Source organism: Streptomyces sp. NPDC021224, from assembly GCF_044332905.1.
Taxonomy (GTDB): Bacteria; Actinomycetota; Actinomycetes; order Streptomycetales; family Streptomycetaceae; genus Actinacidiphila.
Genome location: NZ_JBIRPW010000002.1, coordinates 752,559 through 794,651 on the forward strand (window position 1 = coordinate 752,559; position 42,093 = coordinate 794,651).

The window sequence follows — 42,093 nt, forward strand, 5'->3', positions numbered from 1 at the left end:
GCGGTCTACTTCGACCTCGACGAGGTCATCAAGCAGCAGGTCGAGGAGTGGCGCCCGGCGTACAGCAACGAGAAGCGCGCCATCGTCCGCTCCGGCACCCCGTCGCTGCGGGCGGTCGGCACGCCCGGCGCGGTGGCGCAGGTGCTCGCCACGCTCATCGAGAACTCGCTCATGCACGGTGCCGGCACGGTCGCCCTGCGCACCCGGGTGACCGGCAACCAGGCCGTCGTCGAGGTCACCGACGAGGGCCGCGGGGTGCCCCCGGACCTGGGCGCGCGGGTCTTCGAGCGCACCGTCAGCGGCCGCAACTCCACCGGTCTCGGCCTCGCCCTGGCCCGCGACCTCGCCGAGGCGGACGGCGGGCGGCTCGAACTGCTCCAGCAGCGCCCGCCGGTCTTCGCGCTCTTCCTGGCCCGCGAGATGCAGCCCCCGCCGCCGCGCGAGGACATCGTGAGCTGAGGCCCGGGGCCGCGGCGGTCAGCGCGCCGAGCGCGCCCCGCCCTCGGTGCCCTCGGCCAGCAGCGACTCGGCCTCCTCCACCGTCTCGGCCATCGCCCGCTTCGCGGGCGCCACCCGGAAGACCCAGGTGCGGTAGGACCAGAAGCGGAAGAGGGTGGCCAGGCCCACGCCGAGGAACTTGAAGATGTTGCTCTGCAGCGTGCTGTCCCAGTGGAAGCCGTACGTCGCCACGTACAGGATGCCGTTCTCGATCACCAGGCCGACGCAGCTGAAGGCGAGGAAGAGCGCCATCTCGCGGGCCCGGCCCTCGCGGTCCCGGTCACGGTAGGTGAAGTAGCGGAACCCGACGTAGTTGAAGACGATCGACACCAGGGTCGCGAGGACACTCGCGCGGACGGTCTGCAGGCCGGTGAGATGGCGCAGCAGGTTGTACACGCCGAAGTTCACCAGCAGGCCGGCCCCGCCCACCGCGCCGAACTTCACGATCTCGCGGTACATCAGCGCCAGCTGGGCGCGCAGCGCGTTGATTCCGCTCATGGTGATCGCTCGGCCCTGTCTGTAGGGGTCGTTGTGACGGTTGTGTGTCCTCATGCTAACGGGCCACGCCGGGCCACCGCGGAGCCGTCCGGCGTTCGGGCGCCCGTCGCACGGCGGATACCCTGGTAGGGCCCACCCCGGGGGATCCGCCCCCGCGCACCACCGGCAGGACGCATCGTGACATTCCCCGTAGTCGGCATGGTCGGCGGCGGCCAGCTCGCCCGTATGACGCACGAGGCAGGCATCCCGCTCGGCATCAGGTTCCGGATCCTCAGCGACACCCCGCAGGACTCCGCGGCGCAGGTGGTCTCCGACGTCACCGTCGGCGACTACCGCGACCTCGACACACTGCGGGCCTTCGCCCGCGGCTGCGACGTGATCACCTTCGACCACGAGCACGTCCCCGGCGAGCACCTGCGGGTGCTGGAGTCCGAGGGCGTCGTCGTACGGCCCGGGTCCGCCGCGCTGCTGCACGCGCACGACAAGGGCGTGATGCGCGCCCGGCTCGCCGAGATCGGCATCCCCTGCCCGCGCAACCGCATCGTCGCCGACCCCGCGGACGTCACCCGCTTCGCGGCCGAGGGCAGCGGCTACCCGGTGGTCCTCAAGACCGTGGTCGGCGGCTACGACGGCAAGGGCGTGTGGTTCGTGCGCTCCGAGGCCGACGCGGCGGACGCCTTCAAGGCGGGCGTCGACGTGCTCGCCGAGGAGCGCGTCGACTTCGTGCGCGAGCTGGCCGCGAACGTCGTGCGCTCCCCGCACGGGCAGGCCGTGGCCTATCCCGTGGTGGAGTCGGTGCAGGTCGACGGCGTGTGCGACACGGTGGTCGCGCCCGCGCCGGACCTGCCGGAGGAGCTGTCGGCGCAGGCCCAGCAGCTCGCCCTGACGGTGGCGCGCGAGCTGGACGTCGTCGGGCACCTCGCCGTCGAGCTGTTCGAGACCCGCGGCCGGGACGGCACACCGGGGATCCTCGTCAACGAACTGGCGATGCGCCCGCACAACAGCGGCCACTGGACCATCGACGGCGCCGCCACCTCGCAGTTCGCCAACCACCTGCGCGCGGTGCTGGACCTGCCGCTCGGCGACCCGCGCCCGCGCGCCCGCTGGACGGTCATGGCCAATGTGCTGGGCGGCGACTACCCCGACATGTACGCGGGCTACCTGCACTGCATGGCCCGCGACCCCGGTCTGAAGATCCACATGTACGGCAAGGACGTGAAGCCCGGCCGCAAGGTGGGCCACGTCACCGCTTACGGCGCCGACCTGCCCGCGGTGCGCGAGCGCGCCCGGCACGCGGCCGACTACCTGCGAGGGACGATCGATGAGTGAAGCGCCCGCCACGTCCGGTCCGAGCACCGCGGGGCCCGCGGTCGGCATCGTCATGGGCTCGGACTCCGACTGGCCGGTGATGGAGGCCGCTGCCGAGGCGCTCGGCGAGTTCGGCGTCCCCTTCGAGGTCGACGTCGTCTCGGCGCACCGCATGCCGCGCGAGATGATCGCGTACGGCGAGCAGGCCGCCGGGCGCGGGCTCAAGGCGATCATCGCGGGCGCGGGCGGCGCCGCCCATCTGCCGGGCATGCTCGCCTCCGTCACCCCGCTGCCGGTCATCGGCGTGCCGGTGCCGCTGAAGTACCTGGACGGCATGGACTCGCTGCTGTCCATCGTGCAGATGCCGGCCGGTGTGCCGGTCGCGACCGTCTCGGTGGCCGGCGCCCGCAACGCCGGACTGCTCGCCGTCCGCATCCTGGCCGCGCACGACACCGCCCTCCAGGACCGGATGCGGGACTTCCAGCAGTCGCTGAACGACCAGGCCACCGAGAAGGGCCGCCGGCTGCGCGGCAAGGTCGAGGGCACGGGCGGTTTCGGCTTCGGGCAGTAGCCGGCCGGGCGGGGCGGCCCGCATAGGGTGCGGTCATGGACTATCTCGCCCGCGCCCGTGACCTGCTCGCCGCCCATCCCGTCGTGGACGGCCACAACGACCTGCCGTGGGCGCTGCGCGAGCACGTCGCGTACGACCTGGACCGCCTCGACGTCTCCGCCGACCAGAGCGGCCTGCTGCACACCGACCTGCCCCGGCTGCGGGCGGGCGGCGTCGGCGGGCAGTTCTGGTCGGTGTACGTCTCCGTCGAGCTGTCCGGCGCGGACGCCGTCACCGCGACGCTGGAGCAGATCGACGTCGTCCGCAGGCTCGCCGAGCGCTTCCCCGACGACCTGGCGCTCGCGCTGACCGCCGACGACATGGAGCAGGCCCGGGCACAGGGCCGTATCGCGTCGCTGATGGGCGCGGAGGGCGGGCACAGCATCGACAACTCGCTGGGCGTCCTGCGGTCCCTGTACGCCCTCGGGGTGCGCTACATGACGCTCACCCACAACACCAACACCGCGTGGGCGGACTCGGCGACCGACGAGCCCGCCGCGGGGGGCCTGACCGCCTTCGGCGAGGAGGTCGTCCGGGAGATGAACCGGCTGGGCATGCTGGTGGACCTCAGCCATGTCTCGGCCGACACCATGCGCGCCGCGCTGCGCGTCACCGAGGCGCCGGTGCTCTTCTCGCACTCCTCGGCCCGCGCGGTGTGCGACCACGTCCGCAACATCCCCGACGACGTCCTCGCGGCCCTGCCCGGCAACGGCGGCGTGGCCATGGCCACGTTCGTGCCGAAATTCGTGGCTCCCGCGGCCATCGAGTGGACGCTCGCGGCCGACGCCAACATGCGCGAGCACGGCCTGCACCACCTGGACACCACCCCCGCGGGGATGGCCGTGCAGCGGGCCTTCGAGGCCGCGCACCCGCGCCCGGTGGCCACCGCGGCGACCGTCGCCGACCACCTGGACCACATGCGCGCTGTCGCGGGCGTCGACCACATCGGCCTCGGCGGCGACTACGACGGCACCGCCTTCACCCCGCAGGACATGGCCGACGTCACCGGCTACCCGCAGCTCGTCGCCGAGCTGCTGCGGCGCGGCTGGTCCGACACCGACCTGGCCAAGCTGACCTGGGGCAACGCGGTGCGGGTGCTGCGCGACGCGGAATCCGCCGCGACCGCGATCCGGCGCCGCCGCGGCCCCTCGGCGGCGACCCCGGCCCGGCTCGACGGCTGACCGCCCGCGGCGGAGGGGATACGGGACACCGCCCCGGGCCCCCTCCCGCGCCGCTCGGCCCGCGTGTCCGGCCCGCGCGTTCAGCCCGCGCACAGGCAGAACGGATGCCCCGCGGGGTCGGCGTAGACGCGCCAGTTGCGCGAGCCGCCCAGGTCGTCCTCCAGCAGGGTCGCGCCGAGCGCGAGGACCTTCCGCTCCGCCTCGTCCATCTCGGCCCGCGGCACCCGCACGTCCAGGTGGAACTGCTGCGGGCGCTCGGGGTCGGGCCAGGCCGGCGGGCGGTGCCCGGTGGCGAGCTGGAAGGACAGGTCGGCGCCGTCCCCGCGCTTGAGGTCGATCCAGGTCTCGTCCTCCGCCTCCACCTCGCCGCCGAGCAGCTCGGCGTAGAAGGCGGCGAGCGCGGCGGGGTCGGGACAGTCGAGGACGACGGAGATCAGCCGGCCGATCATGGCGGGTCCTTTCAGCAGGTGTCGCCGCCCGGTCCGGGCGGCGCCGACCTGCACCATCATGACGGGACCCACCGACAACCCGGCGGCCGGGCCGGGCTCGGCCTCAGGCGTTGGGGCGGCCCATCGCCCGGTAGGTCCAGCCCGCCTTGCGCCACAGCGCGGCGTCCAGGGCGTTGCGGCCGTCCAGCACCACGCGGCCGCGGGCGACCTCGGCGAGCACGGACGGGTCCAGCTCGCGGAATTCCCGCCACTCCGTCAGGTGCAGCACCACGTCGGCGCCGCGGACCGCGTCCAGCGCGGTGGGGGCGTAGCCGAGGGTGGGGAAGTGCAGCCGGGCGTTCTCCATGCCCTTGGGGTCGTAGACGGTGACCTGGCCGCCCTGGAGCTGGATCTGTCCGGCGACGTTGAGTGCGGGGGAGTCCCGTACGTCGTCGGAGTCGGGCTTGAAGGTGGCGCCGAGCACCGCGATCCGGCGGCCCAGGAAACCGGACCCCGGGCCCTGGGCGGAGGCGGCGAGCGCCTCACGGGCCATCTCCACCATCTGGGTGCGGCGCCGCATGTTGGTCGAGTCGACCTCGCGCAGGAAGGTCAGCGCCTGGTCGGCGCCCAGCTCACCGGCGCGGGCCATGAAGGCGCGGATGTCCTTGGGCAGGCAGCCGCCGCCGAAGCCGATGCCGGCCCGCAGGAACTTGGCGCCGATCCGGTCGTCGTAGCCGATCGCCTCGGCGAGCACCGCGACGTCGCCGCCGGCCGCCTCGCTGACCTCGGCCATCGCGTTGATGAAGGAGATCTTGGTGGCGAGGAAGGCGTTGGCCGCGGTCTTGACCAGTTCCGCGGTGGGGTAGTCCGCGACGACGAACGGCGTGCCTTCTGCGACGGGCGTGGCGTAAACCTCCCGCAGCAGGTTCTCCGCGTGCTCGCTGCGCACCCCGACCACGATCCGGTCCGGGTGCAGGGTGTCCTGCACGGCGAAGCCCTCGCGGAGGAATTCCGGGTTCCAGGCGAGTTCGGCGTCCGCGCCGGCCGGCGCCAGGGCGCTCAGCGTCTCGGCGAGCCGCGCCGCGCTGCCCACCGGGACCGTGGACTTGCCCACCACCAGCGCGGGCCGCCGCAGCAGCGGTGCCAGCCGCTCGAAGGCGCTCTCCACGTAGCTCATGTCGCACGCGTACTCGCCCTGCTTCTGCGGGGTGTTGACGCACACGAAGTGCACGTCGCCGAAGTCGGCGACCTCCTCCCACGACATGGTGAAGCGCAGCCGTCCGGTGGAGCCCTCGATGCCGGCCACGTGCCGGGCGAGGATGTCCTCCAGACCGGGCTCGTACATCGGCACCCGGCCCTGCGCGAGCAGCTCGATCTTGCGCGGGTCGATGTCGAGCGCGAGCACGTCGAAACCCAGCTCGGCCATGGCCGCGGCGTGCGTGGCACCGAGGTATCCGGTGCCGATCACGGTCAGCTTGAGAGGCATGGGCCGAGCATAGTCGGCACGTCCCCGGCCGAAGGAGGGGTGTGACCCGCCTTCCTGGCCGCCGCCGCGCCCCAGGTCACCACTGTGCTCACTCCCGGCGCTCACTCCCGGCTCACCCCCGTGCCCGCCCCGCACTCACCCCCGTGCTCCGAGTGGCGCGGGCCGGGAACGGGTAGGGGGCGCGGTGGTGGCCTTGTGCTGTCGTGAAGGTCACGTACGCCGGGCTGCGGAGGCGGCCCTAGGATCGTAGGATCAATCAGGTTACTTAACGGTAATTAGCACTCGGGGAGTGAGACTCTGTGGCCGGATCCTCCGACTTCGACCTTTTCCGGACCTCCGAAGAGCACGACATGCTGCGGGACGCCGTGCGCTCCCTCGCCGAGGCGAAGATCGCGCCCTTCGCCGCCGAGGTGGACGAGCAGGGCCGCTTCCCACAGGAGGCCAGGGACGCGCTGGAGGCCAACGACCTGCACGCGATCCACGTGCCCGAGGCGTACGACGGGGCGGGCGCCGACGCGCTGTCGACCGTCATCGTGATCGAGGAGGTGGCGCGGGTCTGCGCGTCCTCCTCGCTCATCCCGGCGGTCAACAAGCTCGGCTCGCTGCCCGTGCAGCTGTCCGGCTCCGAGGAGCTGAAGGCGCGCTACCTCGGCGCGCTCGCCCGCAAGGAGGGCATGTTCTCGTACGCCCTGTCGGAGCCCGAGGCGGGCTCGGACGCGGCGGGCATGAAGACCCGCGCGGTACGCGACGGCGACACCTATGTGCTCAACGGCGTCAAGCGCTGGATCACCAACGCCGGGGTCTCCGACTTCTACACGGTCATGGCCGTGACCGACCCCGACAAGCGCTCCAAGGGCATCTCCGCCTTCGTGGTGGAGAAGGGCGACGAGGGCGTCTCCTTCGGCGCCCCGGAGAAGAAGCTCGGTATCAAGGGCTCCCCGACCCGCGAGGTCTACCTCGACAACGTCCGCATCCCCGCCGACCGCATGATCGGCGCGGAGGGCACCGGCTTCGCGACCGCGATGCGCACCCTCGACCACACCCGCATCACCATCGCCGCGCAGGCCCTCGGCATCGCCCAGGGCGCCCTCGACTACGCCAAGGGCTACGTGGCCGAGCGCAAGCAGTTCGGCAAGGCCATCGCCGAGTTCCAGGGCATCCAGTTCATGCTCGCCGACATGGCCATGAAGCTGGAGGCCGCCCGCCAGCTCACCTACTCCGCCGCCGCCCGCTCCGAGCGCGCCTCGGCCGGCAGCAAGGACGAGGACCTCACCTTCTTCGGCGCCGCGGCCAAGTGCTACGCCTCCGACGTGGCCATGTCCATCACCACCGACGCCGTCCAGCTCCTCGGCGGCTACGGGTACACGCGCGACTACCCGGTCGAGCGGATGATGCGCGACGCCAAGATCACGCAGATCTACGAGGGCACCAACCAGGTCCAGCGGATCGTCATGGCGCGGAACCTGCCCGCGTAGCAACTCTGTAACAGCCGAGGCGTGAGATGCGCGAAGAGCACCCTGCCCGGGTGCTCTTTGTGTGTCTGGGGTCGAGTTGTGGTCGGTTTGCGATCAATTGACAAGCCCGCGCGAGGACTTGTAGAGCTGTGGAAGCCATCAGCCGGACGGGGGCCGTCGTAGGAGCTGACCGGCGTCCACCACGCTTGTGATCCGATCCCGTGAAGGGAAGACGTGTCCATTAACCGCCGCACCGCCATAGCGGTGCGTTCCATAGGCGTCGCCTCCGCCGCTGCCGCTCTGGCGCTGGGCGTTGCAGGCAGCGCGTTCGCATGCTCCATCACCGAGTTCACGGCGTCCGCCGGGTGCGACAACGCCAACCACGGCTTCATCACCGTGGTCGACAAGGACAGCAGCACGGCCGTGGACATCACGGTCTCGCAGGGAACGACCCCGGTCGGCACCCAGACCGGCGTCAAGGGCACCCGCAAGGGCACCGAGTTCACCTTCCCGGTGGAGTGGACGCCCAACACCGAGTACAGCGTCCACGTCGTGCGCTCCGCGGGCGGCAAGAACGCCGAGGTCGGCACCACCAAGGTGACGACCCCGGACAAGGCCTGCGCCACCGTCACCCCGCCCGAGCAGGGCGGCAACGGCGGCGACACCGGTGGCGACACGGGCGGCAGCCCGTCGCCGTCGACCAGCGCCACCGCCACGCCGACCGAGAGCGCCTCGGCCACGCCGTCCGCGAGCACCAGCGCCCCGGCCGCCCCGGTCGACGACACCAACGCGCCGAAGCCCGCCGCGGGCGGTCAGTCCAACCTGGCCGAGACCGGTGGCGGCAGCAACACCGGCATGATCGCCGGTATCGCCGCCGCGCTCGTCGTGGCCGGCGGTGGCACCGTCTTCTTCATGCGCCGCCGCAAGCCCGCCGCGCACAACTGACGCCACCCGGCCGCACACGCCGACAGCCCCGGCATCCCGTCGCAGGACGGGGGCCGGGGCTGTCGGCGTACCGGGTGCCGGGCCGCTCGCGGGGCCCGGCGCGACACCGGCGGCACTACTTGGTGGCGGTCACCTTGTCGTCGTTCTGCAGTTCGCCGAAGAGCGTCTTGGCCTTCGTCATGTCCCACTTGACGGCGTCGCCGTCGCTCGCCGTCTGGTAGTTGGCGTTGGATATCGGCACGGTCAGGGACTGGCCGTCGCCGCCGCTGACGCCCTTCATCGCGAAGAACATCGACGCGAGGTTGCGCAGGCTCATGTCCTTGTCGACGACCAGGGTGTCCAGGCCCGAGCCGATGACCGGGTAGAGCTTGAACGGGTTGAGGATCGTCCAGGGCGAGGCCGCCTGGTGGGCGATGGCCGACAGGAACTGCTGCTGGTGCCGCATCCGGCCGAGGTCCTGGTCGGCCTCCTGGTGCCGCTCGCGGACGAAGGTCAGCGCCTGCTTGCCGTTCATCCTGACGTCGCCGGCCTTCGGGAAGTCCGCGCCGGACGCCTTGTCGACCAGCGGCTTGTCCAGGTGGATCGTCACACCGCCGAGCGCGTTCACCAGGTTGACGAAGCCCGCGAAGCCGATCTCCGCGTAGTGGTCGATGTGGATGCCGGTGTTGTACTCGACCGTCCGCGTCAGCAGCTCCGGGCCGCCGTCGGCGTAGGCCTTGTTGAGCTTGTGCTGCGAGGCGGGGTAGCGCTTGTGGGTGCGCTCGCCGGTGAAGGCGGGGATGGTCACGTAGGAGTCGCGCGGCAGGCTCAGCATCGTCGTGCCGTTGCTGCCGGTGTGCAGGATCATCATCGAGTCGGTGCGCTGGCCCTCGGCGGCGCCGGTGTGCAGGTCCTTCTCGTCCGCCTTGGTCAGCCCCTCCCGGCTGTCCGAGCCGACGATCAGATAGTTGGTGCCCTTGCCCGCGGCCGGGCGGTCCTCGACCTTGCTCAGGTCGACCTCGCGCCGCACCTTGCCGTCGGCCCAGAAGTAGGTGGACACCGACACCACGATCAGCACCACGACCAGGCCGAGCGCGGTGTACGCGACCCTGCGCCGGGTGATCCAGCTCAGCCGGCCGCCGGGCCCGCCGGGCCCGCCGGCACCGGTGGACGGGGGGCCGTAGCCGCCGCCGTCCGGCGGTCCGGACGGCCGCGGGATCGCCCCCGGCGGCAGCCGGTCGCCGCGCTGCGGGGTGCGGGTCGGCTGCGGCGGGACCCCGCCTGCGGCGGCGGCCCGGCGCGGCGACAGTTCGGGCGGCAGCGGCGGCTCGTTGCGCCGGCGCTGCTCGGTGTCATCGCTCCAACCGTTCATCCCACTCATGTCGGCCAGTGTGCCCGGGTGCGGCGTGGGACCTTGAATCCAGGGCGGTTCTGTAGCAGACCCGATGCATTCGGCCACGAGCCGCAGCTGTTTCGTAACGGACATACAGTGGTGGTCATGATCCACGCATCCGAGGGCTCCGGAACCCCTGAGCCGCCCGCCCCGCCGCAGGTCACGCGGGGTGCCGGGAAGGCCGACGGCATACCCGCGGTCCCGGTCCTGCCCGGCAAGCCGACGTCCGCCGCCCGTATCACGCTGTCGCACATCATGAGCGCGCACGACACCAACCTGCTGGGCACCGTGCACGGCGGCGTCGTGATGAAGCTCGTCGACGACGCGGCGGGAGCGGTCGCCGGGCGGCATTCCGAGGGGCCCGCGGTCACCGGTGCGATGGACGAGATGGCCTTCCTCGAACCTGTCAGGGTCGGCGACCTGCTCCAGGTGAAGGCCCAGGTCAACTGGACGGGCAAGACCTCCATGGAGGTCGGTGTCCGGGTCGTCGCCGAACGCTGGAACGAGGCGGGACGGCCCGCCAAGCAGGTCGCGAGCGCGTATCTGGTCTTCGTGGCCGTCGATGCCGAGGGCCACCCGCGCCCGGTGCCGCCCGTCGTCCCGGAGACGGCGGACGACCGGCGCCGCTGCCAGGAGGCGCAGATCCGGCGCACCCACCGGCTGGCCCGCCGCGAGGCCATCCTGGAGCTGCGCCGAGAGCGCGCCGCGGCCGACGCGCTGGACGACTGACCCGGCGGGCCGCGCCGGACGACCGCCCCGGCGGGCTCAGCCCGTCACGCGCACCCCACCCGGTCGCCGGTGAGCACACCGTCCTGCGGGCGCGTGCCCGGGTCCGGCGGCGGGGCGAGCACCGGCCGCACCCGGGCCAGCGCGAAGTCCGGCCCCAGCGTCACCCGCAGCACCGGGCCCAGCTCGGGCGTCGGCGCCAGCTGCGCGCCGGGCAGCGCCACCGCGAGCGCCTTCGCCGCGTCGCCGCGCTGCGGGTCGAAGCGGATGACCGTGTGGGGCACGTGGGCGTGCGCCGTCGCCGGGGCGCCGGTGGTGGCGAAGCCGGTGGCGTGCAGCGCCCGCTGGGTGTCCCCGGCGAGCCCCGGCACACCGGTGCCGTTCTCCACCGCGACCCGGACCGTCGCCGGATCGACCGCGACGGGGGTCGCGGCGGGCGTCCCGGCGGGTGCGGCGGGGTCAGCAGGGGCGGGGGCGGCCAGCGGCCGGTCGGCGCGGACGTCCGCCCACAGCTTCCCGGCCTTCGCCGGATCCCAGCGCACCGTCGAGCCCAGGCCCGGCACCTCGACGCTGCTGCTGCTCAGCGGGACGGTGGTGTATTCCGACGAGCGCGGCGAGAAGCCCTTCATGGCGCGGGCCAGGCCCAGCATGTCCCCGGTGTCCAGGCCCTGGTCGGCGCGTACCGAGCCGAGCACCGTGGAGACGACCTTGCTCAGCTTCAGCGGGTCGGCGAGCATGCCCTCGCTGGTGATCTTGCCCACGACCTGGGCGACGAAACGCTGCTGGCGCTGCATCCGCCCGAGGTCGGCCGCCGGGTCGGTGTGCCGCGAGCGCACGTACTGGAGGGCCTGCCCGCCGTTCAGGACGGTGGTGCCGGCCGGCAGGTTCAGGCCCGACCAGGGGTCCTTGAGCGGCTTGGTGGTGCACACCGGGACGCCGCCGAGCACGTCCACGGTCTTCATGAAGCTCGTGAAGTCCACTTCCAGGTAGTGGTCGACGTGCACACCGGTGAGCTGCTCCACGGTCTGCACGGTGAGCTTGGGGCCGCCCTGCGCATAGGCCTGGTTGAGCTTGGCCGGGTGCGTCGCGGCGGGGGCCGCGGGCGGCCGGGGGTCGTGCCCGGCGGCGGCCCGGGCGGCCCTGGCCGGGTCGCGTGGCGGGCGGGTGCCGGGCTCGGTGGCGGGGGAGGGAAGCAGGACGTAGGTGTCGCGGGGGATGCTCACCACGCTGGCCCGCGAGCGGTCCTGCGACAGGTGCACGAGCATGATCGTGTCCGTGCAGTGGCAGGGCGCCCCGCCCAGGTGGTACGCCTGCTTCTGCGCGGGTGCGAGGTCGTCGCGCCCGTCGGTGCCGACCAGCAGGAAGTTGGTGCCCTTGCTGCCGTTCGGCCGCCCCTGCATGCCGCCGAACGCGTCCACCCGGCCGATCGCGCCGCTCACCGAGGTGACGACCGTATGGCCCACCCCGCTCACCGTGATGACCAGCACCGCGAGCCCGCCCACGATCCGGGTGCTGAGCCGGATGGGCGGCCGCCGCCCCGGGCGCCCGCCCCGCGGCGCGGGCTTCGCGGGCACCGCCTGCCGCACCCGCCCCCGCGGTGCGTGCGGCCGTACGGCGGTGGCGCGGTGTCGGCTGGTCGGCGGCACGGGAATCCCTCCCCAGCGGTACGGGCGGCTGGACCCGTTCAGGCTAGGGACAAATAGGACAGTAAGCCTTGCCCCCACGCGCTGGAGTCCCCCGTTGGCGGTAACGTTTGCCGCCATGAACGCCGTGAACACGCCCCCCGACCCCGCGCTCCCGGCCGTCTCCGTGATCATGCCGGTCCTCAACGAGGAGCGTCATCTGCGGAACTCCGTCCGGCACATCCTGGAGCAGGACTACCCGGGGGAGATGGAGGTCGTGATCGCGCTGGGCCCGTCGACCGACCGGACCGACGCCATCGCGGCGGAGCTGGTCGCCGAGGACCTGCGGGTCCACACCGTGCCCAACCCCACCGGGCGTACCCCCGCCGCGCTGAACGCCGCGATCAAGGCCTCCCGGCACCCCGTCGTGGTGCGCGTGGACGGGCACGGCATGCTCTCCCCCGACTACATCGCCACCGCCGTCCGGCTGCTCGACGAGACCGGCGCGGCCAACGTCGGCGGCATCATGCACGCCGAGGGCGAGAACGCCTGGGAGGAGGCCGTCGCCGCGGCGATGACCGCGAAGATAGGGGTCGGCAACGCCGCCTTCCACACCGGCGGCGCCGCGGCCCCCGCCGACACCGTCTACCTCGGCGTCTTCCGCCGCGAGGTGCTGGAGCAGCAGGACGGCTACAACGTGGAGTTCATCCGCGCCCAGGACTGGGAGCTGAACTACCGCATCCGCGAGGCCGGCCACCTCATCTGGTTCTCGCCCGAGCTGCGCGTCTCCTACCGCCCGCGGCCCAGCGTGCGCACCCTGGCCAGGCAGTACAAGGAGTACGGGCGGTGGCGCCGGGTCGTCACCCGCTACCACCGCGGCTCGGTCAACCTGCGCTACCTGGCCGCGCCCGCCGCGCTGCTGGCCAATGCCGCCGGGATCGTCGTCGGCGCCGCGCTCACGCCGTGGGCGTTCGTGGTGCCCGTCGGCTACCTCGCCGCGATCACCGTCGGCTCGCTGCCGGCCGGGAAGGGCCTGTCCGCCGCCGCCCGGCTGCGTATCCCGCTCGCGCTGGCGACCATGCACATGTGCTGGGGCTGGGGCTTCCTGACCAGCCCGCGCTCGCTGGCCCGCCGGGTCATCGCGAGCCGCCGCCCCGCGGTCCTGGCCGCCGCGCAGGAGACCGCGCCCGCGGACGCCTGACCTCGCGCTTCACACAGGAGGGGCCCGCCGGACGCTTCCGGCGGGCCCCTCCTGCTGGTGCGCGTACCGGGCTCAGCCCGCCCAGCGGTAGATCGGCTGGATCGGCATGCACTTGCTGTCGTCGGCGCCGTTGACCGCGTCGGCGTTGTCGGGCACCCCGCCCGCCTTCGGCAGTGCCGCGGCGTAGTCCGTGCCCTTGGTCCAGTCCGCGCCCACCGTGACGGTCACCGTCTGCGCGGTGGTGGAGGGCTTGACGTTGCTGACCGGGATCTTCAGTGCCTTGGCGACCGACGTGGCGTCCGCCTTGCCCTGGTCGCCGTCGCCCGCCGGGTAGACGACCGAGGTGCCGGGGCTGGGGGTGGTCTTCTGGCTCGGCTGGGCCTGGGTGAAGCCCGCGGTCTTCAGCGCGGTGGCGATGTCGGTCGCGCGGTGGTCGACCGCCTGCTTGCCCTCGGTGCCGGCCGTGCCGTTGACGACCGAGACCGGGATCGCGGCGGGAGCCGCCGCGGGCGGCCCGGACGCGGTGCTCGGCTTCGGGCTCGCGCTCGCGGTGCCGGGCGCCTTGGCCTTGCCGTTGGCGTCCATGGCGACGTCGTTGCGCAGCAGCGACCACACCGTGCCCGCGTTGTCGGCCGGCAGGTAGTGCGCGTCAGGGGCCTGCGGGTCGGCGATGTGCGGCATGGTCAGCATCGTCATCCGGTTCGGCGAGATGCTCTTGAGCTCCATGCCCAGGTCGTAGAGCTTCTTCGGGGTGCCGATCTCGTCGGAGACCTGGAAGGCGTCCAGCGCCGTGGTGGCGATCTTGTTGAGCCGGCCCGGACTGGAGAAGATGTTCTGGCTGCGCAGGGTGCGGATCAGCGAGCTCATGTACATGTGCTGGGCCTCGGCGCGGCCGGCGTCGGAACCGAAGGCGTCCCGCGTGCGCAGCCACTGGAGGGCCTGCTTGCCCTTGATGACGTGCTTGCCGGCGGTGAGCTTCAGTCCCGAGCCGCCGTGCTTGATGTACTTGGTGGGACGGTCCCAGACGCTGTGCTGCACGCACACCTGGACGCCGCCGACCACGTCCGCCATCTTCACCACGCCGCCGAAGTCGATCGTCAGCCAGTGGTCGATGTAGACGTTCGTCAGGTTCTGCACGGTCGCGAGCGTGCAGCCCGGACCGCCACGGCCCAGCGACGCGTTGATGATCGTGTTGACCGGCGGGTAGACCCTGTGCGTCTTGGAGTCCTCGCACTCGGGAATGTTGACCCGGGTGTCGCGCGGGATGCTGACGACCGACATGTTGCTGCGGTCCGCCGACAGGTGGGCGATCATGATCACGTCCGCACGGGCGCCCGAGCTGTCGGCCGCGCCGCCCAGCTTCTGGTCCTCCGCGCTCAGCCGGCTGTCGGAGCCGAGGATGAGGATGTTCATCGCCGAGGTGCCGTTGGCGTTGGCCTTCGGTTTGGCGACCGTGGTCTTGCCGCTGATCCGCTCGCCCTTGCGGATCTTGCCGGCCAGGTACTCGTAGTAGCCGAACGCCGCGCCCGCGGTGCCGAGCACCACGACCGCGAGGCCGATCGCCGTCCAGCGCAGCACCTTGCGCTTGCGGCTGCGCTGCTTGCGCCGCGGGCCGCCCCTGCGGTGGCCCCCGGCGCGGTGGCCGGGTCCCGCGGGGGATTCCTCCGGGGTGCCGGCGGGGCTGCCGCCGTCGTCCCCGCCGTGGCGGCCGTAGCCGTCGTCGTTCCCGTCGAGGCCGCGGTAGCCGTCGTCGTGCCCGCCGTAGCCGTCGTCGTAGCCGTCACGGCCGCCGGGTATGCCTCCGGGTATCCGGCCGGGGCCGGGGCCCTGGCCCGGGATGCGGCCGGGTGCCTGGTCGGGGGCGTGACCCGGACCGGGGCCGTACGGGCCGCGGGGGCCCGGCACCTGCCCGTGCTGCCGGCCGGGAGCGGGCTGCTGCGGCGGGTACGGCTGCCGGCCGTCCCCGTACAGGCTCTCGTCCCAACCGAGGTCACCGGGGTTCGGTACGGCCCCCTGGCCGCCACCACCCATTCCCCCGTCGCGCATGAGTGAACCCTCCCCCTATCCCTGTCGGTCGGAACTCGGTCGTCCTCCTTTCAGACGGCGACCGGGCGTCCGGAGTTGCATCTCCGGGCCCTGAGTTAACACGACCGGTATCACGGAAGGGTTTCGCGGGGTGCCGTGGGGAAAGTCACGGTCTGCCGCGGGCGCCGTCCCCGGGGCTACTTCACACAGGTGGCGTCGTCCGCCTGCGTCCTGTCCATGCCCGCCTCGTCGTCCGCGTCGACGGAGTCCGGATCGGGTACGGGCACCCCCGCCCTGGTGAAGTCCGCGCCCAGGGTGAGCGACATGTCCGTCCCCCCGGCCGTCCCCGGCGAGGGTTGCAGCGCCGAGCCGGGCAGCCCCAGCATCGCCGCGAGCGTACGGGCCTGGTCGGCCTGCTCGGGGGAGTAGACCAGCGTGGTGCGGGCGGCGGGGACGGGGGCGTTGCCGCCGTTCGCCGGGCCGCCGACGCCCTGGGTGCCGCGCAGCCAGTCCACCGTGCCGCGGGCGGCGCCGAGGATGCCGCTGCCGTTGTAGACCCGCACCCGCACGTCGGACGCCGGGGCCTTCGGGCCCACGAGCTTCGGGTCGGTCCGGTGCCTCCGCTTCTTGCGCCCGCTCAGCGACACATCGTCCTTGACCAGGGTGAAGAGCCGTTCCGCGCGCGGCCGGTCGACGACCACGGTGGCGTGCACCCGCTCGTTGGGGTTGTCGACGACGGGCAGGGTGACGAACGTGATGTGCTTGGTGTCCAGTCCGGACAGCCCCCGGGCCAGGCTCGTCAGCCGGGAGACGCTGCCGATCCCGGTGTCCACCGTGAGCGCCTTGGTCGCGGTGTCCGCGAGCGTGAAGAGCTTGCGCGGGTCGGTCAGGCTGCCGCTCGACTTGATCTTGCGGAACATGGCGGCGAGGAAGCGCTGCTGGAGCTTGATCCGGTCCAGGTCGCTCTGGTTGCGCAGCGCGTGCCGCGTCCGGACGAACTGGAGCGCCTGCTCGCCCTCGATACGGTGCCGGCCCGCCGCCAGGTCCAGATGCGACTTGGGGTCCACCAGCGGCCGGGCCAGGCACACGTCCACCCCGCCGACCGCCGTCGACAGCGTCTTGACCGCCTCGAAGTTGACCATCATGAAATGGTCGACGGGGATCCCGGTGAGCTGCCGTACCGCCCGCATCGTGCAGCCCGGGTCCCGGCCCGCGACCCCCAGGCTCTCGTTGAACTTCGGCGTGGTCAGCCCCGCGGGGGTGCCGGGGATCGTCCGGACCGTGCCGTCCGGCTGCCGCGTCGGGCAGTCCGGGATGGACGTGACGATGTCGCGCGGGATGCTCATGGCCGTCGCGTTGCTGCGGTCGGCCGAGACGTGGAAAAGGATCGTGGTGTCCGCGTGCCCGGTGTCGTCCGGGTCGCCGTACCTGCCGCCCAGCCCCTGGCGGCTGTCGGTGCCGATCACCAGCAGGTTGAGCGGGCCGTCGCCGAGCACGTCCTTGCTGCCCGCGTCGCCGACGTCGACGGTGGTCAGGTTGGCGTTGAAGTGCTGGTAGACCAGGTAGCCGCCGACACCGACGATCACCAGCACCAGCCCCATCGAGGCGGCCACCCACAGCAGCGCCTTCCTGCGCCGCGACAGCCGCCCGGACCGGCCCCGGGCCGCGCCCCTGCCCCTCCCCGGTGCGCCGCTCCGGCCCTGCCCGCCGCGCCGGGACGGTCCCACGGCGGGTGCCCGGTCGCGCGGACCCGGCACCCGGTCCGGGGACGCCGCGGGCCGCGCGGGGGCACCCACGGGCCGCCCGGTCTGCCGGGGCAGGCCGCGGGCCCGCCGCCGCCCCGGTGCGGGGGCGGCGGGGCGCCGCCGGTAGGGGCCGGCGGACGGGTCGCTCCGCCACCGGTCCGCCGGATCGATCTCGCCTCGGTCTTGCGTGTCCACGGTCGCTCGGGCCCTCCATCCGGTAACCGCCGAGTCGCTTACAGTAGCCGCCCGAGGTGACGCGAAAGGGGTGTACGGAAAGATCCGTTGTCCGAAAAAACGGGCAAACTCCCGCAATACCGCAGCAATTGGCGGGGTTTTTCATGAGCTTTTCATCAGACTTTGCCCGGATGTCCGAACTGGCGCCCGAGGCCTGCCCCTTGCGGGACGGTGGGAGGTCCGCCCGCCCGCCCGCGACCCGGTGCGGGCGGAGCTCAGCAGTGGGCGGAGGTCCCCGGGGCCGTCGTCACGCCCTTGGGCGCCGAGGTCGGCGGACCGACCGGGACACCCGGCGCCGTGTAGTCCGCGCCGAGCGTCAGCGTCATGTTCGCGCGCGGCGCCGCGTCCTTCGTCCCCTCCACCAGCGCCGAGGCGGGCAGGCCCATCATCGCTGCGAGCGAGCGTGCCTGGTCCGCCTGGTTCGGGGCGTACTGCAGCGTCGTCTTCGCGGCCTTGGCGTGCGCGTCGCCGCCGTTGGTGGAGCGGTCCACGCCCTGCGTGGTCTGCAGCCAGGCCAGCACGTCCTGGGACGCGCCGAAGACACCCGTGCCGTTGTAGATCATCACCCGGGTCTCGTGCGGCACCGCCTTCGGCCCCACCAGCTTCGGGTCCGGCGCCGCGGGCTTCGCCGCCGCCGTCAGCGAGACGTCGTTGGCCAGCAGCGCGTAGACCTGCGGCGCCTTGTCCGGATCCGGCGCGCCGCTCACGACCGGCAGCGTGAGGAAGGTGGTGTTCTTCGGATCGATCGCGCCGAGCGCCGCCGCCACGTTGCTGAGCGTCTCCGGGGTGCCGATCACGCTGTCCGCCGTGAGGGCGCCGGGCTTGCCGTTCGCCAGCGCGGTCAGCGTGCGCGGCACCGTGACCGTACGGTCCACGCACGTGTCGCCCGCCGCCACGCCCTTGACGCCCTTGGCCGCCGCGTAGTCGACCATCACGACATGGTCGACCGCGAGCCTGGTGAGCTGCCGTACGGTCAGCAGCGCGCAGCCCGCGTCCCGGCCGCCGCCGAGCGCCGCCGAGAACGGCTGGCCCTTGGCCCCGCCGACGGTGCCCTTGCCGCCCGCCGCGGGGCAGTCCGGGATGTCCGTGCGCAGGGTGGACGGGATCGCCAGCGCCGTCGCGCTCCCGCGGTCCGCCGCGAGGTGCACGAGCACGGCCGAGTCCGCGGCGCCCGCCGCGGGGTGCGCGCTCAGCAGCAGGACGTTCATCGCACCGGTGTGGGTGGGGGTCTTGCTCCCGGCCCCGCCGACATCGACGGTGTTCATGCTGCCGCCGCCCCCGCCGCCGCCGAGCGTGGCGATCCCCACGATGCCGCCGACCACCAGCACGGCGGCCGCCGCTGCACCCCACACCTTGGGCCCGCCCTTGAGGGGCAGCCCGGGGGACTTGCGCTTCTGCGCCTGCCGCGCCGCGCGCCTGCCTCCGGGGGCGGCCGCGGGGACGGGGGGCGCGGGGGGCGCCGCGGGCTGCGCTTCGGGGGCATCGGCGGTGTCCGGGTCGGCGGAGGCCTCGTAACCGCCGTACTCCGGCGGGGCGTCGGGCGTGTCGCCGGTCCCGTAGCCGCTGTACGCCGCGGGCGCGTCGGGAACCTCGTACGGCTGGTAGCCGGACGCCTCGTAGCCGGAGGCCGCGTAGTCGGGCGCATGGTAGGGGGACTGCGCGGGGGGCTCGGCCGTGCCGCCGTAGCCGTAGCCGTCGTAGCCGCCGAACTCCTGCTGCTGCTGGGGCTGGTACGACTGCTGCGGCACGTCGAGCCGCAGCTGGTACGTGCCCGTCTCCGGGTCCAGCACCCACTGGTCAGCCGGGTCGACGTACCCGGACTCCTCGGTGCTCACGGTCGTCGGGTCCTCCCTCCACGGCCGGCTGAGCGCTCACCTTAGTTCATCGCCTCAGTTCGTGGTTTTGCCGCAGATGTCGGCGGCCGCGGTCGTCCCGCGGTACGTGGGCGAGGAGGTGGCGGTGCCGGTGGGTGTGGTGGTCGGTGTTCCCGAGGCCGCCTTGGAGCTGTGCGGGGACGTGGTCCCGGACCCGGAGTCCTGGTGGCCGTCCGCGGACACCGCCAGCGGGAGGTCGTCGCGCAGCGTCGCGAACAGCTCGTTCGCCGCGGGCTGCTTGAGCTGGTCGCGGTTGCGGTCGAGGACGTACTGCTCCCTCGGCAGCGTCAGGAAGTTCAGCTTGTCGGCAGGTATGCCCTGCACCTCGCGCGCCAGGTCGTACAGCTCCGGGAGCGAGTCCAGCCCCGGGTCGGCGGTCAGCGAGGACGTCGCGGCGCTCAGCACCGGGTACACCTTCGTGGGGTTCAGCAGCACGCCGTTGCTCGTCACCTTCGAGAACAGCGAGCCCAGGAAGCCCTGCTGGCGGTCCATGCGCTCGGTGTCGCTGCCGTCGCCCAGACCGTGCCGGGCGCGCACGTAGCCGAGTGCCTGCTCGCCGTTGAGCGTCTGCCGCCCGGCGGGAAGGTCCAGATGCGCCTGCTTGTCGTGCACCGGCTCGGGCAGGCACACGTCCACGCCGTGGATCGCGTTCACGATCTTCTTGAAGCCCGAGAAGTCCACGATCAGGTGATGGTCGATGCGGATTCCCGTCATGTCCTCGACGGTACGGATCGTGCAGGCGGCGCCGCCGAACTGGTAGGACCAGTTGAACTGCTCGAACTTCGGCGTCGTCTCCCCGCCCTGGGGCTTGGTGCACGCCGGGACCTGCGCCATCAGGTCGCGCGGGATGCTCATCGCTGTGGCGCTGTGCCGGTCCGCCGCGATGTGCAGCAGGATGACCGTGTCGGAGCGCTGCGTGCCGCTGTCGCGGCCGTACTTGCTGTTGCCGTCGCCGCGGTTGTCCGAACCGATGAGCAGGATGTTCTCGGCGGACGTCGGCCCCGCGGAGGGCCGCTCCGACGCGTGCGCCTGGAGCTCGTTCTCCGTGACGTGGTCGGTGGTGATGTTGCCGTTGAGCTTCTGGTACAGATACCAGAGGCCTCCGGCGGCGAGCAGGACGGAGACGGCGGTGACCGCGCCGACAACCTTGAGCCAGGTGTAACGTCCGCGCGGCTTCGCCGCGGGTTCGGTGGGTTTGGCGGTCTCCGCGGGGGTCTCCGCCGGGGTTTCCGCGGGGCTCGGCTCTTCGGCTTGCGCCGGGGCGGTTGCCTCTGGCTGGGCGGGGGCTTCCGGCTGCGCCGGGGGTGCGTCGGTTTCGGCTTGCGCCGGGGCTTCCGCGTCTGCGGGGGAATCCTCCGCGTTCTCCTCCGGAGGCTCTGCTGACGATGCCACGTCCCCGCCATTCTTCGCATAACCGGCATGCCGGGCCCGCGTGTGTGCGCGCTACTCGTTCAGACGGTCGAATCCGGGAATTGGTTGCGCTCGCAACCGCTCTGGGGTGCGGTGTGCGGTGTCCCGCGCGACCTTCTGCCGATGGGGGCTTGTCGCGCAGTTCTCCCCCGGAGCTTCGCCTGGGAGGTGCCCCCACGCGCCCCTTTGCGCGGCGCCGCCGTTGGGCGGTCGGGTGCCGCCACGGGGCACCTCCTCGGAATGCGCGTTCGGCCTCTTACCTGGTCGGTGAGCTACTCCCAGCGCATTCCTGCGGGGGCACCCCGCACCGTCCCCCTCCGGGCCGGTTCAGCGGCTGCCTGCCGGTGGGGGTGATCAGTGTGGGGCGAGGGCACGCGTTTTCAGGGGCGCGGGAACTGCGCGACAAGCCACGACGGCGGGAAGGTCGCGACGACCACCGCAACAGGTATCCCGGGGCGAAACAGGGGCGCGTGGGGGCACCTCCCAGGCGGAGCTCTGGGGGAGAACGGCGCGCTCAGCCCACCACCGGCGGACGGTCGCGGCGCCTACCGCAACAGGCACCCCGGGGCTTCCCCCCTCAGAGCGTGAGCGTCGTACGTTCGCTGGTCTCGCGGGCGGCGAGTCGGTCCGGGGGGAGAGCGGCAGCGTGCCGGCAGAGGACGGCGGAGCCGGCGGACGCGAGGGGGGCGAGGAGGCCCGCGGCGAGGCCTTCCCAGGTGGTGAAGGGGAGGCGGGACAAAACGCGGGCCCCGGGCGCCAGCCCGTACGCGTGGGCGCGTTCCACCACCTCACCGGCGGTGAGCGTGCCCTCGCCGGGGAGTTCGAGGGCCACCGCGTCCGAACGCACCGGTGCGTACGGGGTGAAGCGGTCGCCCTGCCCCGGCACCTCCGCCGCGTAGTCGAGGAAGCCGGCGGGGGGTTGGGGGAAGCGCCCGCCGAGGGGGCGCAGTGCGAGGGCGACCCGTTCGCCGTTGCATGCGCGGGCCTGGTCGAGGGTGTCGGGTCCGGTGACGACGAGGTCCGCGCCCGCGGGGTCCGCGCCGGGCGCGACGACGACCCCGGTGGAGAAGCCCGCGAGGATCCAGGCCGCGGTCTGCCAGTGCGCGGGCAGCAGCAGGGCGAGCCGGTCGCCGGGCTGCGCGCCCAGGTCGTCCTGGAGGAGGTTCGCGGTCTTGTTCACCCAGTTCGCGAAGGTCGCGACGGACAGTTCGACGCGTTCGCCGGTCGCGTCGTCGTAGAAGGTGAGGAAGGGGCGCGCGGGGTCCGTGCGGAGGGCGGCGGTGAGCAGGCCTGCGGGGGTGTCCGGGGTGGGTGACGTCACGCCGGTCAGGCTACCGGCCGGGTGCCGCGCCCCGGCCGGTTACCCTCGGCGGGTGCCTTCGCCCTCCTTCCGCCCGCGTCCGGGCGGCGCCGTGCCCGCGCCCCGGGTGGGCGTGGGGCTGCGCCGTACGTGGGCGCCGCAGGGGCCGCTCGACGTCCGCCGCACGCTGATGCCGCTGCGCCGCGGCCCGGCCGACCCGGCGTTCCGTATCGACCGGGACGGCACGGTGTGGCGGGCCAGCCGTACGCCGGAGGGGGCGGGCACGCTGCGGTTGCGGGGCAGCGCCGCCCTGCTGGAGGCGGAGGCGTGGGGGCCCGGGGCGGCGTGGCTGCTGGAGGCGATTCCGGCGCTGCTCGGCGGGCTCGACGACCCCTCGGCGTTCACCCCGCGGCACCGTGTCGTGCACGCCGCCCACCGCCGCAACCCCGGCCTGCGGCTGACCAGGACCGGCCTCGTCCTGGAGTCGCTGATCCCGTCGGTGCTGGAGCAGAAGGTCACGACGGACGAGGCGTACCGGGCGTGGCGGCTGCTGCTCCGCCGGCACGGCGAGCCCGCGCCGGGGCCTGCGGGCGAGCTGATGCGGGTCATGCCGGACGCGCGCGGCTGGGCGCGGGTGCCGTCCTGGGACTGGCACTGCGCCGGGGTGGACGACAAGCGCGCCTCCACCGTCATGCGCGCGGTGCGCCTCGGGGCCCGTCTCGACGCGCTCGCGGCGCTGCCCGCGCAGGAGGCGGGCACCCGCCTGCAGACGGTGCCGGGGATCGGCCCCTGGACGGCGGCGGAGACCTTGCAGCGCAGCCACGGCGCCCCGGACGCGATCACCGTCGGCGACCTGCACCTGCCGCACCACATCGGCTACGCGCTGACCGGCGAGCGGCGGTCCGACGACGCGACGATGCTGTCCCTCCTGGAGCCGTACGCGGGCCAGCGCCACCGCGCCGCCCGCCTCATCCTCCTGGCCTCCCCCGCCCCGCCCCGCCACGCCCCCCGCCTGTCCCCCAACCCGCCCACGCCGCGTTTCTGACGCTGCGGTTGACCTGCCGGGCAACCGTCAGGGGCGCCTGGGAGGTGCCTCACGCGCCCCTGGAAACGCTCACCCCGCGCAGCAGGGAAACCCTCACCCCCGAGCCGAGCGGCAAGCTCACCGCACCGCGATGAACGCCTCCGCCCCCCGCGCGGCCCGCGGCGGCGGGGAGGCGGCCGGGCGGCCGATCGCCACCGCGCCCATCGGGTCCCACTCGGGCGGCAGCCCGAGCACCTCGCGGACCACGTCGCGGCAGAACATCGTGGACGACACCCATGCGGAGCCGAGTTGCTCGCCGGCGAGGGCGACCAGGAAGTTCTGCACGCCCGCGCCGGTGGCGACCACGAACATCTCGCGTTCCGCGGCGGCCCGCCGGGTGTCGGGGTAGGGGTGGGCGCCGTCGGCGACGAGGCAGGGGACGGCGAGGTAGGGCGCCCGGCGCAGGACGTCGCCGCGGCGCAGCCGCTTGGTGATGCCGGTCTCGGAGAAGCCGTCGCGGCGCAGGTCCGCCTCCCAGGCGTCGCGCATGGCGTCGAGCAGGCGGGTGCGTACCTGCGGGGTCTCCAGGAGGACGAAGCGCCAGGGCGTGGTGTGGTGCGGGGCGGGCGCGGTGACGGCGAGGGCGACGGCGCGGCGGACGGCCGCGGGGTCGACGGGCTCGTCGGTGAAGTCGCGCACGGTGCGCCGCAGGGACACCGCCTCGCGGACGGCCTCGGAGGTGCCGAGCCGGAACATGTCGCTCGCGGCGTCCCGGACCAGTGCCTGCGCCCCGGGGCCGGCCGCGTCGGCGGGGAGGACGGCGTGGCCGAGGCCGCGGACGACGGCGACGGGGCGGCCCGTGGCCTTGCCCTTCACCAGGTCACCTGCGGCGGCCAGTTCGTCGGCGGTCGCGGTGACGGTCACGGCGAGGGGGTTGCCGTGGGTGTCCTGGGCGCCGCGCAGGTCGTCGAGGACGGCGACGCCCGCGGCGCCGATCGCGACGTCGGTGAGGCCCTGCCGCCAGGGCCGCCCGAAGGTGTCGGTCACGACGACGCCGACGTTCGCGCCCAGTGCGGCGCGCAGCCCGGCGCGGATGCGGCGGGCGGAGGCGTCGGGGTCCTCCGGCAGCAGCAGCACGGTGCCGGGCGCGGTGTTGGAGGCGTCGACGCCGGCGGCGGCCATGACGAAGCCGTGCCGGCTCTCCACGATGCGGGTGCCGCCGCGGCGGGCGACGAGCCGCACCATCTCCGCGTCGATGGCCGCCTCGCGGTCCTCCGCGGCGATCAACCGCCCCTCGGCCTTGCTGACGATCTTGGACGTGACGATCACGATGTCGCCGTCCGCGAGCCGCACGCCGGTGGCGGCGACGAGTTCGGCGATGTCCGCGCCCGCCTTGACCTCGTCGATGCCGTCGAGCGCGAAGACCTCGATGCGCGGCGCGCTCATGCCCGTACCTCCGCGGCGAGTGCGAGGGCCTCGCGGGCCATCTGCGTGGTCGCCTCCAGGCCGCTCATCATGAGCGGTACGGCGCGGCAGCGGATGCCGGCCGCCTCCACCTCGGCGACGGCGGCGGCGTCGACGGTGTCGACGAGCCAGCCGTCGAGCAGGCCGGAGCCGTAGTGCGCGGCCACCGCTGCGGCGGTGGACTCCACGCCCACGGCGGCCAGCACCTTGTCGGCCATGCCGCGTACGGGCGCGTCCCCGACGATCGGGGACAGGCCGACGACGGGCACGCCGGCCTCGGCGACGGCCTCCCGGATGCCGGGTACGGCCAGGATCGTGCCGATGCTCACCACCGGGTTGGACGGCGGGAAGACGATGACGTCGGCCGCGGCGATGGCCTCCAGCACGCCGGGCGCGGGCTTGGCGGCGTCCGCGCCGACCGGCACGACGGCGTACGCGGGGACGGCGGCGCGCATCCGTACCCAGTACTCCTGGAAGTGGACGGCCCGGCGCTCGCCGTCGGTCTCGACCAGGACATGGGTCTCGACCCGGTCGTCGGACATCGGGATGAGCCGCACGCCGGGCTTCCAGCGGGCGCACAGCGCCTCGGTCACGGCGCTGAGGGGGTAGCCGGCCGCGAGCATCTGGGTGCGCACGATGTGGGTGGCGAAGTCCCGGTCGCCCAGGCCGAACCACTCCGGGCCGACCCCGTAGGCGGCCAGTTCCTCCTTGACGGTGAAGGTCTCGTCGGCCCGTCCCCAGCCCTGTTCCTCGTGGATGCCGCCGCCGAGCGTGTACATCACGGTGTCGAGGTCGGGACAGACCTTCAGGCCGAACAGATGGATGTCGTCTCCGGTGTTGCCGACGACGGTGATCTCCGCCTCCGGCGCCGCTGCCAGCAGGCCGCGCAGAAAGCGCGCCCCGCCGATTCCTCCGGCCAGAACCACGATTCGCATGGGCCCCAGTCTTGCAGCCCGCGCCCGGCGGCCGTACGGGCACCGGTGCGCCCACCGCCGCGGGTGACGGCCCGTCCGGGTGCGCGGCTCAGCGCGCGGGCTGCGGTACGGCGGTGTGCGCGGGGGAGTCGCAGTTGTGCGGGGTCATCGCGGTCAGGCCGGGGAAGTAGACGTGCAGGCTGACCGCGGGCTCCAGGCTGTCGTTGACGACCTCGTGCACATAGCCGGGCGCGAAGGCGCGCTGCGCGCCGGGCGCGAGCACACGGACGGTCTCGCCGGCCGCGCCGCGCGCGCGTTCACGCAGGCTGCCGGTGAGCACGGTCAGCACGCCGGAGGACGCGCCGTGGTCGTGCAGGCCGCTGCCCTGGCCGGGGAGCCAGCTGAGCAGCCACAGCTCGTAACCGGGGCCGGTGCGCAGCCGGGCGTACCAGCGGCTGGTGGCGTCGTAGCGGACGAGCGGCTCCCACTGGTCCCGGTCGGCGGCGACGGCGCGGGCGAGCCCGGCGAACTCGGCCACCGTGGCGGGGTGCTGCGGCACGGGGGGCAGCAGGTGCGGCAGGGCGAGCGGGTCGCCGGCGATGGCGACGTCGGAGACCGCCGGGCCGTAGGCGCCGTAGGTGTCGGCGGCGGTGGAGGGCGCGGGGAGCGCGGGGCGAGCGGGGTGCTCGGACATGTGAAGGGTGTCCCTGGAGGTGTGCGCGAGTGGCGTGGGCGGGGCGCCTGGACCGCGGGTGCGGGCGGCGCGTCCCCTTGCGGGGGCTCAGCGACAGCGGCAGGGACAACAGCAGTTCTGCGCGAGCGCGACACGGCAGGACGCGCGGCGGCGGGTCCGGGTCGTCACGTGGGGCTCGGCAGGCATGCGTCAAGGAGACCGGTCCGGGAGACCCGCTGTCAAATGGATGTCCGGTTTGTCGCCTTCTTTCACCTGATCCGGCACCCTGCGTTGCCGAAAGGTTTGTGCGCGGGGGTGCGGGGATAGGTGCAGCGAGAACCGTGGCCCCGTGCCTCCGAGGCATTCCGATTGTCGGACGCGCCGGTCCCGGGGGAATTCGCCCGCCCGTCGTGACGCCGTCGCGCGCGAGGTCGAACGGTCTCCTCGGACGGGTGTTCCTGTGATCGAAATGTGATCCGCACCCCTTCGTCCGTACGGGCGGAACGCGGCGTACAGCCGCAGCGTCTGACGGGGTGTGGGGGTTGGACGACCGGACGACGGTTGACGGTTCCGGTCTTTTGATCTGATTACAGCACTTACCGTCACGCCTTGGTTCAGCGGAGTGAATAACGGGCTCAATAGCAGATCTCGGCTTGACTCGCCCGGATCGGCGCACTTGTAATTTCACTCGTGTCGTTCAGCCGCACGCGCGGACGGCCCACACCACGGGGAAGCACGACAGACGAGGGGCGCGCATGACCGAGCAGTTCCAGTTGCTGCTGGCCGAAGAGGCCGACGAGGAACTCGGCTGGCAGGAGCGCGCCCTGTGTGCGCAGACCGACCCGGAGTCGTTCTTCCCCGAAAAGGGCGGTTCCACACGTGAGGCGAAGAAGGTCTGTCTCGCGTGCGAAGTCCGTTCCGACTGCCTGGAGTACGCCCTCGCCAACGACGAGCGCTTCGGTATCTGGGGCGGCCTGTCCGAGCGTGAGCGCCGCCGTCTGAAGAAGGGCGTCGTCTGACCGCCGACGCACCCGCCCGCACCCCCGTTCCGGCCCCCTGACCAGCGGCCGGACGCCCGCGGGCACTCCCCGGCGGACCGCCGGGACCACCCGTCCGGCAGCCCGTCCGGCCTGCGTTCGCGCACGCCGGACGGGCTGCTGTTGTTCTCACACCGGACTCCCGTCAGGCGGTGGCACCCGTGTGAGCCGTTAGTGTGGGGGGCCGTCCGAGACGCCACCCCCGCCGTACGCGGGCACCGGCGTCCACCGCAGTCCAGCGAACCGGGGCCGAAACCTCGATGTCCGTGAACAGCCCAGCACCGGCCGTCCATCCGGCCGGCACTCCTGAGTTCCCGCGCCATGTCGTCACCGCCGTGCTGGTCGCACACGACGGAGCTCGCTGGCTGCCCAAGGCCCTCGCAGGTCTGCTCGCCCAGGACCGCCCCGTCCAGGACGTCGTCGCCGCCGACACCGGCAGCGCCGACGACTCCGCCCGGCTGCTCGCCGAATCCCTCGGCGACCAGCGGGTCCTGCACCTCGCCCGGCGCACCTCCTTCGGCGCGGCCGTCGACGAGTGCGTCCGTGCCGCCGTCCCGCTCACCGCCGACGACCTGCCCTACCTCGCCCCGCGCGGCAGCGGCTGGGACCCCGTCGGCCGGCAGTGGAACGACGACCCCTACGCCGACGACCCGTTCGGCGACGGCGGCGCGTCCGAGCAGCCCCGGAACGGCGAGCCCGTGCAGTGGCTGTGGCTGCTGCACGACGACTGCGAGCCCGACCCCGGAGCGCTCTCCGGCCTGCTGCGGATCGCCGACAGCACCCCGTCCGCCGCCGTCGTCGGCCCCAAGCTGCGCAGCTGGTACGACCGCAGGCAGCTGCTCGAGGTCGGCGTCAGCATCGCCCGCAGCGGCCGCCGCTGGACCGCCCTGGAGCGCCGCGAGCAGGACCAGGGCCAGCACGACCAGGTCCGCCAGGTGCTCTCGGTGTCCTCCGCGGGCATGCTGGTGCGCCGCGACGTGTGGGAGGCGCTGGGCGGCTTCGACCGCCGGCTGCCCCTGATGCGCGACGACGTCGACTTCTGCTGGCGCGCCCAGGCCGCCGGGCACACCGTCTACATCGCCCCCGACGCCGTGCTCTGGCACGCCGAGGCCGCCTCCCGCGAACGCCGCCCGGTCGACTGCGCCGGGCGCTCCGCCGCCAACCCGCACCGCGTGGACAAGGCCGGCGCCGTCTACACCCTGCTGGCCAACACCCGCGGGCCGCTGCTGCCCTACGTGGCGCTGCGCATCGTCGTCGGCACCGTGCTGCGCACCCTGGCCTACCTCGTCGGCAAGGTGCCCGGCCAGGCCGTCGACGAGATCGTCGGCCTGCTCGGCGTCCTGCTGCGTCCCGAGCGGCTGCTCGCCGCCCGCCGCCGGCGCGGCCGCGGCGCCGTCGAACCCGCGGAACTGCGCCCGCTCTTCCCGCCGCCCGGCGCGACCGTGCGCGCCACCGTCGACCAGGTCGTCAGCAACATCTCCGGGCGCGCCGACGCCTCCGCCGCCGCGGCCGGACGGCACGGCGGCGCCATCGAGTCCGGACCCGGCGACGACGACGGCGACTTCCTGGAGGTCGAGCAGTTCGCCCGCCTCAAGCGCATCGCCCGCAAACCCGGGCCGATGCTCTTCGTGGTGCTGCTCGTCGTCTCCCTCGCCGCCTGCCGCTCGCTGCTCGGCGGCGGCACCCTCTACGGCGGCGCCCTGCTGCCCGCCGGGTCCGGCGCCTCCGACCTGTGGCGCGCCTACGCCGGTTCGTGGCACGCGCTCGGCACCGGCGGCACCGAGTCCGCGCCGCCGTACCTCGCCGTCCTCGGGATCTTCTCGACCGTGCTGTTCGGCTCCACGAGCCTGACGCTCACGCTGCTGCTGGTCGCCTCCGTGCCGCTCGCCGGGGTGGCCGCGTACTTCGCCTCCCGCCCGCTGGCCGAGTCCCGGCTGGTCCGCGCCTGGGCGTCGGTCGCGTACGCCTTCCTGCCCGCCGCCACCGGCGCGCTCGCCACCGGCCGCCTCGGCACCGCGGTGCTCGCCATCCTGCTGCCGCTGATGGCGCGCGCCGCCGTGGCCTCCGCCGGGCTCCAGCTCGGCGACGCCGCCTTGGACCGCGGCGCCCGGCCGAGCTGGCGGGCGACCTGGGCGCTCGCCCTGATGCTCACCTTCACCACCGCCTTCACCCCGGTCACCTGGCCCATCGCGCTCGTCCTCGCCGCCGCCGTCATCGCCTGGCGGCTGGTGGCCGGCCGTGGCGCGCTGCTCGTCCCGCACGTGCTGCGCTCGGCCGCGGTGCTGGTCACCCCGATCGTGCTGCTCGCGCCCTGGTCGCTGACGCTGCTCGCGCACCCCGGGCGGATGCTCGACGAGGCCGGGCTGCCGTACGGCGGCACGAGCGTGTCCGGCCTCGACCTGGCGCTGCTCAGCCCCGGCGGGCCCAAGGCGTCCGGTGGGCTGCTGCTGGTCGGCGTCGTGCTGGCCGCCCTCGCCGCGCTGCTGCGCGACAGCCGCCGCACCGCGGTGCTCGCCGCGTGGGCCGCCGCCGCGACCGGCCTGCTCTTCGCCGTGATCGAGAACGGCCACGCCTGGGCCGGCCCCGCCACGCTGGTCTACGGCATCGCGCTGCTGTCGGCCGCCGTGGTCGGCGCGGAGGGCGCCAACGAGCGCATCGCCGCGAGCGGCTTCGGCTGGCGGCAGCCCGTCGCGGGCCTCGTGGTGCTGGCCGCGGTCGCCGCGCCGCTGCTCGCCGCGGGCACCTGGGTCGCGCACGGCGCCGACGGCCCGCTGGCCCGCCGCGACCCGCAGCAGGTGCCCGCGTTCGTCGCGGAGGAGTCCACCACCAGCGACCACGCCCGCACCCTGGTGCTCACCGGGACGACCGGGCACATCTCGTACGCGCTGGTGCGCGGCGCGGGCGTGCACATCGGCGACGCCGAGATCGCCGCCCAGGCCCCGCGCGACAGCGACCTCGACTCGCTCGTCGCCAACCTCGTCGCCGGCTCCGGCGCCGACCAGGGCAGCCGGCTCGCCAAGTACGCCGTGCGGTACGTCCTGGCGCAGCGCGGCACCCCGCACGAGGTCGGCCGCGTCCTCGACGGCACACCGGGCCTGTCCCGCGTCAGCCAGGCCGACGGCAGCCAGCTGTGGCGCGTCGACACCGCGGTGTCGCGGGTGACGATCACCGCCAAGGGCACCGCCCCGGTCTCCGTCCCCTCCGGCCTGGTCGAGGCGCACACCAAGGTGCCCGCGGGCCCGGCCGGGCGCGTGCTGCGGCTGGCCGACTCCGCGTCCTCCGGCTGGCAGGCCACCCTCGACGGCTCCCGCCTCACGCCGACCACCGTCGACGGATGGGCGCAGGGCTTCGAACTCCCCGCCTCCGGCGGCCGCCTCGACGTCACCTTCAAGGAGCCCGTCACCCACATCGGCTGGCTCGGCGTCCAGGCCCTCCTGCTGCTCGTCGTGCTCGTGCTCGCGCTGCCCGGAAGGCGCCGCGAGGTCGACGACGACCTGCCGGAGGCCGAGGCCGCCGCTGCCGCAGCCGCCGCGGACATCCCCGCGCAGGGCGGCGAGGGCGGCCGCCGCGCCCGCCGGCTCCAGGCCGCCGCAGAAGCGGAGGCCGCCGCGGAGGCCGCCGCCCGGGAAGACGCCGACCCGGACCCCGGCGACCAGGGGGCACAGCAGCCGTACGACCCCGCGCAGGGCCCCTACGAGCCCGCCCAGGGCTACCAGGGCACCGAGGGCGGCTACGAGGGCGCGGAGGGCGGCTACGAGCCCTCCGAGGCCGGTTACGACCCGTACGCCGTCCCCGCCCCCGGCGCCGCGCCGGACGCCGACCCGTACTACACCGGCTACCCCGGTGAACCGCAGTGGGAGCAGCAGCCCTACCCCGCGGGCCAGAACGCCGGCTACGACCAGCAGGGCGGCTACGGCGCCGACCCGTACGGCTACCCCCAGCAGGGCGTCCAGCAGCCCGGCTACGACGCCTACGGGCAGCCGGACGGCGGCTACGGCGAGCAGCCGCCCTACGGCGCCCAGCAGCCCGGCTACGGCACCGACCCCGCGGGCTACGGCGACGGCGGGGCGTACTACGCAGAAGGCGACCACCGCCGCGACGGGAGCGACCAGCAGTGAACCGCAGCACCCTCTCCCTGGGCGGCGCCGTCGTCGTGCTCGCCGTCCTCGTCGGCGCCGCCTCGCTGAACGGCAGCGACGACTCGGTGGCCGCCCCCAAGGGCTCCTCGACCCGGCTCCCGGTGCAGCGCACCACCACGGTGTGCCCGTCCCCCTCGCCGTCGGAGTTCGCCGACACCACCTACGCGTCCTTCACCCCCTCGGCGTCACCGCTGCCCGGCCAGGCCGCGGGCAGCTCCGCCGGGGCAGCGGGCAGCGCCCAGCTGCTCACCACGGCGGCCAAGCCCGCCCCGCTCTCCCCGCCGCTGAAGCAGGCGGGAAGGACGGTCACCTACACCACCGACAAGGCCGACGCGCCCGCCCTGGTCGGCACCGCCGACGGGCCCCTCGCGCCCGGCTGGAGCGTCGGCGAGACCACCGTCGTCGACGCGGGACCCGGCCGCGCACTGCTCGGCACCTCCTGCGTCACCCCCGACAGCGAGTTCTGGTTCGCCGGCGCCAGCACCTCCGACGGCCGCCAGGACTACCTGCACCTGGTCGACCCCGACGACGCCCCCGCCGTCGTGGACATCGAGCTGTACGGCCCCGACGGGCTGGTCAAGACGTCCGGGGGCGACGGCGTCACGGTGCCCGGCAAGGGCGCGGAGCCGGTGCTGCTGTCCACGCTGACCGCCCAGAAGGTCCAGGACCTCACCGTCCACGTCGTCGTCCGCAGCGGCCGGGTCGGCGCCGCCGTCCAGGCGACGTCCGCGGGCAAGGGCGCCGACTGGCTCCAGCCCGCCGCCGAGCCCGCCACCACGCTGGTCATGCCCGGCATCCCCGCCGACGCCGTCTCGGTCCGCCTCGTCGCCTACGCGACCGGCTCCGACGACGCCGACCTCACCCTGAAACTGGCCACCGCCACCGGCGTGATCACCCCGGCCGACCACGAGACGCTGCACGTCAAGGCAGGCATGACCGCCACCGCCGACCTCGGCGACGTGACCAAGGGCGACACCGGCTCGCTGCTGATCACCTCCAGCAAGGTGCACGCCCCCGTCCCCGTCGTCGCCGGGCTGCTCGTCACCCGCGGCAAGGGCGACAAGCAGGAGCTGGCCTTCCTGCCCGCGACGTCCCCCGTCGGCACCCGCGCCACCGCCGCCGACAACCGCGACAAGGCCGCCACGGTCGCACTGACCGCCCTCGACAAGGACACCCAGGTCAAAATCACCTCGTCGCCCGGCACCGCGGGCGGCACGCCGGTGACCCGCACCGTCGTCGTCAAGGCCGGCACCACCATGGCCGTGCAGCCCGTCGCCCCGGTCGCGGGCAAGGGCTCGTTCTCCGTGACCGTCGAGAAGCTTTCGGGCGGCACTCTGTACGCCTCGCGCGAGCTGGCGCTGCCGCTGGACGGCGTGCCCATGTTCACCATCCAGCCGATGCCGGACGACCGCTCCACCGTTCAGGTGCCGCAGGCCGCGCCCGACCTGAAGATCCTCGGCAAGTAGCGGCCCGGCCACCGCGCGCCCCGGCACACAGGCGCGCGGACCGGTACAGTGCCACGCGACCGGTACATTGCCACGCCGTGGCCTACTGCCACGGGCTGCGGCCGCTCAGTCCTCGCCGTACTTCGGGTCGACGTTCTCCGGGGACAGCCCCAGCAGCTCCGCGACCTGCTCCACGACCACCTCGTGCACCAGCAGCGCCCGCTCGTCGCGGCTCTTGGCGCGGATCTCCACGGGGCGCCGGTAGACCACGATCCGGTTCGGCCGGCCGTTGTCCGCGCCGACCAGCCGCCCCAGCGGCACCGCCTCGCCGTCGGTCCCCGGCCCGTCCTGCGGCCAGGGCACCTCCTGCACCGCGAACTCCACGTCCGCCAGCTGCGGCCAGCGCCGCTCCAGCCGGTCGGCGGCATCCCTGACCAGGTCGTCGAACGCGTCGGCGCGCGACACCGCGAGGGGCACCTGCGGCGGTGCGATGGGCCCGCGCATGCCGCGGCCGTGCCGGTCGCGATGCCGCGGACGCGGGTCGGAGGGAGGCGGAACCGTACTGTCCATCAGCGTGAGCCTAGCTCCCGGTCCGCACCGGTGTCGCGGCCCGCGGGCAGCGCGGTCCGCGCCGACCCCTTTATCGTCATCCAGCGCCGGGGATCAGACCGCATCAGGCCATGAATGCGACGGAATCACGCCAGCCGGAGGCCCACGCCGGCACGTGCCGCCGTCACGTCCGCCCGCACCGCGTCCCCGTCCGCCGCCCGCCGCCCGCCATATCGCCGCAGGCCAGTGCTGCGGCCGCACCCGTGCCCCGGGAAGGGCCCCGGCGACGACACGACCGGGTGAGCCTGCGGAGAGTCGTCGCGGCCCGCTCAAGAGTGCGGTACCGTCCAACGTCGTGAGCCCTGTACGTCGCTGTTCGCGCACCGCTTGCGGCCGCCCCGCCGTCGCGACGCTGACGTACGTCTACGCGGACTCCACCGCCGTCCTCGGCCCCCTCGCCACCTATGCCGAGCCGCACTGCTACGACCTGTGCTCCGAGCACTCCGAGCGGCTCACCGCACCGCGCGGCTGGGAGGTCGTCCGGCTCGCTGTCGACACCGGCCCGGTGCGGCCCAGCGGCGACGACCTGGAGGCCCTCGCCAACGCCGTGCGCGAGGCCGCCCGCCCCCAGGAGCGCACCCGGCCCGGCGCCCGCGACATCGACCCGCTGGAGGTCGCCCGGCGCGGCCACCTGCGGGTGCTGCGCTCGCCGGAGTAGCCCCGCACCCGCCCCGCCGCAGGTCCGCCGGGTAGGTTGTGGGGCCACCGCGGCACCGCGCCGCGGCCCCGTCCGGGCCCCCGCGCCGGGCGCCGCCCGACGTGCGTGACCCGCACCGTCCGTGACCCGTACAGCAGAGGTGTGCAGTGGCCGATTTGTCGCAGCTGGTCAAGGCCTACGACGTCCGCGGAGTCGTACCCGACCAGTGGGACACCCCGCTCGCGGAGATCTTCGGCGCCGCCTTCGCCACGGTCACCGGCGCGGACGCGATCGTCGTCGGCCACGACATGCGGCCCTCGTCCCCCGCGCTGTCCGACGCCTTCGCGCGCGGCGCCGCCTCCCGCGGCGCCGACGTCACCCGCATCGGACTGTGCTCCACCGACGAGCTGTACTTCGCCAGCGGCCGCCTCGGCCTGCCCGGCGCCATGTTCACCGCGAGCCACAACCCGGCGCAGTACAACGGCATCAAGATGTGCCGCGCGGGCGCTGCCCCCGTCGGCCAGGACACCGGGCTCGCCGACATCCGCGCGCTCGCCGAGCAGTGGCTGGAGACCGGCGTCCCGGCCGGCGCCGCCACCCCCGGCACCGTCACCGACCGCGACGTGCTCGGCGACTACGCCGACTGCCTGCGCTCCCTCGTCGACCTGTCCGGCATGCGCCCGCTCAAGGTCGTCGTCGACGCGGGCAACGGCATGGGCGGGCACACCGTGCCGACCGTGCTCGCCGGGCTGCCCGTCGACCTCGTGCCCATGTACTTCGAGCTCGACGGCACCTTCCCCAACCACGAGGCCAACCCGCTCGACCCGAAGAACCTCGTCGACCTCCAGCAGCGCGTCCGCGAGACCGGCGCCGACATCGGCCTCGCCTTCGACGGCGACGCCGACCGCTGCTTCGCCGTCGACGAGCGCGGCGAGGGCGTCTCCCCGTCCGCCGTCACCGCCCTGGTCGCCGCGCGCGAACTGGCCCGGCACCCCGGCGCCACGGTCATCCACAACCTGATCACCTCCCGGACCGTCCCCGAGGTCGTCGTCGAGCAGGGCGGCGTCCCCGTGCGCACCCGCGTCGGCCACTCCTTCATCAAGCAGGAGATGGCCGCCACCGGTGCCGTCTTCGGCGGCGAGCACTCCGCGCACTACTACTTCCGCGACTTCTGGAACGCCGACACCGGCATGCTCGCCGCCCTCCACCTGCTCGCGGCCCTCGGCCGCCAGGACGGCCCGCTGTCCGCCCTCGTCGGCGCGTACGACCGCTACGCGTCCTCCGGCGAGATCAACAGCACCGTCGCCGACCAGGCGGGCCGCACCGCCGCCGTCCGGGCCGCCTTCACCGGCCGGGACGGCGTCACCTTCGACGATCTCGACGGCCTCACCGTCAGCGCCGCCGACTGGTGGTTCAACCTGCGCGCCTCCAACACCGAGCCGCTGCTCCGCCTCAACGTCGAGGCAGCCGACCCCGCCACCGTCGCCCGCATCCGCGACCAGGTCCTCGCGCTCGTCCGGGGCTGACGGCGGGGCGGACGATCCGGCTCGCGGCGGGCCGGGACGCGGTGGCCGGGGTACGTGGCAGAACGTGCGCTTCGGGCCGCGGCCGATCCCGCCTCCGCCGCTGACGGCCGGGGCCGTCAGCCCGCCACGCCGGGCCCCGGGGGACCCGTCCTGTGTCTCCGCCCGGGGCGCGGCGATAGGCTGACGGGCACAGGCCGGGCCACGTACCCGGCGGCGGGGGCGCGCCCGATCCGCGCACCCGCGACCGCACACCGGCCCGGCCACCACCGGCCGCCCACCGCCCGGAGGACACCGCACATGCCGCTCGTGGAAGCCAGCCTTCTGGACATCCTCGTCTGCCCGGCCTGCCACGCCCCGCTCCGCGAGGACGAGGACGCGGCGGAGCTGGTGTGCACCTCCGCCGACTGCGGCCTGGCCTACCCGGTCAGGGACGACATCCCGGTGCTGCTGGTCGACGAGGCCCGCCGCCCCGGCTGACCCGCCCGCGACCGCCGCCCGGCCCGCCCCCGGTGCACGGCGCCCGGTGTACGGGGCCGCCTCGCACCCGCCCGACGGGCCCCCGCAACAGGCCGCAGCCCGGCCCGCATCCGACCGACGGAGGTCGCCTTGTTCGACGAGTCGCTGCTGGAGGACCCCGACGGTCTCGCCCGCGCCGACACCCACGGGCTGCTCCGCGGGGTCGCCGCGTCCGGTGCCCGGGTCCGCACCGCACTGCGGCTCGCCGACGAGGCCGGGCTGGACGCGCTGCGGCCCGACGGCCGGCCCCGCACCGTCCTGGTGGCCGGCAGCGGGCCCGACGCCGACGCCGTCGCCGACCTCCTCACCGCGCTCGCCTCCGGCAGCTGCCCGGTGCAGGCACTCGCCCCCACCGGGCCCAGCCCCGAACGCTCCCGGTGGACGCTGCCCGGCTGGGCGGGCTCCCTCGACCTGCTCGTGCTGCTCTCCGCCCGGGGCACCGAACAGGGCCTCACCGACCTGGTCGAGCAGGCCTACCGGCGCGGCTGCACGGCGGTGGCCGTCACCCCGGCCAAGGCACCGCTCGCCGACGCCGTCGCCCAGGTCCGCGGCCTCGCCCTGCCCTTCGCGGCCACCGCGCCCGGCGACACCGTCCCGGACCCCGCCACCGACCCGGTCGCGGACACGGGCGCCTTCTGGGCGCTGCTCGCCCCGCTGCTCGCCCTCGTTGACCGGCTGGGCCTGACCAGCGCGCCCGCCGCCGAACTCCACGCCCTCGCCGACACCCTCGACGCGACCGCCGCCCGCTGCGGCCCGGCCATCGCCACCTACACCAACCCCGCCAAGACGCTGGCCGCCGAACTCGCCGACGCCCTCCCGCTGCTGTGGAGCCAGGACCGGATCGCCGCGGCCTGCGCGCGCCGCTTCGCCGCCGTCCTCGGCACCCGCGCCGGGCGGCCCGCGCTCAGCGCCGAACTGCCCGCCGCGCTCACCCTGCACGGCCCGCTCCAGGCCGGCGCCCACGCCCTGACCGCCGACCCGGACGACTTCTTCCGCGACCGCGTCGAGGACGCCGACGGGCTGCGGCTGCGCATCGTCCTGCTCCAGGAGGCGCCCGACCGGCCCGGCTCCGCCGCCCCCGCGGCCCGCGAGCAGGCCTACGCGCACGACACCCCGCTCAGCGAGATCGCCGCCACCGGCGGCAGCGACCTGCAAACGGCCGCGGAGATCCTCGCCCTGACCGATTTCACCTCCGTATACCTGGCCGTCGCCTCGACCGAGAGACCATGACCGGCATGAACCGCCTCCTCAACACCGTCCGCCCCTACGCCTGGGGCTCCACCACCGCCATCCCCGAACTGCTCGGCACCGAGCCGACCGGGGAACCGCAGGCCGAGCTGTGGATGGGCGCCCACCCCGGCGCCCCCTCCCGGCTCGACCGCGGCGCCGGACCCGAGCCCCTCGACGCCGTCATTGACGCCGACCCCGCCGCCGAGCTGGGCGAGGCCACCGTCAAGCGGTTCGGCCCGCGACTGCCCTTCCTCCTCAAGGTGCTCGCCGCGGGTGCGCCGCTGTCCGTGCAGGTCCACCCCGACCTCGCGCAGGCCAGGGCCGGATTCGCCGACGAGGAGGCCCGCGGCGTCCCGCTGGACGCCCCGCACCGCAACTACAAGGACGCCAACCACAAGCCCGAGATGCTCGTGGCCCTGTCGCCCTTCGACGGCCTGTGCGGCTTCCGCCGCCCCACCGAGGCCGCCGCCCTCATCGACGCGCTCGGCGTCGGCGCCCTGGTGCCCTACGCCGACATCCTGCGCGCCCACCCCGAGGACCGGGCGCTGCGCGAGGTCCTCGCCGCCGTCCTGGGCGCCGACCCCGCCGAGATGGCCGACACCGTGCACGCCGCCGCCGAGGCCGCCGCCCGGCTCGCCGCCACCCCCGGCACCCCGTACGCCGCCGACTACGCCGCCTACGCCGAGGCCGCCCGGCACTTCCCCGGCGACCGCGGCCTCATCGCCGCCATGCTGCTCAACCACGTCCGCCTCCAGCCCGGCGAAGCCCTCTACCTCGGCGCCGGCGTCCCGCACGCCTACCTCGACGGCCTCGGCGTCGAGATCATGGCCAACTCCGACAACGTGCTGCGCTGCGGCCTCACCCCCAAGCACATCGACGTACCCGAACTCCTGCGCATCGTCCGCTTCGAGGCCGACGACCCCGCCGTGCTGCGCCCCGAGGCCGGGGCCGACGGCGAGGAGCTGTACGCCGCGCCCATCGACGAATTCCGGCTCTCCCGGTACGTCCTGGCCCCCGGCTCCGGCCCGCGCAGCCTCGACCGCGACGCCCCGCAGATCCTGCTGTGCACCGCCGGCGAGATCCGCCTGCGCACCCCCGGCGCCACCCCGGCCGACGACGGCGGCGCCGGTACGGAACTGGCCCTCGGCCCCGGCGAGTCGTGCTGGATCCGTGCCGGCGAGCACACCGAACTCAGCGGCGAGGGCACGGTCTTCCGCGCCACCGTGGCCGCCTGACGCAACCACGGCGGGACGGACTGCAAGAATGTCCGACCGCACCCGCCCGGCACGGCGAGCCAGCCGCCCCGGGCCGACGGAAGGGACACCCAGCACACATGAGCGCCTCAGGCGGAACCAGGGCGATCGTCGCGGCACTGAGCGCCAACCTCGCCATCGCCGCGTCCAAGTTCGTGGCCTTCGCGTTCAGCGGCTCGTCGTCGATGCTCGCCGAGGGCGTGCACTCCCTCGCCGACTCCGGCAACCAGGCACTGCTGCTCATCGGCGGCAAGAAGGCCAAGCGCGCCGCCAACGAGGAGCACCCCTTCGGCTACGGCCGGGAACGCTATGTGTACGCCTTCCTCGTCTCGATCGTCCTGTTCTCCGTCGGCGGCATGTTCGCCCTCTACGAGGGATATGAGAAGGTCCGCCACCCGCACACCCTCGACCACTGGTACTGGCCGGTCGGCGTGCTGATCTTCGCCATGGCCGCCGAGGGCTCCTCCTTCCGCACCGCCGTCAAGGAGTCCAACCACACCCGCGGCTCGATGTCCTGGGTCGAGTACATCCGCCGGGCCAAGGCACCCGAACTGCCCGTCGTCCTGCTGGAGGACTTCGGCGCCCTCATCGGCCTGGTGCTCGCCCTGCTGGGCGTCGGCCTCTCCCTGGCCACCGACAGCGGGGTGTGGGACGGCGTCGGAACCCTGTGCATCGGCACCCTGCTGATCTGCATCGCCCTCGTGCTCGCGGCCGAGACCAAGTCCCTGCTCATCGGCGAGGGCGCCAACCCCGAATCGCTCGCCCGCATCCGCGCCGCCGTCGTGGACGGCGACACCGTCACCGCCGTCATCCACATGCGCACCCTGCACCTCGGCCCGGAGGAACTGCTGGTCGCGGCCAAGATCGCCGTGCAGCACGACGACACCGCCGCCGAGGTCGCTCGCGCGATCGACGCCGCCGAGGAGCGCATCCGAGCCGCCGAACCCTTCGCCCGCGTGATCTACCTCGAACCCGACATCTACAGCGAGGCCGCCGCCGCGGCGGGACCCGACCCCGACCAGACCCCGGGCGGGCGCTGACCACGCGCACCTGCGGGCGCAGCGGTCACCGGTGTAGATTCGTGAGGAGCCAGACGTCGCTGCTGATGGCGGTCGGGCGGTCGCCCCACGGTGACCGGCCGAGGGAGAGAGGGCCTCCGACGGATTGCGCTGCCGCAGGGGGACACGTGTGCCCGCATCCGGGCGACACGCCGCCCCGCGGCCGCGCCGCGTCCCTGTCCACCTCGATCGCACCGAGGAGCAGCCCGAATGACCACCACCGCCACCGACTTCAAGGTCGCGGACCTCTCCCTCGCCGACTTCGGCCGCAAGGAGATCACCCTCGCCGAGCACGAGATGCCCGGCCTGATGGCGCTGCGCGCCGAGTACGGCCCCACGCAGCCCCTCGCCGGCGCCCGCATCACCGGCTCGCTGCACATGACCGTGCAGACCGCCGTCCTCATCGAGACCCTCGTCGCGCTCGGCGCGCAGGTCCGCTGGGCGTCCTGCAACATCTTCTCCACCCAGGACCACGCCGCCGCCGCCATCGCGGTCGGCCCCGACGGCACCCCCGACAACCCGCAGGGCGTTCCCGTCTTCGCCTGGAAGGGCGAATCCCTCGAAGAGTACTGGTGGTGCACCGAGCAGGCCCTGACCTGGCCCGGCACCGCCACCGGCGGCCCCAACATGATCCTGGACGACGGCGGCGACGCCACCCTGCTCGTCCACAAGGGCGTCGAGTTCGAGAAGGCCGGGTCCGTCCCCGCGACCACCGAGCAGGACAGCGAGGAGTACGGCTACATCCTCGCGCTGCTGCGCCGCACCCTCGCCGAGAGCCCGCAGAAGTGGACGCAGCTCGCGTCCGAGATCCGCGGTGTCACCGAGGAGACCACCACCGGCGTCCACCGCCTGTACGAGATGCAGCAGGAAGGCACGCTGCTCTTCCCGGCGATCAACGTCAACGACGCCGTCACCAAGTCGAAGTTCGACAACAAGTACGGCTGCCGGCACTCCCTCGTCGACGGCATCAACCGCGCCACCGACGTCCTGATCGGCGGCAAGGTCGCCGTCATCTGCGGCTACGGCGACGTCGGCAAGGGCTGCGCCGAATCCCTCCGCGGCCAGGGCGCCCGCGTGATCATCACCGAGATCGACCCCATCTGCGCCCTCCAGGCCGCGATGGACGGCTACCAGGTCGCCACCCTCGACGACGTGGTCGAGACCGCCGACATCTTCGTCACCACGACCGGCAACCGCGACATCATCATGGCCGCCGACATGAGCCGGATGAAGCACCAGGCGATCGTGGGCAACATCGGCCACTTCGACAACGAGATCGACATGGCCGGCCTGGCCAAGATCCCCGGCATCGTCAAGGACGAGGTCAAGCCCCAGGTCCACACCTGGACCTTCCCGGACGGCAAGAAGCTCATCGTCCTGTCCGAGGGCCGCCTGCTCAACCTCGGCAACGCCACCGGACACCCGTCCTTCGTGATGTCGAACTCCTTCACCGACCAGACCCTGGCCCAAGTCGAGCTCTTCACCAAGCCGGAGGAATACCCGATCGGCGTCTACGTGCTCCCCAAGCACCTGGACGAGAAGGTCGCCCGCCTCCACCTCGACGCCCTCGGCGTCAAGCTCACCACCCTGCGCCCGGAGCAGGCCTCCTACATCGGCGTCAAGGTCGAGGGCCCCTACAAGCCCGACCACTACCGCTACTGACCCACGGCACCACTCCGCCGCCCGGCCCCGTCCGGGCGGACCGCACCACGCGGGCCCCCGCCTCCACCCGGAGGCGGGGGCCTCGCCGGATCCAGAGAACCCACCATGCCCCGCGGCCGTTACTCGCTCCATGACACCCATGACCACACCCTCCTGGGAGAAGAGCACTTCCACTGCGCCACCGGTCCCTCCGGCTGGCGCTACACCGCACAGACCACCCACCCGGACGGCAGCCACGCCGGCTCCGTCGACCTGACCGTCGACGACCTCGGCCGCCCCGTCCGCCTCGAACTGCACGCGGCCTCGTGGCAGGTCCGCGCCGCCGCCCTGGACGGCGTGACCTGGGTCCGCAGCGACCCCACCGGCGAGCACGCGCAGGAGGGGAACGCCCCCGCCCACGCCTTCACCGGTGCCTCGCCCGCGTTCCTGGTCGCCACCGCGAGACTCCTCCGCCTCGCCCCGGGCGGTCCCGCCAAGCGCGTCCGTCTCGTGTCATTCCGGCCCCCCGTGCTCGCACCCCTGAACGTCGACCAGTCCTGGTCCCTGCAATCCAGGACAGCACATCCGGCCGACAGCGGTTTTCTGCCTGTGGACAACTTCCTGGTGTCCGACCTCGCGTCCGGCGAGCAGCACGAGGTCCACCTCGCCGGCGACGTCGTCCTCGCGGCCCCCGGCATCGAGCTGGAGGACCTCGACACTCCGCCGTCCACCTTCCGCTGATTTGACGCGTGTGGGGGTGGGAGGTAGGTTAGAACGGTTGTCAGGAGCTGGCACGTCCAGCCGTGAACAATGCAGAACCTTGCCATTAGGCCAGAGGAAGACACCCAGTCTCGAGTCGGGAGAAATCCCGAGCGGGGTACCCGTGTCCCCGAAAGCCGGGTGGTAATTCCGACCGAAAATCTTCTGATAGAGTCGGAACACAACGAAGGGAAAGCCCGGAGGGGCCGGTGAAACGGTCTCGAAGGAAGCTTCCGTTCCTTGAGAACTCA

At 73.7% G+C, this 42,093-nt stretch carries 34 protein-coding genes (1 of these 34 cut by a window edge); 20 read left to right on the top strand and 14 right to left on the bottom strand.

Annotated features, from left to right (window positions below; translation table 11 throughout):
* Positions 1–459 carry the end of an ATP-binding protein gene (locus ACH4PY_RS08525; RefSeq protein ID WP_398177450.1) on the top strand. Its footprint begins 807 nt before the window's first position, so 459 of the gene's 1,266 nt are visible here — the last part of the coding sequence; its start codon lies beyond the left edge, outside the window; it ends in the stop codon at positions 457–459.
* 18 nt (positions 460–477) lie between these two features.
* Here the strand turns inward: ACH4PY_RS08525 and ACH4PY_RS08530 are convergent, their stop codons facing one another.
* Positions 478–996, bottom strand: coding sequence for a GtrA family protein (locus tag ACH4PY_RS08530; protein ID WP_398177453.1), 519 nt, complete (start codon positions 994–996; stop codon positions 478–480).
* A 177-nt stretch (positions 997–1,173) separates the two neighbouring features.
* Between ACH4PY_RS08530 and ACH4PY_RS08535 the strand changes: the two genes are divergently transcribed.
* The 3 genes from ACH4PY_RS08535 to ACH4PY_RS08545 are packed head-to-tail and all read left to right on the top strand — an operon-like array spanning position 1,174 to position 4,095.
* Positions 1,174–2,325 carry a 5-(carboxyamino)imidazole ribonucleotide synthase gene (locus tag ACH4PY_RS08535; protein ID WP_398177456.1) on the top strand — a complete coding sequence of 384 codons (1,152 nt, stop codon included), beginning with the start codon at positions 1,174–1,176 and terminating at the stop codon, positions 2,323–2,325.
* Complete coding sequence (gene purE / locus ACH4PY_RS08540) at positions 2,318–2,875, top strand: 5-(carboxyamino)imidazole ribonucleotide mutase (protein WP_398177459.1); 558 nt, start codon at positions 2,318–2,320, stop codon at positions 2,873–2,875. Before ACH4PY_RS08535 ends, purE begins: the two co-directional genes overlap by 8 nt.
* Positions 2,876–2,910: 35 nt before the next feature.
* The gene (locus ACH4PY_RS08545; RefSeq protein ID WP_398177462.1) at positions 2,911–4,095 is read left to right on the top strand and encodes a dipeptidase; all 1,185 of its coding nucleotides are present in this window, start codon (positions 2,911–2,913) and stop codon (positions 4,093–4,095) included.
* Positions 4,096–4,175: 80 nt separating this feature from the next.
* Here ACH4PY_RS08545 and ACH4PY_RS08550 read toward each other — a convergent pair whose 3' ends face one another.
* Together ACH4PY_RS08550 and ACH4PY_RS08555 are read right to left on the bottom strand one after the other, a co-directional pair.
* Positions 4,176–4,544 (bottom strand): VOC family protein, encoded by a 369-nt coding sequence (locus tag ACH4PY_RS08550; protein WP_398177465.1) that lies wholly within the window; start codon positions 4,542–4,544, stop codon positions 4,176–4,178.
* A 103-nt stretch (positions 4,545–4,647) separates the two neighbouring features.
* A complete protein-coding gene (locus ACH4PY_RS08555) occupies positions 4,648–6,009 on the bottom strand; it encodes a UDP-glucose dehydrogenase family protein (protein WP_398177468.1) in 1,362 nt (453 codons plus the stop codon).
* A 299-nt stretch (positions 6,010–6,308) separates the two neighbouring features.
* On the opposite strand from ACH4PY_RS08555, the gene ACH4PY_RS08560 reads away from it, so the two are divergent.
* Positions 6,309–7,484, top strand: a complete 1,176-nt coding sequence (locus ACH4PY_RS08560) for an acyl-CoA dehydrogenase family protein (RefSeq protein WP_398177470.1) — start codon at positions 6,309–6,311, stop codon at positions 7,482–7,484.
* 213 nt (positions 7,485–7,697) lie between these two features.
* Complete coding sequence (locus ACH4PY_RS08565) at positions 7,698–8,408, top strand: LAETG motif-containing sortase-dependent surface protein (protein WP_398177473.1); 711 nt, start codon at positions 7,698–7,700, stop codon at positions 8,406–8,408.
* Between the two features lie 115 nt (positions 8,409–8,523).
* Here the strand turns inward: ACH4PY_RS08565 and ACH4PY_RS08570 are convergent, their stop codons facing one another.
* Complete coding sequence (locus ACH4PY_RS08570; RefSeq protein WP_398177476.1) at positions 8,524–9,768, bottom strand: LCP family protein; 1,245 nt, start codon at positions 9,766–9,768, stop codon at positions 8,524–8,526.
* 267 nt (positions 9,769–10,035) lie between these two features.
* Here ACH4PY_RS08570 and ACH4PY_RS08575 point away from each other — a divergent pair, with 267 nt between their 5' ends.
* Positions 10,036–10,509 (top strand): acyl-CoA thioesterase, encoded by a 474-nt coding sequence (locus tag ACH4PY_RS08575; RefSeq protein ID WP_398177649.1) that lies wholly within the window; start codon positions 10,036–10,038, stop codon positions 10,507–10,509.
* A gap of 44 nt (positions 10,510–10,553) precedes the next feature.
* Here the strand turns inward: ACH4PY_RS08575 and ACH4PY_RS08580 are convergent, their stop codons facing one another.
* Positions 10,554–12,152: an LCP family protein gene (locus tag ACH4PY_RS08580; protein WP_398177478.1), complete on the bottom strand. Its 1,599-nt coding sequence runs from the start codon at positions 12,150–12,152 to the stop codon at positions 10,554–10,556.
* A 115-nt stretch (positions 12,153–12,267) separates the two neighbouring features.
* Here ACH4PY_RS08580 and ACH4PY_RS08585 point away from each other — a divergent pair, with 115 nt between their 5' ends.
* Positions 12,268–13,329: a glycosyltransferase family 2 protein gene (locus ACH4PY_RS08585; protein ID WP_398177481.1), complete on the top strand. Its 1,062-nt coding sequence runs from the start codon at positions 12,268–12,270 to the stop codon at positions 13,327–13,329.
* A 72-nt stretch (positions 13,330–13,401) separates the two neighbouring features.
* Here the strand turns inward: ACH4PY_RS08585 and ACH4PY_RS08590 are convergent, their stop codons facing one another.
* The 5 genes from ACH4PY_RS08590 to ACH4PY_RS08610 all read right to left on the bottom strand — a co-directional run bounded on the left by ACH4PY_RS08590 (position 13,402) and on the right by ACH4PY_RS08610 (position 21,938).
* A complete protein-coding gene (locus ACH4PY_RS08590) occupies positions 13,402–15,375 on the bottom strand; it encodes an LCP family protein (protein ID WP_398177484.1) in 1,974 nt (657 codons plus the stop codon).
* Between the two features lie 176 nt (positions 15,376–15,551).
* Positions 15,552–17,294 carry an LCP family protein gene (locus tag ACH4PY_RS08595; RefSeq protein ID WP_398177487.1) on the bottom strand — a complete coding sequence of 581 codons (1,743 nt, stop codon included), beginning with the start codon at positions 17,292–17,294 and terminating at the stop codon, positions 15,552–15,554.
* A 254-nt stretch (positions 17,295–17,548) separates the two neighbouring features.
* The gene (locus ACH4PY_RS08600) at positions 17,549–19,168 is read right to left on the bottom strand and encodes an LCP family protein (RefSeq protein ID WP_398177490.1); all 1,620 of its coding nucleotides are present in this window, start codon (positions 19,166–19,168) and stop codon (positions 17,549–17,551) included.
* Between the two features lie 54 nt (positions 19,169–19,222).
* A complete protein-coding gene (locus tag ACH4PY_RS08605) occupies positions 19,223–20,599 on the bottom strand; it encodes an LCP family protein (RefSeq protein ID WP_398177493.1) in 1,377 nt (458 codons plus the stop codon).
* 595 nt (positions 20,600–21,194) lie between these two features.
* Positions 21,195–21,938, bottom strand: coding sequence for a TIGR03089 family protein (locus ACH4PY_RS08610; protein WP_398177495.1), 744 nt, complete (start codon positions 21,936–21,938; stop codon positions 21,195–21,197).
* 52 nt (positions 21,939–21,990) lie between these two features.
* On the opposite strand from ACH4PY_RS08610, the gene ACH4PY_RS08615 reads away from it, so the two are divergent.
* Positions 21,991–22,962: a DNA-3-methyladenine glycosylase family protein gene (locus ACH4PY_RS08615; protein WP_398177498.1), complete on the top strand. Its 972-nt coding sequence runs from the start codon at positions 21,991–21,993 to the stop codon at positions 22,960–22,962.
* Positions 22,963–23,079: 117 nt separating this feature from the next.
* Here the strand turns inward: ACH4PY_RS08615 and ACH4PY_RS08620 are convergent, their stop codons facing one another.
* From ACH4PY_RS08620 to ACH4PY_RS08630, 3 genes are all read right to left on the bottom strand, one after another.
* Positions 23,080–24,387 carry a coenzyme F420-0:L-glutamate ligase gene (locus ACH4PY_RS08620; RefSeq protein WP_398177501.1) on the bottom strand — a complete coding sequence of 436 codons (1,308 nt, stop codon included), beginning with the start codon at positions 24,385–24,387 and terminating at the stop codon, positions 23,080–23,082.
* Entirely contained in the window at positions 24,384–25,340 is a 957-nt protein-coding gene (gene cofD, locus ACH4PY_RS08625; RefSeq protein WP_398177504.1) for a 2-phospho-L-lactate transferase, read from the bottom strand. Before cofD ends, ACH4PY_RS08620 begins: the two co-directional genes overlap by 4 nt.
* A gap of 88 nt (positions 25,341–25,428) precedes the next feature.
* The gene (locus ACH4PY_RS08630) at positions 25,429–26,013 is read right to left on the bottom strand and encodes a cysteine dioxygenase (protein WP_398177507.1); all 585 of its coding nucleotides are present in this window, start codon (positions 26,011–26,013) and stop codon (positions 25,429–25,431) included.
* 734 nt (positions 26,014–26,747) lie between these two features.
* On the opposite strand from ACH4PY_RS08630, the gene ACH4PY_RS08635 reads away from it, so the two are divergent.
* The 3 genes from ACH4PY_RS08635 (at position 26,748) to ACH4PY_RS08645 (ending at position 32,634) form a co-directional block, all read left to right on the top strand.
* Positions 26,748–27,011 carry a WhiB family transcriptional regulator gene (locus tag ACH4PY_RS08635; RefSeq protein WP_031519519.1) on the top strand — a complete coding sequence of 88 codons (264 nt, stop codon included), beginning with the start codon at positions 26,748–26,750 and terminating at the stop codon, positions 27,009–27,011.
* 278 nt (positions 27,012–27,289) lie between these two features.
* Positions 27,290–31,147, top strand: a complete 3,858-nt coding sequence (locus ACH4PY_RS08640) for a glycosyltransferase (RefSeq protein WP_398177511.1) — start codon at positions 27,290–27,292, stop codon at positions 31,145–31,147.
* Positions 31,144–32,634 carry a DUF5719 family protein gene (locus tag ACH4PY_RS08645; protein WP_398177514.1) on the top strand — a complete coding sequence of 497 codons (1,491 nt, stop codon included), beginning with the start codon at positions 31,144–31,146 and terminating at the stop codon, positions 32,632–32,634. Before ACH4PY_RS08640 ends, ACH4PY_RS08645 begins: the two co-directional genes overlap by 4 nt.
* Before the next feature lie 105 nt (positions 32,635–32,739).
* On the opposite strand, the gene ACH4PY_RS08650 is transcribed toward ACH4PY_RS08645, so the two are convergent.
* Positions 32,740–33,183 carry a metallopeptidase family protein gene (locus ACH4PY_RS08650; protein ID WP_398177517.1) on the bottom strand — a complete coding sequence of 148 codons (444 nt, stop codon included), beginning with the start codon at positions 33,181–33,183 and terminating at the stop codon, positions 32,740–32,742.
* 334 nt (positions 33,184–33,517) lie between these two features.
* Between ACH4PY_RS08650 and ACH4PY_RS08655 the strand changes: the two genes are divergently transcribed.
* From ACH4PY_RS08655 to ACH4PY_RS08690, 8 genes are all read left to right on the top strand, one after another.
* The gene (locus tag ACH4PY_RS08655; RefSeq protein WP_031519528.1) at positions 33,518–33,880 is read left to right on the top strand and encodes a DUF3499 domain-containing protein; all 363 of its coding nucleotides are present in this window, start codon (positions 33,518–33,520) and stop codon (positions 33,878–33,880) included.
* A 146-nt stretch (positions 33,881–34,026) separates the two neighbouring features.
* Entirely contained in the window at positions 34,027–35,385 is a 1,359-nt protein-coding gene (locus ACH4PY_RS08660; RefSeq protein WP_398177521.1) for a phosphomannomutase/phosphoglucomutase, read from the top strand.
* A gap of 297 nt (positions 35,386–35,682) precedes the next feature.
* Complete coding sequence (locus ACH4PY_RS08665; protein WP_398177523.1) at positions 35,683–35,862, top strand: Trm112 family protein; 180 nt, start codon at positions 35,683–35,685, stop codon at positions 35,860–35,862.
* Positions 35,863–35,991: 129 nt separating this feature from the next.
* Positions 35,992–37,131, top strand: a complete 1,140-nt coding sequence (locus ACH4PY_RS08670; RefSeq protein WP_398177526.1) for an SIS domain-containing protein — start codon at positions 35,992–35,994, stop codon at positions 37,129–37,131.
* A gap of 5 nt (positions 37,132–37,136) precedes the next feature.
* The gene (manA, locus tag ACH4PY_RS08675; RefSeq protein ID WP_398177529.1) at positions 37,137–38,366 is read left to right on the top strand and encodes a mannose-6-phosphate isomerase, class I; all 1,230 of its coding nucleotides are present in this window, start codon (positions 37,137–37,139) and stop codon (positions 38,364–38,366) included.
* A 98-nt stretch (positions 38,367–38,464) separates the two neighbouring features.
* Positions 38,465–39,424 (top strand): cation diffusion facilitator family transporter, encoded by a 960-nt coding sequence (locus tag ACH4PY_RS08680; RefSeq protein ID WP_398177532.1) that lies wholly within the window; start codon positions 38,465–38,467, stop codon positions 39,422–39,424.
* Positions 39,425–39,652: 228 nt separating this feature from the next.
* Positions 39,653–41,104 carry an adenosylhomocysteinase gene (gene ahcY, locus ACH4PY_RS08685; protein WP_398177535.1) on the top strand — a complete coding sequence of 484 codons (1,452 nt, stop codon included), beginning with the start codon at positions 39,653–39,655 and terminating at the stop codon, positions 41,102–41,104.
* 105 nt (positions 41,105–41,209) lie between these two features.
* Complete coding sequence (locus ACH4PY_RS08690; RefSeq protein ID WP_398177538.1) at positions 41,210–41,824, top strand: hypothetical protein; 615 nt, start codon at positions 41,210–41,212, stop codon at positions 41,822–41,824.
* The last annotated feature ends 269 nt before the right edge of the window (positions 41,825–42,093 follow it).

Excerpts from the sequence above, each read along its gene's own strand:
- ahcY (WP_398177535.1), top strand. The coding sequence starts at position 39,653 with ATGACCACCACCGCCACCGACTTCAAGGTCGCGGACCTCTCCCTCGCC.
- ACH4PY_RS08585 (WP_398177481.1), top strand. The coding sequence starts at position 12,268 with ATGAACGCCGTGAACACGCCCCCCGACCCCGCGCTCCCGGCCGTCTCC.
- ACH4PY_RS08555 (WP_398177468.1), bottom strand. The coding sequence starts at position 6,009 with ATGCCTCTCAAGCTGACCGTGATCGGCACCGGATACCTCGGTGCCACG.
- ACH4PY_RS08530 (WP_398177453.1), bottom strand. The coding sequence starts at position 996 with ATGAGCGGAATCAACGCGCTGCGCGCCCAGCTGGCGCTGATGTACCGC.
- ACH4PY_RS08665 (WP_398177523.1), top strand. The coding sequence starts at position 35,683 with ATGCCGCTCGTGGAAGCCAGCCTTCTGGACATCCTCGTCTGCCCGGCC.
- ACH4PY_RS08575 (WP_398177649.1), top strand. The coding sequence starts at position 10,036 with ATGAGCGCGCACGACACCAACCTGCTGGGCACCGTGCACGGCGGCGTC.
- manA (WP_398177529.1), top strand. The coding sequence starts at position 37,137 with ATGAACCGCCTCCTCAACACCGTCCGCCCCTACGCCTGGGGCTCCACC.
- purE (WP_398177459.1), top strand. The coding sequence starts at position 2,318 with ATGAGTGAAGCGCCCGCCACGTCCGGTCCGAGCACCGCGGGGCCCGCG.
- cofD (WP_398177504.1), bottom strand. The coding sequence starts at position 25,340 with ATGCGAATCGTGGTTCTGGCCGGAGGAATCGGCGGGGCGCGCTTTCTG.
- ACH4PY_RS08570 (WP_398177476.1), bottom strand. The coding sequence starts at position 9,768 with ATGAGTGGGATGAACGGTTGGAGCGATGACACCGAGCAGCGCCGGCGC.
- ACH4PY_RS08550 (WP_398177465.1), bottom strand. The coding sequence starts at position 4,544 with ATGATCGGCCGGCTGATCTCCGTCGTCCTCGACTGTCCCGACCCCGCC.
- ACH4PY_RS08650 (WP_398177517.1), bottom strand. The coding sequence starts at position 33,183 with ATGGACAGTACGGTTCCGCCTCCCTCCGACCCGCGTCCGCGGCATCGC.
- ACH4PY_RS08635 (WP_031519519.1), top strand. The coding sequence starts at position 26,748 with ATGACCGAGCAGTTCCAGTTGCTGCTGGCCGAAGAGGCCGACGAGGAA.
- ACH4PY_RS08680 (WP_398177532.1), top strand. The coding sequence starts at position 38,465 with ATGAGCGCCTCAGGCGGAACCAGGGCGATCGTCGCGGCACTGAGCGCC.
- ACH4PY_RS08630 (WP_398177507.1), bottom strand. The coding sequence starts at position 26,013 with ATGTCCGAGCACCCCGCTCGCCCCGCGCTCCCCGCGCCCTCCACCGCC.
- ACH4PY_RS08690 (WP_398177538.1), top strand. The coding sequence starts at position 41,210 with ATGCCCCGCGGCCGTTACTCGCTCCATGACACCCATGACCACACCCTC.
- ACH4PY_RS08545 (WP_398177462.1), top strand. The coding sequence starts at position 2,911 with ATGGACTATCTCGCCCGCGCCCGTGACCTGCTCGCCGCCCATCCCGTC.
- ACH4PY_RS08590 (WP_398177484.1), bottom strand. The coding sequence starts at position 15,375 with ATGCGCGACGGGGGAATGGGTGGTGGCGGCCAGGGGGCCGTACCGAAC.
- ACH4PY_RS08640 (WP_398177511.1), top strand. The coding sequence starts at position 27,290 with ATGTCCGTGAACAGCCCAGCACCGGCCGTCCATCCGGCCGGCACTCCT.
- ACH4PY_RS08620 (WP_398177501.1), bottom strand. The coding sequence starts at position 24,387 with ATGAGCGCGCCGCGCATCGAGGTCTTCGCGCTCGACGGCATCGACGAG.